Genomic DNA, 56075 nt, shown 5'->3' on the forward strand with positions numbered 1-56075 from the left:
ACGTGATGTACGTGTGGCCGGTGACCCAGCCGATGTCGGCCGTGCACCAGAACACGTCGGTGGGCTTCCAGTCGAAGGTCCACTTCATCGTCTGCGCGGCCCACAGCAGGTAGCCGCCGGTGCTGTGCTGCACACCCTTCGGCTTGCCGGTCGAGCCCGACGTGTACAGGATGAACAGCGGATGCTCGGCGCCGACCCACTCCGGCTCGCACGTGTCGGACTCGGCGGCCGTCAGTTCGTGCATCCACAGGTCGCGGTCGGCATGCCAGTCGATCTTGCCGCCGGTGCGGCGATAGACGATCACGCTCTTCACCGCTTCGCAGCCGCCCAGCGCAAGCGCCTCGTCGGCGATGCTCTTGAGCGGCAGCGTCTTGCCGCCGCGCGCCTGCTCGTCGGCCGTGATCAGCGCCGTCGCGCCGACGTCGACGAGCCGCTCGTTCAGCGACTTCGCGGAGAAGCCACCGAACACGACCGAGTGCGTCGCGCCGATGCGCGCGCAGGCCTGCATCGCGACGATGCCTTCGATCGACATCGGGATATAGATGACGACGCGGTCGCCCTTGCCGATGCCGCGCTTCTTCAGCGCATTCGCGAAACGCGACACGCGGGCGAGGAGATCCGCATAGGTGACGCGCGTGACGGTGCCGTCGTCGGCTTCGAAGATCACCGCGACGCGCTCGCCGTTGCCGGCTTCGACGTGACGGTCGAGGCAGTTGTACGACGCGTTCAGCTCGCCGTCGTCGAACCACTTGTAGAACGGCGCGTTGGACTCGTCGAGCACTTTGGTGAACGGCTTGTGCCACGCGAGGCCCTCGCGCGCGAGGCGCGCCCAGAAGCCTTCGTAATCGCGCTCGGCCTCGGCGACGAGCGCCCGATAGGCCGGCATGCCGGAAATGGTCGCCGCCTGCTCGAGCGCCGCGGGCGGCGCAAACTGGCGGGTTTCGTGAAGAACCGATTCAATCGTGGACAAGCGTGTCTCCATGCGTTCTTGGGATGCAGGGCTGCTGTTCGGGAAAACGCAACATGCGTGCCAGCGTCAGCGATCGATGCGCGCATTCGGCGAAAGTCGCGGCGCACCGTGCGCGTTGCGAGCGATCCGGTCGAACGGGCGACGGGTTGGATACCGTCAAGCCGAAGCCGGCCGTTCATAAATGCAGCACATCGTGTTGCAGTCCTCAACAGGTGGCGCGCGCCGGGGAAGGTGATCGGCCGCTCGTTCCGGAGCGCGGTGGGGCGACCTGGCGGCGTCAGGCGATCAGCGACCGAAGCGCCGGTGCGTGCCCGAACTGTCTGATCCGTTCGAGCGCCGACACCTCGATCTGGCGAACGCGTTCGGCGGACAGGTTCAGTTGCCGGCCGATCTCGCGCAGCGAATACTCGCTTTCGACGTCGATGCCGTACCTCAAGCGAAGAATCCACGCTTCGCGTGCCGGCAGGCGGTCGATCAGCGCCGCAACCGCCGCGCGAAGCTGGCGGGCGCTCGCGGATTCTTCCGGGGTCGGCGCGGCGTGGTCGATCGCGACGTCGCACAACGTGAGGTCGTGATCGGGCGAAACGGGCAGGTCCGCGGAGATGGGCTCGCGCACGATATCCATCAGATCCCGCACCTTGTCGACCGGGATCCGCATCTGCGCCGAGAGCGTCGGGGCGCCGGCAACCTCGCCGGTTCGTTGCGCATGCGTTCGCGCGAGGCGCGACAGCTTGTTGATCGCGTCGACCGTATGCGCGGGCACGCGGATCGTGCGGCCCTGATCGGCGATCGCATGCGTGATGGCCTGCCGGACCCACCAGGTCGCATACGTCGCGAATTTGAAGCCGCGCCGGTGATCGTAGCGATCGACGGCCTTCATCAGGCCGAGATTGCCCTCCTGGATCAGGTCGAGAAACTGCAGGCCGCGATCGGGATAGCGCTTGGCGATCGACACGACGAGCCGCAGATTGCTCTGGAACAGCTTCGTTCTCGCGGGCTGCATCGCGCGCTCGATACGCGACAGTCGTGCGTCGAGCGCGATCGCGATGTCGAGCGGCAGGCTCGCCTCGCAGGCGAGGCCGGCGAGCGCGGTGCGTGCTTCGATCAGCGCCGGCGCGCGGCGGGTGAGGGCGGCGGCACAGTCGGCATGCGCGGCGATGCAGTCGATCATCCATGCGCGCACGTCGTCGCATGGCATGAAGAGGTCACGGCGCGGCGAATCGGTGCGGATGCCCGATTCGGCCAGGATGTCGACGATGCGCTTCTCGAACTTGCGTGCTTGCGTCGCACGGTCCCGAATCGCGTGCCCGATGCGTTCGATCGCGCGTGCGGTGAAGCGGATCCTGCCAGTCGACGCGGCGGCCTCGCGAAGCAGCGCCCGGTAACCGGCCGACGCGAAACCGCCGGTGCGCAATGCGTGCTGCATCCCGGCGGCCAGCGCGCCGGCGCGGTCGAGCGATGCGACGACGCTGTCGCGCCATGCGGGGCTGTCCGGCGCGCGGTCCGTGTCGTCCTCCCCCTCCGGTGACTCGATGGTTGAATCAGGTGCCGTCGCATTGCCGGGCGATTCCCCGGGCAAAACCGCGCGCGCTTCATCAAGCGATTCGGCGTCGCCGACGAACCCCGTCACGTAGACCGATGCCGCGACCTTGCCGGCGCGGATGTCGCCGGCGATCGACGCGACGGCGTCGAGCGCAGCCGGGTCGCGGTTCAATGCGTCGATGCACGCCGCGCGCCCGCGTTCGAGATGAAGCGCGAGCGCGATCTCTTCTTCACGGTCGAGCAGCGGTGTCGCGCTCATTTCGCGCAGGTAGATGCGCACGGGATCGCTCGTGCGGGCCGCGAGCAGATCGGCGGTCGCGAGCGGGGCCGACGCCTCGGCGAGCGGCGACGTCGTGTCCGTCGCTCGCGCGAAATGACGATCGAGCGTCCATGCGCTTCGCGAGTCGACGTGCTCGCGAACCTCGATCCCCCATTCGCCGAGCATCGACGCGGCGGCGTCGAAATCCGTGCCGTCTGCGGCATCGTCGGGCAACGCGTCGACGATTTCACCGCGCGTCACGTAGCCGCGCCCGATGCCCAGCGCGACCAGCGCATTCAAACGGTCGGTGCGCTCCACGTTCGTGCCGCCGCGCGGCACGCCGTCGTGTTCGCGCCCGCGCCCGGGATCAAGCAAGCTTTGCATAGACGTTGCACCAGCCTTCGGCGGCAACCGCCTTGCCGCCGAACATCGGGCACGTGCCCGAGGATTCGCCGGCGCCGGCCTTGTAGAAGCGACAGTTCGAGCACGTCTGGCCGGCCTGGTACTTCGGGAACTTGCCTGCATCGACGGTCGTTGCCTTCGCGCGGTAACCGAGTGTCTTCGCGGCCGCGTCGTTTTCGTCGACGAGCGGCGCTGCCGCGAATGCGCCGGTTCCGGCTGCGAGTGCGGCACACAGGCCGGCGGTCTGAACGATGAAGGTTCTGCGAGTGCGGGAGATCATGTGGTTTTCCTGAATAAAAAAGTACGGCCCCGCGCGCCGGGATTGCTTCCCGGCGCGGCGGTCGATCGAAACGAAGGGAGAAAGGCGTTATTTGCGCGGGCCGGCGACGAGCGGCGCCTTCGACGAGGTGGCGACATCGGCGGTCAGCTTGCTCTTCGACGCGTCATAACCGTTCGAATAGAGCAGGAACGCCATCAGGTCCTCGTATTCCTGTGCCGTCATCTTGCCGGGGCGATCGGCCGGCATGTTGTTCGACATGTACTGGAAGATGCCGCCGACCGTGATGTGCGACTTGCCCTCGGGCGCGAAGGATTCCCCGCTCAGCGCGGGGGCGGTATTGCCTTCGAGCTGGTCGCCGTGGCATTTCGCGCAGGCGTCGCCATAGAGCTTCTTGCCGTGCTGTGCCTGCGCATTGTCGAACGACGGCACGCCGCTTTCGTCACTCGCCGACACCTTGATGAAGCCGCCCGTCGCGGATGCTCCGCCGGCGAGCAGCACGCCGGTGCGCGAATGCCCGGCCGACGCGACCGCGCCGTCGAGGAAGCGGCCGCGCGACGGCGTATTGGCTGCTTGAGCGATGTTTTCCGGCAGGTTCCAGCCGCGTGTGAGCGCGGCGATCCGGCCGTTGGCATTCAGCCGCGACAACGCCGCGTCGATGCGCTGCCGCAGCGCGTCCCGATCGGGGCCGAACGCGAACGCGAGCTGCCAGTCCGAGTACGGCGACGCCGTGGCCGCGATCCGGAACGGCTGGCCGGGATGCGCACGCCGGTACGCCACGACGCTCGGATACCAGACGATCGCGCGCTGTGCGCGACCGGTCGCGAGCGCGTCGATGGTCTTCTCGGACGTGTTCTCGAGATCGAAGCGGGCATTCGTCGCCTGTGCCGCGATCAGTTGCGACGGGCTGGAGTACGTGGCCGCGATCGTTTCCTTGCCGGTGGACGGTGCATGCGCGTCGCGCAGCGTCACGCTGACGTAGCTGGAGCGCAGATACCCCTGCGAGAAACCCATCCGGGCATTCGATGCATCGGCGATCGCCGAGCGCGGGAAGCCGGCGATCATGTCGCAGTCGCGTTCGAGCGATTGCTTCAGTTCGGCGGCGGAGATGCCGTCGTCGCCGCCGTCGTCGTCCACGCCGCGCCGGTTGAACGAGGCGGCGATGCCGGCGGTGCGCAGCACTTCACGTGCGACCGACATGTCGAGGGCGGCGGTCGGGCTGCCCGGCAGCGTGCAGACGCGCACGCCGCCGGCCGCGGCGGACATCGGGGTCAGCGCCACGCCCGCGGCGAGCAGACTGGCGAGGGTCAGGGGAGCGAGTCGAGTCTTCATGGTCGTGCATTCCGGTTGAAACAGTGGGGGCGTCGCGCCCGGATCGGGCGCATGCCGGGCGCGACGCGCGTTCAGTCGAGCGCGAATACGTAGAGCGTGCCGCCGCGCGGAACGTCTTTCGCGACGTCGGCCATCGGGCCGCCCCAGATCGGGTTCGCGCCGCCGTATCCGGCGAGCACCGCGACATATTCCTTGCCGTCGACCTCGTACACCGACGGTTGCGCGATGATGCCGCTCGCGAGCTGCGGGCTCTCCCACAGCACCTTGCCGGTCGCCGTGTCGAAGGCATACAGGTGGCCGTCGAGCGAGCCGCTGAACGCAAGACCGCTCGCGGTGGTCGCGACGCCGCCGTTCCACGGCTTCTTCGACCAGTGGCCCCACAGTTTCTTGCCGGTGTTCACGTCGATGGCCTGCAGTTCGCCGTAACCCTGGCTGCCCGGTTCAGGCTTGATCTCGAAGCCTTCGCCGAGATACGGCAGACCTTCCATGTAGCTGACCGACTTGCCGGACAGGCTCATGCACGCGTGAAGGGAAGGGACGACCGCGATGTGGCGCGCGGGGTCGTAGGACACCGACCACCAGTTCTTGCCGCCGAGGAAGCTCGGGCACGTGTCGATCGTCGTGCCGGCCTTCGGGAACTTCGACGGGTCCGCGATGGGCTTGCCGTCGGCCGTGTAGCCGGTGACCGACGTTGCCGTGACGAACGGCTCCGCGTAGATCAGCTTGCCGGTCGTGCGATCGATCGCATGGAAGAAGCCGTTGCGGTCGGCGTGAATGATCGCATCGTAGTCCTTGCCTTTGTACTTGATGTCCGCGAGGATCGGCGTGTTGACGCCGTCGTAGTCCCACGTGTCGTTGCTCGTGTACTGGTAGTGCCACTTCAGGTTGCCGTTCTTCGGATCGAGCGCGAGCAGCGAGTCGGAATACAGGTTGTCGCCGGGACGCAGCGCCGCGAGCCACGGGCCGGGGTTGCCGACGCCCCAGTACAGCGTGCGGCTTGCCGCGTCGTACGTGCCCGTCAGCCAGGCGGCGCCGCCGCCGTGTGCCTGCATCCCGTCGGGCCAGGTGTCCGCGCCTTTTTCGCCGGGGCTCGGGATCGTGTAGCGCTTCCAGACCAGCGAGCCGTCTTCGGGGTTCAGCGCGGCGATGTACCCGCGAATCCCGTATTCGCCGCCGGAGGTGCCGACGATGATCGAGCCGTCCAGCGCGAGCGGCGCGAGCGAGAACGCATAACCGAGGCCCGGCTCGAACATCTGCTTCTTCCAGACGAGATCGCCCGTCTGCGCGTCGAGCGCCACGACCTCGCCGCTCAGCATCGCGACGTAGACGTTCTTGCCGTACAGCGCGACGCCACGGTTGACGACGTCGCAGCATGCGGTCTTGAACGATGCCGCGCCCAGCTTCGGTTCGTATTTCCACAGCTGCTTGCCGCTCTTCGCATCGAATGCGTAGACGTTGTCCTTCGGCGTGGTCACGAACAGGTAGTTGCCGTTGACGATCGGCGTGGCTTCGAAGCCCTGCTTCAGCTCGGCGGGGAACTTGTAGGCCCACACCTGCTTGAGTTCCTTCGCGTTCGACGCGTCGATCTGCTTGAGCGGCGAATGCGACTGGCCGTCGTAGGTGCGGTAGTAGGTCAGCCAGCCCGGATCGGTGTGCGCATCGGTCAGCCGCTGGTAGGTCACGGCCGGGTAGTCCGCGGCCGCTTCGACGAGGCCGGGGTTCAGCGCGACGGCCGCTGCCGCCGCGATGCCGATCGTCGCCAGCCGGCTCGCTGAAGCCGAGAGTTTCTTCATGGTTGTCTCCTGAGTCATTGTGGTCGCACCGCCGCGAACGGTTCGTCGCGCCGGCACGGTGGGGATTCCGGGCCGAGTGCGCTGCCGTTCACGCAAGTCGCATGCCATCGCGGCGCGAAGCCGGTGTGACGCGGCACACGGGCGCATCGTGCGTCGTGCGGCGTCGGCGAGCGTCGAGCGCACGTGGCAACGAAGGTGTTGCATTCAGGTACACCTCCGTGCGCGCAGTGTTGCCAAACATGACAGGTGGCGCGGCATCCGTGACAGGTGGGGCGCCGCCCGCGCCGGTGTCACGCACGCCGTGCGCGGCGACGCGCGCGGGCGTCGTGCCGATGCGGCTGGCACGGTTCTCGCACGCTGCTTCGCGACAACAGCACGCCGCGCGGTGCGGGGCACACCACGGCGAAATACAAGCATGGAGACGAATGAAATGATCAGGAGGCCAAAGGCAGCCGGAAAGGGCGGCGCGATGCGACGCGAGCGTCGCGCGCGGCATGGTGGCGCGATGCGTGGCGCGCTTCTCGGGCCGGCCCTCGGCGCCATCGCGCTGTTCGGCCTGTCGACGGGCAGCGCGCGTGCGCAGCAGCCTGCGGACGGCACGGCCGCGACGGGCGGTGCGGTGCCGCCGGCTGCCGTCGCCGTTGCGCCGGAAGTGCCGCAAGCGCCGCAAGCGCCGGCCGTCACATTGCCGACGGTGGTGGTCGTCGGCACGACGCCGCTGCTCGGGATCGGTACGCCGCTGCAGAAGGTGCCGGCGAACGTGCAGACGGTACGCGCGGCGGAACTCGATGCCCAGCACCGCGCGACGCTTGCCGACTTCTTCGCCGCGAACCTGCAGAGCGTGACGATCTCGGAGGCGCAGGGCAATCCGTACCAGACCGACGTCAACTATCGCGGCTTCACCGCATCGCCGCTGCTCGGTACGCCGCAGGGGCTGTCGGTGTTCGTCGACGGCGTGCGCGTGAACGAACCGTTCGGCGACGTCGTGAACTGGGACATCCTGCCGACGCAGGCAATCGACCGGATGCAATTGATCCCGGGCTCCAACCCGGTATACGGACGCAATACGCTCGGCGGCGCACTGGCGATCACGACGAAGAACGGCAAGTCGAACCCGGGCGGCGAAGCGGAGGTGTCGGGCGGCTCGTGGGGCCGCAAGACGGCCGCAATCGAGCAGGGCGGCACGATCGGCTCGAACCTCGACTACTACGCGACGGCGAACGTCGCGAACGACGGCGGCTGGGCCGACCACAATGCGAGCCGCGTGCGGCAGGCGTTCGGCAAGCTGCGCTACACGGATTCGGACACGACGCTGTCGATTTCCGCCGGCGGCGCCGACAACGCGCTGTACGGCACCCAGACGATCCCGCGCTCGTTCCTCGACAACCGGAAGCAGGCGTACACCTATCCCGACCTGAACCGCAACAGCGCCGGCTACCTGACGCTGTCGGGCGATCGTTTCTTCGGCGAGCACGTCGAGCTGAGCGGCAATGCGTATTATCGGCACCTGCGCAACACCAACGTCAGCAGCAACAACAATACCGATTACGGATCGGTCGGCGACGACGGCACGGTCGACGCGGTGCAAGGCACCAATGCGCAGTCGACGATCGTGACCGACAGCTACGGCGGCAGCCTGCAGCTCACGCTGCTCGGCAAGCTCGGCGGGATGGCGAACCAGCTGATCGCAGGCGTGGCGGCCGATGTCGCGAACTCGAGCTACGTCGCGTCGTCGCAGGACGCGTATTTCACCGACACGCGCGCGGCGATCGGCGTCGGTGATTTCGAGCCGCAGACCCGCGCGAAGACGCGCAACGCGAACCTCGGCGTGTACCTGAGCGATGCACTGTCGCTGACGCCGCACTGGACGCTGACGGTGTCGGGCCGCTACGACTGGTCGAAGGCGCAGATCGGCGACGAGAGCGGCGTGCAGCCGCTGCTCGACGGCAACCATGTGTTCTCCCGGTTCAACCCGGCAGTCGGGCTCAACTGGAACCCGGTCGCGGGCTTCACCGCCTATGCGACGTACAACGAAGGGATGCGCTCGCCGACCGCGATCGAACTCGCATGCGCGGATCCGGCCGCGCCGTGTTCGCTGCCGAACGACTTCATCGCGGACCCGGCGCTCAAGCCGGTGATCTCGAAGACGTTCGAAGCCGGCATGCGCGGCCGCATCGGCGCCGCGACGACCTGGAGCGCCGCCGCCTACCGCACGACGCTGACCGACGACATCCAGTTCATCAGCAGCCCGGCAAGCGCGCAGGGTTATTTCCGCAACGTCGGCGATACGCGGCGGCAAGGCATCGAACTCGCGGGCCGCACGCGCTTCGGCCCGCTCGGTGTCGGGCTTTCGTACAGCTATGTCGATGCGACCTACCGGTCGTCGTGGACCGAGCACAGCCCGGCGAATTCGGCGGCCGACGCGAACGGCAACGTGGCCGTCAAGCAAGGCGACCATATTCCCGGTATTCCCGCACACACGGTGAAACTCCGGCTCGACTACGCGGCGACGCCCAGGTGGGATATCGGCGCGAACGTCACGTGGCGCAGCGGCGTGTATGCGCGCGGCGACGAGAACAACCAGGACGTGAACGGCAGGATCGCGGGCTACGTGCTCGTCGATCTCGACATGCGCTACCGGATCACGAAGCGCTTCGAAGTCTTCGCGAGCGTGACGAACCTGTTCGACAAGCGCTATGCGAGCTTCGGCGTGCTGGGCCAGAACTTCTTCAACGGGCCGAATCACACGTTCGACGGTGCGAATCCGGTCAACGAACAGTTCGTCGGGCCGGGTGCGCCGCGCGGTGCGTGGGTCGGCGTGCGTTACGCGTGGGATTGAGCGTTGCCCGGCTGCGTGCGTTGCCGCGTCGCAGCCTGAGCGGCGCTCAGGATGTGCGCGACGGGCCCGGTCGGGCGAGCGGTGCCGCCGCGAACATCGCGGCCACGGCGCGGGCGATGCTGCGTGCCAAGGCCGGGTCGCTTGCGAGGTGCCCGGCGCTCACGTGTTCGATCGCGGCCGCGGGCACGGCACGCGCGAGGCGGGCGACGTTGGCGGCCGGGCAGACGGGATCGTGCATCCCGTGCGCGGCGAACAGCGGCACGCCGGCCTGCGCCGCCCGGCGCGCGAGCGCGAGCACGCGGCGCTCGCCGAGCCAGCAGTCGCGCAGCAGGTAGTGCGCCTGGATCCGGTACTTGTCGATCAATCGGGCGACGGTCTTGTGCGAGCGGATCGCATCCGCGGGTGAGCGGCGCGGGTTCGGCGATGCGAGGATGGCGTTCTCGTACGCGTGCCAAGCAAGCGCCACCGCCTGCTGCCGGGCCGCGCCCGCGCCGGGTTGCAGCCGCCGCGCGCAGCACGACAGCAGGCGATCCGGCCGGCTGCAGCCGGCCGCCGCGTACAGGCGTCGCCATTCGCGGGGTGCGCGCGTTCGCGACGTCGTGAACAACCGGCGGACTTCGCGTCGCGACGTCAGGAACAGCCCGCGCAGCACGACGCCGGTGATCCGTGCGGGATGTGTGCCCGCGTATGCCAGTGCGAGAGCCGCGCCCCACGAGCCGCCGACGACGCCCCAGCGCGCGATGCCGAGCTGCGCGCGCACCGCTTCGAGATCGTCGATCAACCGCGCGGTGTCGTTGTGGCGTGTGCTGCCGCGCGGTGCCGATGCGCCCGCGCCGCGCTGGTCGACGAGCACGACGCGCATCCGCGTCAGGTCGAACAGCCGCAGGATGCCGGCCTGGCTGCCGCTGCCGGGCCCGCCGTGCAGCACGACGACCGGATGGCCGTGCGCCGCGCCGGCGACGGAGAACGCGATCGATTGCGCGTCGCGGTGCAAGCGTCCGCGAACGGGCGCGGCGAGCGCGGCCGGAGACACCGTCGACGCGGGGCGGGATCGGGATAGGGGGCGAATCGGGGCAGGCATCGTGTCGAATCGGTTCGGGGGGAATCGGGTCAATCGTCATGCGGCCGCGAGAGAGCCGAAGCGACCACTGTAATTGATCCATGACAAAGCCAGAAACGCGCCAGCCGCAAAGATCGGGATTCGCACGGGTAGTCACGCGTCGGGCAGACGCGGTATCACGAAGACCGGCCCGTGCGGTGACTCGACACGCCCGGCGGAACCGGATCGTGTCTTGCAATCTGCTTTCGATCGGGGCCGTGCCCCTTGCGTGGCCCGATGCTTGCTTGCAATGACGGCAAAGAGTCCGGCAACTGACCGGAAGATCCCCGGAGGAGACAATGCGCGATGACGTAGAGCAGGCGGCCGGATCGCGGGCCGCGCATCCCGCCGGCTGGCCCGCGCCGTCGATCCAGAAAGCCCATGAGCGGTCCGAGACGTTCGGCCTGCAGGTCTCGGCGCGCCCCGACTACGACGTGCTGTCGAGCGCGGCGCTGGTGCTCAAGCGCGAGCAGAGCCGCGTGCTGTGCGCGCACGCGATGCCGGTGATGGAGACGCTGCACGAGCAGATCGTCAACACGCAGAGCATGATCGTGCTGACCGATGCGCAGGGGTTGATCCTGCATTCGATCGGCGACGACGATTTCCTGCGCCGGGCGGAGAAGGTCGCGCTGCGCCCGGGCGCGAACTGGGCGGAGGACCGGCAGGGCACCAACGCGATCGGTACGGCGCTCGCCGAGCTGTGCCCGATGGTCGTTCACGGCGACCAGCACTTCCTCGCAGCGAACCGCTTCCTCACCTGTTCGAGCGTGCCGATCCTCGATCCGTACGGCGACGCGATCGGCGTGCTCGACGTGACCGGCGATCACCGCAGCTATCACCAGCACACGATGGCGCTCGCGAAGATGTCGGTGCAGATGATCGAGAATCACCTGTTTACGACGACCTTTCAGGAGACGTTGCAGGTGTCGTTCCATGGCCGCCCCGAGTTCCTCGGCACGCTGATGGAGGGGATCGTCGCCTTCACCGCCGACGGCCGTTTCCTGTCGGCCAATCGCAGTGCGCAGTTCCAGCTCGGCATGCCGCTTGCCGCGCTGCGCGCGCATACGCTGTCGTCGCTGTTCGACGTCACGAGCGCGCAGTTGATCGACCGCATGCGCGCAAGCACCGACCGGCACCTGATGCTGAACCTCTGCAACGGCGCGGTGGTCTGCGCGCGCGTGCATTTCCGGCGCGCGACGCTCGCCGAAGGCAGCCGGCCGACGGACGTTCACGATGCGGGTGCGCCGGCCGCGCGCGCGAATGCCGTGCCCGCGCCGGCGGCCGGCACGTCGGCCGGCCTGTCGCGGCTCAACTACCTCGATACCGGCGATCCGCAGGTTGCAAGCGTGATCGCGAAGGTGCGCAAGGTGATCGGCAAGGACATCCCGATCCTGATCACCGGCGAGACCGGTACCGGTAAGGAGCTGCTCGCGCAGGCGATCCACAACGACTCGCCGCGGCGCGATGCGCCGTTCGTCGCGGTCAACTGCGCGTCGATTCCGGAGACGCTGATCGAGTCCGAGCTGTTCGGCTACGAAGAGGGCGCCTTCACCGGCGCGCGCCGCAAGGGCTCGATCGGCAAGCTGCTGCAAGCCAACGGCGGCACGCTGTTTCTCGACGAGATCGGCGACATGCCGTATCCGCTGCAGGTGCGGCTGCTTCGCGTGCTGCAGGAGCGCCTCGTCAACCCGCTCGGATCGACGAAGACGATCGCCGTGGACATCGCGATCATCTGCGCGACGCACCGCGACTTGCGCGACATGATTGCGCAGAACCGCTTTCGCGAGGATCTGTACTACCGGCTGAACGGCCTCGTGGTACGCCTGCCGCCGCTGCGCGACCGCACGGATCTCGCGGTGGTCGTGCAGAAGATGCTGCAACGGGAAGCCTACGCGGGCCCGGGCCGGCCGCCGCTGTCCGTCGCGCCGGACGTGATGGCGCTGTTCGTGCGCTGCGCGTGGCCCGGCAACTTCCGCCAGCTCGGCAACCTGCTGCGCACGGCGGCGGCGATGGTCGACGACGACGGCGAGATCCGGCGCGAGCACCTGCCGGACGATTTCTTCGACGACCTGCGCCGCGACGATATCCGGGCCGAGCCGGCCGCGCACGATCCGTCCGCCGCGGCATGGCCCGCGGACGCGCTCCCGGCAGGCGATGCGCGGCTGCAGGATGTCGCCGCGTCCGCGATTGCGGCTGCGCTCGCGCGCCATGGCGGCAACGTGTCCGCGGCGGCGCGCGCGCTCGGCGTGTCGCGCAACACGATCTACCGGAAGATGCCGGCCGCCGACCCACAGCGCCAGCCGTCCGACGAAAGCTGACGCGCGCCACGGGTTCACGGCCGCGCGGCCTGTCACAGCCGGTGTGTCAAGTTGCAACACCGGTGTTCAACGATTCAACACCTGTCACCGCCCACGCGCATCGTGCGGCCGTGACGCCGAACCGCATTCGTGCCAATCGCGTAGGCAAATCGTAAGGATTCCGTCCCGATGCCCGGGCGACCGCCGCGTATCGCTGTCGGGCCGTCGAAGTGCGGCCTCGGCACGCTCCTTGCTGAATAGGAACCGACCGCTCGATTGCCGCGGTTGTACGACTCACCGACGCAACTCATCAACTCAATCAGGAGACACATCATGCAGTGGACCACCCCGTCTTACACCGACCTGCGTTTCGGCTTCGAAATCACGATGTACATCGCCAACCGCTGATCGCCGAGCGTGCCGCCCGTCTTGCCGTGATCGGCGCGGGCGGCGTCGGGAGCTGACGCCCATGAAGATCAAGATACTCGGCTCGGGAGCCGGCGGCGGCCTGCCGCAATGGAACTGCAATTGCGCGAACTGTCGCCGCGCACGCAGCGGAAGCGGCCACGTGCTGCCTCGCACACAGTCGTCGATCGCGGTCAGCGACGACGGCATCGACTGGGTCCTCGTCAACGCGTCGCCCGACATCCTTTCCCAGTTGCGCGCGGATCCGGAGCTGCAGCCGGCACGCGCGATTCGCGACAGCGGCATCGCCGCCGTCGTGCTGTGCGACGCGCAGATCGATCACGTGACGGGCCTGCTGATGCTGCGCGAGCGTTCGACGCCGCTGCCGCTCTACGCGAGCGCGCCGGTGCTCGACGACCTGTCGACCGGCTTGCCGCTCGTGCCGCTGCTCGGCCATTACTGCGGCGTCGCCGCGCACACGATCGTGCTCGGCGAGCCATTCACGGTGCCGGCGGCAAGCGGGGTCCGCTTTACCGCGATTCCCGTCGACAGCAAGGCGCCGCCTTATTCGCCACGGCGTGCGTCGGCCGCGCCCGGCGACAACATCGCGCTGTCGATCGAGGATGTCGCGAGCGGCCGGCGCGCGTTCTATGCGCCGGGGCTCGCGGCCGTCACCGACGACGTGCGCGCGGCGATGGACGGCGCCGATCTCGTGCTGGTGGACGGCACGTTCTGGAGCGGCACCGAGATGATCGACCTCGGCCTGTCGGGCAAGCACGCGGCCGACATGGGGCATCTCGCGCAATGCGCGGAGCACGGGCGGCCCGGCATGATCGACTGGCTCGACACGCTGCCCGCGCACACGCGCAAGGTGCTCACGCACATCAACAACACGAATCCGATTCTCGATCCGCATTCCGTCGAGCACGCGCACCTGCGCGCGCATGGCATCGACGTCGCGCACGACGGCATGCAATTCCAGGTCTGACCATGAACGCACCGATTCCCGCTACGGCATTGCATCCGACGCCCTGGAGCGCGACCGAATTCGAGGCGCGCCTGCGCGCGCTCGAATCGCGCTATCACATCCATCACCCGTTCAACCGCCGGCTCAACAGCGGTGCCTGTTCGCCCACGCAGATCCGCGGCTGGGTCGCGAACCGCTTCTACTACCAGATCAACATCCCGCTCAAGGATGCGGCGATCCTGTCGAACTGCCCCGACCGCGACACGCGGCGCCGCTGGATCCAGCGGCTGATCGACCACGACGGGCAGGGCGACAACGAAGGCGGCATCGAGGCATGGGTGCGCCTCGGCGAGGCATGCGGTCTGACGCGAGACGAACTGTGGTCGCTCGAACACGTGCTGCCCGGCGTGCGTTTCGCGGTGGACGCGTATGTGAATTTCGCGCGGCGCGCGCCATGGCAGGAAGCCGTGTGCTCGTCGCTGACCGAGATGTTCGCGCCGCAGATCCATCTCGACCGGCTCGCGGGCTGGCCGTCGCATTACCCGTGGATCGAGCCGGACGGGCTGCATTACTTCCGCAGCCGCGTGCCGCTTGCGCAGCGCGACGTCGAGCACGGGCTTGCGGTCACGCTGCAGCACTTCACGACGCCGGATGCGCAGCAGCGTGCGCTCGGCATCCTGCAATTCAAGCTCGACATCCTGTGGTCGATGCTCGACGCCGTCGAAAAGGCCTACCCGCTATGAACGCGATCGAAGCTGCCAGCGGCGTGCCGCTGCGCCCCTGCCTCAGGGGCATGTACCGCCTGCAATGGGAGGCGGCCCAGGATGCATACGTGCTCCTCTACCCGGAAGGAATGGTCAAACTGAACCCGAGTGCCGGCGAGATCCTCGCGCGTTGCGACGGCACGCGCGAGCTGGACGACATCATCGGCGAACTCGAGCGCCTGTTCAGCCAGTCGGACCTCGCGACCGACGTGTACCGTTTCCTCGATCATGCGCGACTGCGCGGCTGGCTCGACTGACATGACGCCCGACACTCCCCGTCCGTCCGCGCCGCTGTGGCTGCTCGCGGAACTGACGTACCGTTGCCCGCTGCACTGCGCGTTCTGCTACAACCCGGTCGATTTCGCGACGCACGGCGCGGAACTCGACACCGACACGTGGCGCACGGTCATCAGCGATGCGCGCGCGCTCGGCGCCGCGCAGATCGGTTTCTCGGGCGGCGAGCCGCTGCAGCGCGACGACCTCGAGACGCTCGTCGCGCATGCGCGCGGGCTCGGCTTCTATACGAACCTGATCACGTCGGGCGTCGGGCTGAACGTCACGCGCATCGAGCGGCTCAAGGCGGCCGGGCTCGACCATATCCAGTTGTCGCTGCAGGATTCGACGCGCGAGCTGAACGATTTCCTGACGAGCACGCGCACGTTCGAGCTGAAGCGCGGTGTCGCGCGGCTGATCAAGGCGCACGGCTACCCGATGGTGCTCAACTGCGTGCTGCATCGTTACAACCTGCCGCACGTCGGACAGATCATCGAGATGGCGCTCGACCTTGGCGCCGATTACCTCGAGCTCGCGAACACGCAGTACTACGGCTGGGCGATGGTGAACCGCGACCAGCTGATGCCGACCGTCGAGCAGGTGCGCGAGGCGGAGGAAACGGTCAACCGCTATCGCAAGCTGATCGGCGAGCGTTGCAAGATCCTGTTCGTCGTGCCCGACTATTTCGAGCGTCGCCCGAAAGCGTGCATGAACGGCTGGGGTTCGGTGTTTCTCGGCGTCGCGCCGGACGGCACCGCGCTGCCGTGTCATGCCGCGCGGTCGCTGCCGGGGCTCGCGCTGCCGAACGTGCGCGACCGGTCGCTGAAGGAAATCTGGTACGACAGCGACGCATTCAACGCGTATCGCGGCGAGGACTGGATGCGCGAGCCTTGCCGTACGTGCGACGAGCGGCATGTCGATCACGGCGGCTGCCGGTGCCAGGCGTACCAGTTGGCCGGCGACCCGGCGCAGCCCGATCCGGTGTGCGAGAAGTCCGCGCATCACGGCCGGGTCGAGCAGGCCGTGCAATTCGCGCGGCGACCCGCGCCGCGCGACGAACGACCGCTGGTGTTCCGCAGCAAGGAGAATTCGCTCGCGCAATGTGGAGCGGCCTGCGACTGCTGACACGGCAACGGCGACGGCAACGGCCGCGCGGCTAACAAGGCAAGGCAACGCGATGGAAGACGGATCGATAGATATGCACTCCTCTTCATGTCGGCGATGTGGCGCGCATGTACGAGGATGGGTGAACGCGGGAAGGCGGGGGCGATGAGCACCGCTGCCTTCGGCGCGCGGCAGGCGACCGGCGTGCGTGGTGCCGCTGGCGATCGGGCACGCCATCGCGGAATTTGCGTCGCGTCGGTTTTCGCAGTCGTATGCGCTCTGCATGCCGCCCTGTTCGTACTGCTTGCACATCAGCAGATCGTACGACGCGAACCACTGCAACGGCAGGTGATGGTGGCGACGCTGATCGCGGCGATGCCGGAGGCGTCGACGATGGCGGCTGCGAAGGCGAAGCCGGTTGCCGCGTCGCGCGCGGTGCAGGAGGCTACGTCTGCGCCCCGATCATCTGCGGGCAGTGCGTTGCGGACGAACCGGCAGGTCGCGTCCGGCCGTACCCGCCCGCCGGCGCATGACGCGCCTGTGCCGGCTCCGGCACGGCCAGGTCCGTCCTCGCCGGCCGTGGCGCAACGCGATACGCCGCCAGACGATGCGGCCGCACGGATGCCGACGCAGACGCAGACCCCGACCCCGACTCAACCCGAATCCCGAACGTCTTCCGTATCTGCGCCGCCGCGCTTCGTCGCGCATCCCGACTGCACGCTGGTCAAACCCGACTACCCGCCGCAGTCGCTGCGGCTGGGCGAGCACGGCACCGTGCTCGTCGAACTGGAGACCGATGCGGCGGGGCAGATCGTCGCCGCGCGTGTCGTGACCGGCAGCGGTTATCCGCGTCTCGACGCGGCGGCGCGTGAAGCCGTACTGGCGAGCCGCTGCGCGCCGCATGTGTTCAACGGCGCGCCGGTGCCGACGCGGGCACGCGCGCCGATCGCGTTCAACCTCGACGACTGACAGGACACTTCATCATGACAATCTACGGAATCGAGCACGTATGGACGCAGGGCGACCCGATGACGCGCGCGGTCGCGCTGTTGCTCGTCGCGATGTCGATCGCATCGTGGACGGTGATCGTGATCAAGGCGATCGAACTCGTCGGCATCCGGCGCCGCGCGGTGCGCGCGGAAGCGCGCTTTCGGGGCGCCGGCGGCGCGGCCGGCGCGATGCACGCGCTCGGGGGGCAGGACAGGCCGTTCGTCGATCTCGTTCGCGCGGGCCAGGCGGCGATCGCGCATCACGAAGCGAGCAGGCACCGGCTGCACGACCGGATCGACGCGAGCGACTGGTTGTCGCGCAGCCTGAAGACGTCGGTGGACGAATCGGTGGCGCGGATGCAGCGCGGGCTCGGCGTGCTCGCATCGATCGGCAGCACCGCACCGTTCGTCGGACTGCTGGGCACCGTCTGGGGGATCTATCACGCGCTGCTGTCGCTCGGCGCAACCGGCGAGGCGAGCCTCGACCGGGTAGCGGGGCCGGTCGGCGAGGCGCTCGTGATGACGGCATTCGGACTGTGCGTCGCCATCCCCGCCGTACTCGGCTACAACACGCTGGTGCGGCTGTCGCGCGATATCGTTGCGCGGCTCAACCGCTTCGCGCACGGGCTGCATCTGTTGCTGCTGACCGGCAGCGTGCCCGAGACCGCCGCGCGGCCCGAACCGGCGACCAGGATGCCGGCCGACCTGCAACCTGCCGCCGACGGAGCGCGAGCATGAACGCCGGCCCGGACGACGCGCCCGAAGGAAATGCGCTCGCAGCCGAGATCAACATGACACCGCTGATCGACGTGATGCTCGTGCTGCTGGTGGTGTTCATGGTGACGCTGCCGGTGCTGCATCACGCCGCGCGCGTTGCATTGCCGCAGGCGGCGAGCCCGCGCGAGGATACGAGCGTGCCGCATGTGGATGTCTCGATCGATGCGAGCGGCGGCGTGAGCTGGAACGCGCAGCCGGTGTCCGATACCGGGCTGGCGGCCCGTCTTGCAGCGGCGGCCCGCACCGCGCCTCAACCGGAAGTGCGCCTGTCCGCCGATCGCGCGGCCCGCTACGACAGCGTCGCAAAACTGCTTGCGGCCGCACAGGCGGCCGGTCTCACGAAAGTCGGCTTCGTTACCGCGCCCGCTCGCGGCCAATAGCTCGCGCGGTGTCGCGTTGCATGGACGATGCGATGCGGCACCTTCGCCGCGCCGCATCGCGCCGGGGTCTTACTTCGCCGAACTCGCGCTGACCTTCGCGAAGTCCAGGCTGCCGAAGCCCGTATCGTCGTCCCAGCCGGCCTTCGCGGTATAGCCGTGGCTGCTGTAACCGTTGTTGCCCGAGGTGACGTCGTGGAGCAGCGACGTATTGGTCGGGAAGTTCTGGTAGAACGCCGACGTCGGCAGGCCGAGGCTGTTGTTGTTCGCCGATTCGACCCGCGCCCAGCCGCCGACGAAGATCGGCGAGGCGAGGCTCGTGCCGCCGACGAGCTGGTTGGCCTGCCCGTTGATGACGATGTACGCGCCCGTCGATTGCGCGGCGTCGAACGCCACGTCGGGCACCACGCGTTTCGTCACCGTGCTGCCGAGCGCGGCCGTCTGCCAGCTCGGCGCGGTTTCGAACGCGCTCACGCCGCCGCCCGTCGCCCAGATCCGCACGGCGTTGTCGACCGGGTTGCCGTTGCTGTCGAGATCCGCGTACGCGACGCCTTCGTTCCACACGGTTTCGCCGGCCCACGTCGTGGTGCCGGTGGTCGAGAGCGTCGTGCCGCCGACCGCGACGACATACGGCGAACTCGCGGGCGACGACACGCTGTACTTGGACAGGTTGATCGTCGTCCTGACCGACGTGCCGTTGTACGTGCCGATGTAGCCGGGCGCGCCTTGCGGCGACGTCGACCATTGATAGACGCCCGCGTCGCCGGCCGAGACCGAGAAGACCTGGCCCTGCGCGACGGCCTGCTTGAACACCGCGTCGTCGGCGGCGAGCGAGCCGTCCGAGTTCGCGGCGGTTTCGTCGAGGCCGAGCGACACGTTGATGACGGTCGCCTTGTTGTCGGTCACGGCCTTGTTGTACGCCGCGGTCAGCGTCGCGTCGGTGAGGCCGCTGTCGTTGCTGTCGCCGTTCACCGCCGAGTAGAAGATCAGCTGCTTGACGCCGCCGGACGTGCCGATGATGTCCTGGCTGTCGAGATCCCATTCGCCCGGATCGCCGTCGTCGGCCAGCGTGCCCGATCCGCCCGCGACCACGGCCGTGTTGACGGTCGGCAGGCCGGCATTCTGCGTGAAGGTGTTCAGGTCGGCGATGGTCTGGGTCATGTCGCCCCAGGTGATGATGCCCACCGTGGTGTTGGTCGCGGCGGGCAGGCCGCTCGCATCGTAGATCTTCGCGAAATCGGTCGGCTGGTGGCCGACTTGTTGCGACGCGGCGGCCGCGTTCTTCGCGATCTTGTTCGGCTCGATGGCGGCGGCCGGCGCGAAGCGGTGGAGCAGGCGGTGCGGCACCGCGGCGTTCTGCAGGCCGAGCACCGCATCGACGACCGGGCCGAGCGACGCCGGGATCAACGCGGCCGAATCGTTCGCGAAGACCGGCTTGCCGCGATAGTTGAAGCGCTTGATGCTCGCGTGGAAGCCGTTTTGTGCGTTGGTCGCGTTGCCGTCGGCGGAGACCAGCGTGTTGTTCTCCGACACCGTGACGTTGCTGAAGCCGTTTGCCTTCAGGTGGGCCACGACGGCCGCGACCTGGTCGTCGGTCGGCGCGAAGCGCGCCTTGAACTGCGCGGGCGTCAGGTACTTGCGGTAGTTGGCGCTGCCCGGCTGGTTGACGTCGCGCAGGAACGCGTCGAGCTGGTCGGTGTTGCGGTTCTTCAGCACCACGGTGACATGCAGCGGCTGGCTCAGTTCGAGCGGGGTGACGTGCGTGTCGGTGAGCGCCGGCGTGCCGATGCTGTTGAGCGAGTACGCAGGCTGGGCCTGCGAGGCGGCCGAAGCAGCCGCGGCGGGCGCATTCGACAGCAGGAAAGCGGCGGTGCGGGTCGGCACCCAGCTGGTTGCGGCCTGGGCGGGCAGCGGCGCCAGCGTGGCGGCTACCGCGAGCGGCAGTGCGGCGAGGGCAAAGCGTTGCGAGCGTGTGCGATTGACGTGCTGAGTTCTCTGCATTGTGAGCTCCGAGATTTCGACGAAGAACCGGTGCAGCGCGCGACCCGGATCGCGGGTAGCGGCAGGGCGGCGCATGCAACCTGACGCAAGACCGGACCGACCGGCGTGATTCACGGCGACATAAGCTTTCCTCCCCCTCCCACCATCAAGATCGGAGGCCGGCCCGGGTGTCGGATTCGCGTATCGCGAACGTCGATCCCGCGCACGGCCCGCTGTCGTGCCGGCTCGCGTCACAGCAACGGCGCGCGTGCCGGCCAACTGTTTCCCTTCAATCTGCTGTTGCGGATGCTTTACTGCGTTATCACTTAATTAGGAATCCAATGTATGAAATCCGTATAAGCGGGCAATGCATTGTCGAGCGACGACGTGGTGTGCGTGTTTCGTGTGAGGTGCTGCGGGCGAGATCGAATGTCCCGGTCAGCCGGGAGAGATGTCGACATCGTCCTCTTCCGCCAGAAGCGGAACGGGATGACCGGTGAAGCGGGAGCTGTGTGTTGCGAGCGGGTGCCGCGGCTTACGAATCAGCTACTTGTCGTTTGAAACGTAATAAAAACGGAAGTTGATTGTCGGGCCGTTGATTCCCTGATGCGGATTCGATTTCCCGACGATATTTCTTGCGGGGAAAGATAACAAGAAAGAAAACGACGAGTCAAACTTTTTTTGATTAGGTTTAAAAAGTTTAGATAATCGCTTCTCAGGGTGTTTTTTATAAACGGGAAACGATGATGTAAGTCATTCGTCATCCTTGACGAATAAGGCATTGACGCAATGCAGGCGAAGCGCAGGCGTTGCCGAGAACCGGTGCGGCCGCTGTCCGCTGTCCGTTGTCATTTCGCGGCGGCGTTCCGAAGCCGGATCTCGAGGTTTGCTTGCTGGCGTGTGGCGAGAGAGCACGCGTTCGGCGCAGCGCTCGATTCCCTTCGATCGAAGCCGGGCGGATCGCATGCCTGGTGTTGCACGGCATCTTCTTTTCCTTCTTGCCGGCTTTCCTGCTTTCCGCAGCGGCGGCGCGCGGGTCGCGCGCCATGTGCCGCGCGTCACGGCCCGGCGATCATCCGTCGTCCGCCTTGGCCTGCAATCCCTTCAACCCCTGGATCACGACCAGCAGCGCGCGGCCGTGCTCGTCCGATCCGTCCCACGCGTCGACGATCGCGTCGCGCAACAGGTCGTTGTATTGGCGGCGCGATGGCTCGGTATCGACGCCGTAGAAATTGCATAGCTTATTGAATGGCGCGCTGCGGCGCAGCCGATGCCCGTTCGACAGCCTCAGGCGCGATACGGTCGGCTGGCTGACCCCGGAGAGTCGCGCTATTTCGCTGGACGAGCGTGTATCTGCCAGCAGGCGGCGCAACAGGTCTTGTACGGGAAAATCTTGGTCCGGGGCTTCCATGCGATGCATTATACCTATACAGTTACGGCTGTTGAATGGGCTTGCTGTCACCAGCGAGGCTGTATCCCGAGAAAGTTGATGACACTGAAACACCTCCCACCCACGTTCTGCTGGACCAAGATCGGTACCGAGTCCGGCGAGGAACTGCCGACCGTCGTGCTCCGCAAGGAATGGGAGCGCCGGCTCGGGGGCGGGCGTTTTCTGTGGGGCATCAACCAGCCGCTCGGCAACAGCGCGCAGATCGCCGCGCATCGCACGGGTTCGCTGCTCGCGCTGTTCTCGCCGGTCGCGTCGCGCCCGCGCGCGGGCGAGCGCAAGGACGCGCTGTTGTGGAATGCGTGGATCGACGCGAGCGGGCAGGTGCGGCCGTTGCCGCCGCATACCTTCATCGCGAGCCGCTCGACCTTGCCGTCGGGCCGGCGCCGCGAACAGCACTACGCGCTCGTCTGCGCGTCCTCCACCGCGCTGACGGTCGGCACGCAATTGCGCGTGTTTCCCGATCACCTGCGCAGCGTGAGCACCGGCAAGGCGCTCGGCGCCGCACAGGGCGCGGCCGTGGTCGATTGCGTCGGGCGAGCGAAGGAGCAGACGGGCAAGAGCTATCCGCTCGCGCTGTCGGTCGAGCTCGAGGCACCGTATTTCGTGCGGCTCGCCCAGCCGTGCGTGCTGAAGGCGCGCGATCTCGCGGAAGTGAACAAGGCGACGCGCGCCGGTGATTTCGATCGTTTCGTCGAACTCGTCGCGCGCTTGCGCGGCCGTTCGCCGACGGACGCCGTGCGCGGCGTCACACGCGATCTGTTCGACGTGCCGCCGATCGAAACGGCGGCCGCGTATGTGGCGCCCACGCACGTGGCGCGCTTGCGCAACCGGCCGGCGGCCGAGCATCCGCGCGATCTCACGGGCGACCTGTTCGACCTGTCGCCGGGCGAAGCGGCCGCGTTCGCGGGCCTTGCACATCCGCGCATCGGGCGCGCGTGACGAATCGCGCGCGGCACGTCGCGCAAGAATTTGTTGCAATCTCGCCATAGCGGAGCGGCGAGTGCAGAGGGACAATCGGCTCGAAGCGCGCTGCGCGGCGGCCGATGCGTCGACGATCGACGGGTCGTGGTTCACGCTGCCGACATGCGCACCACGCACACGGGGCGTCGGCGTGCTTCACACTGCAACCCTGAGGGAGAAGTGTCGATGTCGACCCACATCTGTTCGCGGGAAGCCCGGGCCGCGCAACGCTTCGTCGAAGCCACGCGCAACGTCGATCAGGCCTTTCGCGCCGTGCGCGGCGAAAGCGACGACGACGGTTCGTCGGCCGAATACGCGCGCGCGATGTCGCGCCTCGATCGCGCGCTCGCCGAGCTGGCGCGTGCGCAGGAGTTCTTCGATCGCGTGGTCGGCGCCGATACGACTGCGCACGACAGCTGATTCCGCCGCTTCCATGTATCCACGCGTCGAGTGACGCGCGCGCCTCTTCATGCCGGGCAGGGCAGCCCGGCATCTCGTTCGTCCCGTTCAGATTTCAGACCTTGCAGCCTTCGACCGGATAGCCGGGATCGGTATACCCGTGCGTCGATGTGTGCCCGGGCGGCACGAGCGCATCGACGAACCGTTCGTCGTCCGGGCCGGGTTCGAGCGTCAGCATATCGATGTCGCTGTCCCGATGCGCATCGGTGCGCAGCCCTGCGATCGTCGAGCCGACGATGCGGTTCTTCATGACCCATGCGAGCGCGAACGCCACCGAAGTCGCACAGCGCCCGGCCGCTCGCGTGAATCTGCGCTCGCGCGCGACGGCGATGAAGGCGGGGCGGTCCGCCAGGTTGTCGCGCGGCATGGGAGGTGTCGGGTGGTCGATGCCAGTGCAACGTACCACCGGGTTCAGCGGGCCGCGCGGCGTACGCGTCAGCCCGCGCGCGTCATCTCCGGCACAGCCGGTGCGGGATGGTACGCGTAACCGCGATGCTGGAACGAGGTCGCGAAGAACCGCATCTGGTAGCGGATCGCATTCGCCCAGTAATCCCACGTATGACCGCCGGGCCGCTCCGTATAGTCGTGCGGCACGCCGAGCGCGAGCAGGCGTTCGTGCAGCGTGCGGTTCGAGCCGACGAATGAATCGTCGCGGCCGCAATCGATCGCCAGGTCGAGATGGGCGCGCACGAACGCGCGCGCGCTTTCGACGATCACGTTGCGGTTCCAGAATGACGAATGGCGTTCGGGATCGCCGAACACGTGGTCGATGCCCGGCTCGTCCGCGCAGCAGCGCGGATCGACCGCGCCGCTGATGCTGCCGACCGCGCCGAACGTGTCGGGCCGGTCGAGTGCGATGCGCAGTGCGCCGAAGCCGCCCATGCTGAGCCCGGTGATCGCGCGCGCGTGCTGCGTCGCGATCGTACGGAAATGCAGGTCGACGTAGGACACGACTTCATCGCCGATGAAGGTTTCGTAGCGGCTGCCCGAATCGAACGGGCTGTCGATATACCAGCTTTCGTGCCCGCCGTCGGGCATCACGAGGATCACGTGATAGCGGTCGGCGAGCGCGGCGATGTGCGTGTTCGACGTCCAGTCGGTATGGTCGCCGCCCGAGCCGTGCAGCAGATAGACGACCGGATAGCGTTCGTTGCCGCGGTTGTCGCGCGCGTAATCGTCGGGCAGCACGATCGTCGCCTTCAGTGTCTCGCTCATCGCAGCGCTCGGGATCGCGACGACCCGCGCATGAAACGCGAAGGCAGGGCTCGTGACGGCCAGCAGCAGAAGCAGCCAGAAGGTACGTGCCAGGTGCATCGATCGTTGCATGTGTCGACCCAGTCCGGCGCCGGGCGCCGGGAAAACCCTGTTCCGGTGACTCTAGCAACCGCGCCTTTCAACCAAATTTCGGCGAATCATACGGTTTCGACATTTTCCCCGCCTGACGACCGGAGATGCCTGCTGCGCCCAGGATGCGCCCGATTGCATCGCGAAACGCATCCGGCCGCTCGGCCGGAATCAAGTGCCCGCAGCCTGCGATCGTGTCGAAGCCGGCGCAGCGCGCGAGCGCCCAGTCGGGCACGTGCCAGCCCGCGCGCGAGCGTTCGCCGGCGACGAGCCAGACGGGATGACGCTCGAACACCTGCGCGAGCGCCTGCAGGTAGCCGGGTTCGCCTGTGGTCGCGACGACGGAGCGGCCCATCGCGCGCAGCGTCGATGCAGGCTGATGCGCGAGCCAGCGGCGGGCGTCGTCGAGCTGGGCCGGCGACGGCGCGTCGATCGCGCCGCGCAGCCAGCCGGGCGCATCGGCGCGCAGCCCGTCGAGCATCGCATCGGCTTCGTCGGGTGTCATGCGGCCGACCGACGCCGACCAGAACGCATCGTCGAGCGTGAAGTTGCCTTCGACGTTGACGATCCGCCGCACGCGTTCCGGGTGCGCATGCGCGAACAGCATCGCGATCGCGCCACCGACCGAGTGACCGACGACATCGACCGGCTGCGCGCCGAAGTGAGCATCGACGGTTTGGCGCACATGCTCGACCTGGCCGGCAAGCGAGATCGCGTCGAATGGCGCCGCGCGATATGCGCCGTAGCCGAGCAGGTCGGGCGCGAGATGCGGGCCGTTCCATCCGCGCACGTCGAGCGTGCCGATGAAACCGTGAATGAAGACGACGGGCGTGGGCTGGGTCATGGCGCGGGCGGGCAAGGAAGGGGCGGCAATGCGAGTTCGGCGAGCAGTTCGTCGAGTTCGAGCACGTGCGTGCGGTCGTGGTCGAGCAGTTCGCGCACGAGTTCGTCGAGCGACATGCGGCGGATGCCGTCGCGCAGCCCGCAGCGTGCGAGCTGCGCGGGATCGAGCGCGGCGGCGACTGCGCACAGCGCCGCGCGGCCCGTGCGGAACGCCGCGACCGCCGCGTCGAGCGGCTGCGCGAGATAGTCGCGTTGCGCGGCGAGTGCGGTGCCGTCGACGGAGGCGATCACCGGCAGGTCGAGCGTGCGTACGGCGTCGATGCGTTCGGCGAACACCGCGTCGAGATCCCGCAGGTGGCACGCATGCTCGACGAGCGAGAAGCCCGTGCCGTCGGGGCGGCGCGTCCGCAGTGCGGCCGGCACGTGCGCCGCATACGCGGCGAGCCGATCGGGCAGTTGCGCCAGCGCGGCGACGACACCGGCGAACGGCAGCAACTGCGGGTGCGCGCTGAACACCGCGCCGTAACTGAACAGCGTGCCGCCGAGCCGCCCGCGCGCCTGCACGACGTCGTGGCCGTGGCGGCGCATGACGTCCGCGACCATCGCGCCGCAGAACTGGCGGGCCGTCGTGTCGGTTTCGATTTCGGGGAATTTCAGCGCGATCTCGTGCTGGATCGCGCCGATCGCGGCGACGCCCACGCGCGACAGCGCCGCGAATTCGACGTAGCGCTCGGGTTGAGCGATCAGTGCTTCGAGCTGGGCGCCGAGCGCGGTGGTGCGGAAGCGGTCGAAACGGGAATGCATGATGGAAGGCGCTCGCCGGGTAACGTATCAAAACGATACGTTACCCGGCGAGGAGCGTCAACCGGGGAAGTCGGGCGATGCGTTGCATCACTCCTTGCCGGCGCCCCTGGCGGCCTGTTCGATCAGCTTCGCGACTTCGGCCGGATGCGAGATGTAGGCCACGTGGCTCGACTTGAGTTCGATCGTCTTGCTTCCGGCGCGTTGCGTCATGAAGCGTTCGAGCTCGGGGTTGATCGCGCGATCCGCGGAGGCGACCACCGCCCAGCTCGGTTTCGTCCGCCATGCGGCGTGCGTGATGGGTACGCCGAACGACTGCGCGGCCGGCGTGACTTGCGAGATCGCCATGAATTTCGCTTCGGCGGCCGGCACATCGGCCGCGAAGTCGGCGTGGAACGACGCTTCGTCGAAATACAGGTGGCCGTCTTCGGTGGCCTTGATCGCCTTCGTCGCGGGCGGCGTCTTCTTGGTGAGGTCGAGCGGGCTTTCGCCGGTGTCGGGCTGGAACGCGGCCACGTAGACGAGGCCCGCGACCTTGTCGTCGTTGCCGGCTTCGGTGATCACCGCGCCGCCGTAGCTGTGGCCGACGAGGATGCTCGGGCCGTCCTGCGCGTCGACGACACGCCGGGTCGCCTTCACGTCGTCGTCGAACGACGTTTCGGGTTGCTGAACCACCGAAACCTTGTAGCCGTCGCGCGTGAGGATGTTCGAGACGGCTTGCCAGCCCGAACCGTCGGCGAAGTAGCCGTGAACCAGTACGACGTTCTTGACGGGGGCCGCGACGGCCGCATGCGAACCGAGTGCGGCGGCGGACAATGCGAGTGCCGCGGCGATCTGGCGGACTTGGGAAAAACGCTTCATTTTCATTCTCCAGAAGGAAGACAGGGTAGGAAACCGTCGGATATCGACAGCTATCTCGTTCTGTCGATGTGCTCATCCTACTAGTAGGTAGGGTGAGATGCAATGAAAAATCACGGCTGGAAAAGAGTATCTCAGGGCGGTAAACTATCCCTGTTTTTCATCCGACTAGATGGTAGGCAGATATGACGGTAACGGGGGACAGTACGGCGGGCCGCATTATCGAGGCCGGGCGGCAACTGATCATGCGGCGTGGCTACAGCGGGTTCAGTTACGCCGACATCGCCGACGCGATCGACATCCGGAAGGCGAGCATTCACCACCACTTCCCGACGAAGGCGGACCTGGCGGTCGCCGTGCTGCAGCAGTCGCAGGCGAAATTCGATGCCGACATGGCGCTGCTCGACGCGAGCGGCGCCGACGCGCTGGTGCAGATGCGCGCATACATCGGCTACTGGGAACGCTGCATCGCGGACGACAGCGCGCCGTTCTGCGTGGCCGGCATGCTCGGCGCGGAGCTGCCGGCGCTGCCTGACGAAGTCGCGCGGGCCGTAAAGGCGCATTTCGACGACCTTGCCGCATGGCTGGTGCGCGTGCTCGAGGCAGGGGTGAAAGACGGCATCGTGCAGCCGGACGTGTCGGTGCAGACCGAGGCCGCGACGTTCGTGGCGCTGGTCTATGGCGCGATGCTTGCCGCGCGGGCGTACGGCAATGCCGGGCTGTTCCGGGACGTGACCGGCGGGGCGGTCGAGCGGCTCGCGGTGCCGCGCAAACGCGCATGAGCCGCGCACACTCAAAAAACAGGGCGGCGCCCGGCGGTCATGTGAAACCGTCCGGCGCCGCCCGTCTTACGCGTGTTTCGCCGCCTCCGCTTGCGCACTCTGCCGCGCTTTCAGTTCCTGCAACTCGGTCGTGAATGCCGGGCTGAAATCCTCGGCCTCGAACAGCGGGCGGATCTCGATGTCGGAGTCGCCGGGCATCGGGTTCGGGCAGCGCTTCACCCATTCGACCGCTTCTTCCATCGATTTCACCTGCCACAGCCAGAAGCCGGCGACGAGTTCCTTCGTTTCCGCGAACGGGCCGTCGATGACGGTGCGGTTCCTGCCGGCAAAGTGCACGCGCTTGCCGCGCATGCTCGGGTGCAGCCCGTCGGCGGCGAGCAGGATGCCGGCTTTCGCCAGTTCTTCGTTGAACCGGCCCATCGCGGCGATCATTTCGGGGTCGGGCATCCGGCCGGATTCGGAATCGGCGGTGGCCTTGACGATTACGAGGACGCGCATGGTCGTATCTCCTTGAAGGGAATGAGGGGGCGCCGCCGGCCGCGCCGACGGCAAAACGATCGGTTACGACAACACGACGCGCGACGGCGACGCGAATCGACATCGGTTCCGACGAATATTCGGGGATGCACGCGCCGGCGGGCGATGCGGCGGAGCCCTGTGCCAAAACTGGTATGCTGATCCCCACCACGTTCACGCGGAGGGTGCCATGGCTGCTAAGGAAGTGTCGAAGAAGAAGTACCTGAAAATCCTGAACAAACGCTTGCGCGCGGAACCGGAGGCCCCGGCCGGCGCGTCGTTTGTCTTTTTCCCGCTGGGTGCGAAGGCAAAGAACGCGACGGGTGTCGTGTCCGGCGACGCGCGCAGCAAGCGCGAACTGGCGGTGATGGCCGCGGTCCAGCGCAAGGCGGCCGAAGAGTTCGTCGTCGCCGGCGCCTGACCGGAGCCAGCCGGACCGTCGTCGGGTGGCCGCCTCCACGGCGTACGCGGCGACGGCCTCGCAATGCGCGATCGCGCCGGCGAGCACGCGCGGGATGTCGTGTGTGATCGGGCGCGAATCCTGTCAGTTCACGCAGCGGCCGGCATGGCGCTGAACGCCATGCCGGCCGGAAAGCACGCCCGGGTCGTCGACTCGGCGCTCAGGACATCTTGTCGGCCGCTGCCGCATACCGGCCGCCGCCGCCCGCTTCGTCGCCTGCCGCGAGCTGTTCCAGCGCGAGCCCCTTCGTCTCGATACCGAGCGTCCACACTGCAATTGCCGCCGCGACGAACGACAGCGCGCCGAGCGTGAACACGCCGCCCTGGCCGAACACCGGCAGCACGACGCCGACCACATAAGGCCCGATCAGCGAGCCGACGCGCCCGATCGCCGATGCGAAGCCCGACCCCGTCGCACGCGCACCCGTGCCGTACAGCTCGGGCGTGTACGTGTACAGCGCGGCCCACATCCCGAACAGGAAGAACTGCATCGCGAGGCCGGTGACGATCAGCAGCGTCGTGCTGCCGCCGTACAGCGCGCTCTGGCCGTATGCGTATGCCATCGCACCGCCGCCGATCAGCGACGCGATGCAGGTCGGCTTGCGCCCCCAGCGTTCGACGAGCCACGCGGCGCACAGGAAGCCCGGCACGCCGCCGAGCGAGATCAGCACCGTGTAGAACACCGATTTCGTGACCTCGAAACCGGCCTGCTGCAGCAGCGCGCCGAGCCACGACGTGAGGCCATAGAAACCGAGCAGCGCGAAGAACCACAGCAGCCACACCATCACCGTGCGGCGACGATACACGCCGCTCCAGATCTCGCGCAGCGCGCCGTGGCCGCGTGCCACGACCGGTTCCGCAAGCCGCGACGGCGGCGGCAGCGTCGTGACGCCGGCCGAGCGCATCACCTTCGCCTCGATCGTGCGCATCACCGTATCGGCTTCCGTGTGCCGGCCCGCATGCTCGAGCCAGCGCGGCGATTCGGGCACGATCCGGCGCACGACGAGCACGAACACGGCGGGAATCGCGAGCAGCGCGAACACCGTGCGCCAGCCGAACTGCGGCAGCACGAAATACGCGACGATGCCGGCCGTGATGAAGCCGAGCGGCCAGAAGCCGTCCATCAGCGCGATCAGGCGGCCGCGTTTCTCGGTCGGCACGAATTCGGACAGCAATGTTTGCGCGACCGGGAATTCCATCCCCATCCCGATCCCGAGCAGCACGCGGTAGACGATCAGCGCGTCGACGCTCTGCGCGGTCGAGCACAGGTAGGAGGCCGCGCCCCACAGCACCATGCTCCACTGGAATACCGGCCGGCGGCCGAAGCGGTCGGCGAGCAGGCCGGCGACGGCCGCGCCGAGCACCATCCCGAAGAAGCTCGCGCTCGCGACGAGGCCGGCGGCCGCGGTCGACAGGCCGAACTCCTTGCGGATCGAGCCGAGCACAAACGTCATCGTGCCGAGGTCGACCGAGTCGAAGAAGAACGCGATCGCGATGATGAAGAAGATCCGCTTGTGATAGCCGGAGAACGGCAGGCGTTCGAGCCGGGCGGCGGCGGAGGCGGGAGCGGTGGCGGCGGGCATGGCGTCCTCTGAAATGAAAAGGGGCCGCGAAGCGCGTGCTTCGCGGCCCCGATGCTTCGTCTTCAGTAGACGCGACCACAAAATGCCGCATCAGAGGAAAAACGCCGCCTGCTTGCCCAAATGCGTCATCGGCGGCGGCGCGGGGTGCGGCCGCTTTGCATCAGTTCTTCAGCTTGTAGCCGGTGCGGAACATCCACGCGACGATCGCCAGCAGGATCACGAGGAACAGCCCGGTCGCGGCGAGGCTGATCCACACGTGCACGTCGGCGAGCCCGTAGAACGACCAGCGGAAGCCGCTGACCAGGTAGACGATCGGGTTGAACAGCGTGATGACGCGCCACGCGGGCGGCAGCATGTCGACCGAGTAGAAGCTGCCGCCGAGGAACGTGAGCGGCGTGATGATCAGCAGCGGCACGAGCTGCAGCTTCTCGAAGCTGTCGGCCCAGATGCCGATCACGAAGCCGAACAGGCTGAACGTGACCGCCGTCAGCACGAGGAACAGCACCATCCAGAACGGATGCAGGATGTGCAGCGGCACGAACAGGCCGGCCGTGGCGAGGATGATCACGCCGAGCAGGATCGACTTCGACGCGGCCGCGCCCACGTACGCGATCACGATCTCCCAGTACGACACGGGCGCGGAGAGGATCTCGTAGATCGTGCCCGTGAAGCGCGGGAAGTAGATGCCGAACGACGCGTTCGAGATGCTCTGCGACAGCAGCGACAGCATCACGAGCCCCGGCACGATGAACGAGCCGTAGCCGATGCCGTTCACGTCGCTGATGCGCGAGCCGATCGCGGAGCCGAACACGACGAAATACAGCGACGTCGAGATCACCGGCGCGATGATGCTCTGCATCAGCGTGCGGCGCGTGCGGGCCATTTCGGCGCGGTAGATCGCGCGGATTCCATGCAGGTTCATGCGTCAGGCTCCTTGCTGCACGCCGTTGCGGCGGTTGTCGATCAGGCTGACGAAAATGTCCTCGAGCGAGCTCTGCGTCGTATGCAGGTCGCGAAAGCCGATGCCGGCCGAGCCGAGCGCGTTGATCAGCGTCGCGATGCTCGCGTCGTCGCGCTGCGAGTCGTACGTGTAGACGAGCGCTGTGCCGTCGTCCGCGCGTTCGAGGCCGAACGGCGCGAGCGCGGGCGGCACGTCCGCGAGCGGGTGCTCGAGCTGCACGGTGAGCTGCTTCTTGCCGAGCTTGCGCATCAGCTCGCGCTTCTCCTCGACGAGCACGAGCTCGCCGCCGAGGATGATGCCGATCCTGTCGGCCATTTCCTCGGCTTCCTCGATGTAGTGCGTGGTCAGCAGGATCGTCACGCCGCTTTCGCGCAGCGAATCGACGAGCTTCCACATGTCGCGGCGCAGCTCGACGTCGACGCCGGCCGTCGGCTCGTCGAGGAACAGGATGCGCGGCTCGTGCGACAGCGCCTTCGCGATCATCACGCGGCGCTTCATGCCGCCCGACAGCGTCATCAGCTTGTTGTCGCGCTTGTCCCACAGCGACAGCGCCCTCAGCGTCTTCTCGATATGCGCGGGATCGGGCGCCTTGCCGAACAGGCCGCGGCTGAACGACACGGTCGCCCAGACGGTTTCGAAAGCGTCGGTCGTCAGTTCCTGCGGTACGAGGCCGATCATTTCGCGGGCCGCGCGGTAGTGATCGCGGATGTCGTGGCCGCCGACCGTCACGCGGCCCGAGGTCGGCGTGACGATGCCGCAGATCGAGCCGATCAGCGTCGTCTTGCCGGCGCCGTTCGGCCCGAGCAACGCGAAGATCTCGCCGGGGCGGATGTCGAGGGTCACGTGCTTCAGCGCCTGGAAGCCGGACGCGTAAGTCTTGGAGAGGTCGGAGACGGAAAGGATCGGTTGCATGCTCACGGATGGCACGGCCGGCCGGCGCAACGGTGTGCGCCGCGCGTGCCCGGCGCCGCCGCCGCTGCGAAGCGGCCGGGACCGGGGACGGCATGGCGAACGGGCGTCATGTCGAACGGCGTTGTGGTGCGGGATCGCGGGATCGCCATATTAGCAATCGACAGATGGAAATGCATTCTCGTGGAAAGGGCGAGCATTGCCGGTGCCGGATTGGCGCGAATTGACGGCGCATTACCTAATAACGTGGTGATTTATTTGCGGCTTGCGAACAATGAGCGCCATTTTCCGCGAACAGAGAGGCGATCGCGTGTCCGGCCGGATGCGGCGCGGCCGGCTGGCCGACTGTGCCGCCCGAAGCCCGTCGCGCCGTACCGGGACGGCGTGTGCCGCGCTCGCGATAATGCGTTCCTTTCATCGTTTACGGAGCGAAACGCATGTCTTTGATCGATTTCAAATCCGTGGCGGCCGCGCAGGCCGTCGCGTGGAAATCCACGATCGTCGGCGAGGTCGGGCCGGCCAGGATCAAGGTGCTGCGCATGGATGCGCAGGCTTACGAAGCGGAAGTGCACGACTACAACGAGGGGCTGCTGGTGCTCGACGGCCGGATGATGCTCGAGGTCGGCGGCGAGACGGTCGTCGTCGAGGCCGGGCAAATGTACCTGGCGCTTGCCGGCACGCCTCACGCGGTGCTGCCGGGCAGCCACGGCACGCTCGCGATCGTCGACGTATGAGGTTGCGCTGCAGCATGCAGGCGGATCGTCGAGGGCCGGCAGGCAAGGCAGAGCGCGGATCGGCCATGGTTATTCAAACGCGTGTTGCACGGGCCATGTATTTGTCTGAGCAAATAAATTGAAGGCTGTTTGAAAATCTGTCAAATCCCCGGCACGCACTGCGATTGCGCGGTTTCGGCCGTTTGGAACTCTGCATCCATTTACTTGTAGGTATCGTCCGATCATAGTCTCGTCAAACGACGCATCACGATAACGAATCAAGCGTACGGATGGAGACCAATTGATGAGACGCCTATCCGCGGGGCCAGTCGGACTGCCGTTTCCCGTTTTTTCGCTGAACGCAGGCGCGATGCAGGTCGCGTACCTGCGTTGTCATATCGGCGTGTAGCGGCGAACCACATCCCGTTTCGATTGTTCTCACGGCGCCGTGCCGCATGACGGCGCCGCGGGAGAGCGCTTGCCTGCCGCCGCGGCGCGTGCCGCATTTGCCTGACCGGCATCGCGGCGACCTGGCGCACACCGTCATGCGCCGCGCGTTCGTGCGGCGGCGCGATACCAACCGGCGGGCCATGCAGCCTGTCCGGACGAGACTTGTCGTACCTGAAAAGGAGGGGTTGATGATTTGCATTCCTGAATGGCGGAAAGCGATCCTGTCGTGCGCGGTCATCGCTTTGCCGTTCGTCGCCGGTTGCGGCGGCGGCGACGATCCGGGGCCGATCAACGTGCCGCAGTGCTCGGGGAGCGCATGCGGGCCGAGCGGTTCCGTCACGACGCCGCCCGTCGTCACGAAGCTGTGCCCTGACGCGCTCGATTACACGACGACGTACACGGGTGGCGCAGGCAGCGGCGAGTACGTGAAGGTGAAGTTCGACACGACGAAGATGACTTACCAGATGCAGTTCATCGAATCGTCGGTGCCGACATCGGCAGGGCAGGTCAACAACACGCGCGCAGGCCTGACGATCAGCGGCGCGTTCCATCATCCGACCACGCTCCCGACCGCCGAGCAGAACCGCTGTGCGTTCGTGCTCGACAGCGGCGCGACGAGCGACGGCGCGTATTCGGTGACGATCAACCGTGCGGATCCGCCGATGCTGTTCGTCGGCAATGGCGTGGTGGGCGGCGGGATTCCGGGGGCGACGATTGCGTTCGCCGGTATACCGCTGCTCCCGGGCATCACGCTCGGCGTCGTACCGTCGCGCACCTTCGATTTCTATCCGTTCATCGGCTTCACCGACACCGAAACCGACTTCACGAAAGTGGCGGGCAACTACAACGAGGTCGGCATCCATCTGTCGCCGATCGGCGGTGATGGTCAGAGCCCGACCGGGCCGGTCGGCTGGGAGCCCGACGTCGTCAACTGGAATCAGACGTTCAATGCGGACGGTTCGTGTTCTATCACGCAGGGCAGCGACTACTCGTGTCAGACGACCGGGACGCCGTGGGCGCAGCGCAAGAACGCGGACGGATCGGCAGACAATGTATTCGTGAGCAATCCGGTGGGGCAGGGGTATCCGATCGCGGGGCAGGGCTCGACGCTGATCATTGCACCGAGTCAGGCGAAAGGCATCATGATCGTCGGCAGGCTGAACGACGTACTTGTGCCGATCGTGATTCGTGTCGGCTATACGCACGTCGATACGGTCAATCTGTTCGCATCGGTCGCCGATGCCGAAGTCGGCATCTCGATGCTGGCGTCGACGAAAGCGATTGCCGCGAACTCCCTGAAGGGGGGATATATCGGTGCGACCAGCGCATCCGCATGCGGCGTTGTGACATCCAGCGGTCAGGCGAACAAGGTGACGTCGCCGGGGCCGAGCTTCAACCCGAACATGCCGCACCCAGACCTGCCCGGTGTCTTCACCAATAACACCTTCTATTCGGTAGCAGGCAGTTGCGATGACGGCACGGCCGTCTCGACGATGGCCGCGAACTATACGTCCACGCTGTTCCAGGGCAGTACCGCGGCGTTCATCGATCCGCAGACGTCGGGGGTGACCTCGCAGTTCGGGCTCGACTACACGCAGGCGACGCCCGGCAAGATCAAGGTCACGGCCACGCAGGACTTCAACGCGAAGGGCGCGAGCGGCAACGTGGCGATCTTCAAGAAGGGCGACACGGGCTGGCTCGTGACGGCCGGCAATGTCTACGCGATGGTCGTCAACAACAGCCAGGTCAACCCGTTCTTCACGGTCGGCGCGTTCGTCCAGTAACCCTGTATTGAACACGTAACACCGGCGGCGCATGCGTCGCCGCCGGCGAATCGAATTTCAAGAGGATTCCTATGAATTTGAAGCAATGGATGGCCGCGGCATCGCTCGCGCCCGTGCTGGCTGCGTGCGGCGGAGACGGCGACCCGCCGCCCGCGCCGGTGGTCCGGCTGTGCCCGCAGACGATCGACTACAACACGGTGTTCATCGGCGGCTCGGGATCGGGCGAACTGGTGAAGGTGCAGCTCGACACGACGAAGATGACGTACCGGATGACCTATCTCGCGTCGCCGGCGCCGACCACGACGGGCACCGTGCAGCCGACGCGCGATACTGCGCCCGCCAATGTGGTCGACGGCACGCTGGCCGACGAGACGGGGCTGCCGACGGTGAAGCTGAACCAGTGCACGTTCCGGATGCAGAACGCGAGCCTAGACCCGAGCCGGCCCGCGCGGCTGTTCCTCGGCGAAGGCGTGCTGGGCGGCGCGATCCCCGGCGCGACGATCCAGTTCGACGGCGTGATCGGCGTCGGCAAGATCCCGAAGACGACGTTCCCGTACTACCCGTTCATCAGCTTCTCGTCGCTGGAAACCGACCTGACGAAGATCGCCGGCAAGTACAACCAGCTCGGCTACCACCAGGTGCCGTCGCAAAGCTTCCAGCCGGTGGCGCTCGACCAGCAGGTGACGATCAACGCTGACGGCAGCTACGTCGAGACCGACAACTTCGGCAAGAAGAACGGCGGGCAGCCGCTCGCGTCGAGCGCGACCGTGAACCAGCCGTTCACGCTGCGTCCGGATGCGCCGGCGTTCCAGTCGCTCAATTACCTGCCGCAGATTCCGCCGACGCTCGCGGCGGTCGATCCCGCGAAGGCCGGCAAGGGGATCCTGATCGTCGGCAAGCTGCGCAACCAGCTCGTGCCGATCTTCATCCGCACCGGCGCGGCGAATGCGGACCTGACGCAGGGCTCGCCGAGCGCGGACGACGAATCGGGCATCTCGTTCCTGAGCCCGCAGACGGCGATCACGCAAGGCTCGCAGAACGGCGAGTACACGGGTGTCGACAGCGCGTTCAACTACCGCGCGACCGCGCTCGTCGGCGCGCAGGCCACGCTGCTCGATCCGTTCAACGCGTCGCAGGCCGCGCTCACGCGTGCACTGAACCTCGATTTCACGCAGAAGGTGCCGGGTGTCGTCACGACCGTGCATGCGGATGCGGCGTCGGGGCCCGCGACCGGCAAGTTCGTGTTCACCGGCGGCGTGTTCGGGTTCCTCGACATGAACGATACGAGCAATCCGTATTTCACGGTCGGCGCCTTCGTGCAGTGACGCAAGCCCGGATGGAGACACGGCGGCGCCGCGCGAAGGGGCGCGGCGCCCGGACAGAACGAGAAGGAGACTTCATGAAGAAGCTGATTGTCGCGGGTGTCGTCGCAGGCATATCGACGCTCGCATCGGCCCAGCAGGCGGGCGACAACGTCGCGACGCTGGGCTGGTTGCACATCATGCCGCAGGATTCGACCAACGGGCTCACGACGAATCTCGCCGGCATGCCGATCAACGGGCCGCTGCGCCTGCCCGGGTCGTTCACGTCGCCCGGCACGAGCCTGACCGTCAACAACGCCGATACGGTCGGCCTGACGCTCACGCACTTCTTCACCGACCACATCGCGGTGACGTCGGTGCTCGGCGTGCCGCCCGAGTTCACGCTGACCGGGCACGGCACGATCAGGCCGCCCGGGCCGTCCGGCGCGCTGGGCAGCGTCAACATGGACAACCCGGCCAACCAGCCGGCCGTGAAGAACGCAAGGCAGTGGAGCCCGACGATCATTCTGCAGTACTACTTCAATTCGCCGACGGCGAAGTTCCGCCCGTTCGTCGGGATCGGTGTGGCCTACAGCTGGTTCAGCAACATCGAACTGAACGGCAACTTCGCGAAGGACATCAACGAAAACCTCGGCAGCGTGCTCGCAGCGGGCGCCGGCAAGCCGGGGCCGACGTCGGTCGAGGGCAAGGCGTCGTCGTCGTTCACGCCGGTCTACAACGTGGGCGCGAGCTACGCGATCGACAAGCACTGGGGGCTGACGGCAACGCTGACGTACATGCCGCTGAAGACCTACTCGTCGCTCGTGATCAAGGCGGCCGACGGTTCGACGCTCGCCACCACGCGCACACGGTTGAAGGCGGATCCGCTGATCACGTTCGTCGGGATTTCCTACAAGTTCTGAGCCGTCCGGCGCGCATGACGCGCACCGGCGGCTTCCTGCGACCGTCGGGCCGGAACGATCCGGCCGGGCGGTTGCGTTCCTGGCGGCGTGCCGCCATTTGTGAAGAGAGGGGGCAGTTCAAATGAGCATTCGCAAAATCGTATCGCTTGTTGCTGCAGTGGCTTTCACCGCGGTTTCCGCCGCGCCTGCTTTCGCAGTCACCGTTTCGCGGGCTGATGGTCAGCCGATGAACCCGAATGGCGAGCCGTTCTCGGCGACCGGGCTCACGAACCTCAGCAAGGGCGCGATCAGCGCAGGCTGTACCGCGACGTTCAACGGCACGATCACGTCGACCGGCATCGTCAACATCACGTCGACGACGTTCTCGGGCGGCGCGACATGCTCGCTGATCAACGGCAGCGCGAGCAGCACGTCGCCGTGGACGGGGCAGGCCGACAGCACGACGCAATTGTCGATCAACAACGTGAAGGTGAACGTCACGCTGCTCGGCACCTGCGGGCCGAGCAAGGTTGTCACGACGTGGAGCGATACGAACTCTTCGCTGACGTTCAATAACGCCACGCTGACGCCGGATTGCACGGTGGGCGGCACGGTGCTGACGTCGCCGAAGTTCCACGTGCAGTAAGCGTCGCGGATCGAAGCGGGTACCCGCCGCGCGCGGGGGTCGTGCGACAGGTGCGGCGGGTATTCGCGGTTTCGATGGGTTTGTGCCGTCGCGTGCATGGGCGCGACGGACGGATTCATTCGGCAGAGCGGTCGCGATTCGGGGCAGGCCGCCATACATCGAGAGAGAGGGCCTCACAGATGAAAATTCGTCGAATCACGTCGCTTGTCGCGGCTGTGGCATTCACCGCGGTTTCGGCTGCGCCCGCATTCGCGGTGACCGTTTCGCGTGCTGACGGCCTGCCGATGAATCCCAATGGCGAACCGTTTTCCGCGTCGGGGCTCACATCGCTCCAGAAGGGCGCGTTCAGTCCGATCAACTGTACGACGACGGTCAACGGCACCGTCACGCCGGCCGGCATCGTCAACATCACGTCGACCCAGTTCACCGGCGGCACATTGTGCGTGTTGTTCACCGGCAGCGCGAGCAGTGCGGCGCCATGGACGGGAAGCGTGGACAGCACGACGCAAGTGTCGATCAACAACGTGAAGCTGGACATGCGGGTGCTCGGTACTTGTGGACCGAGCAAGGTCACGGCGGCGTGGAGTGATCCGGACTCGCGCGTGACGCTCAACAACGCCGTGCTGACGCCGGATTGCACGGTGAACGGCTGGCTCGCGACGTCGCCGAAGTTCCACGTGCAGTAAGCGTCGAGAGTCGAAGCGGGGAACTCGCTGGTCACGAAGGCCGTGCGGGATGTACGCGGGTTGCCGCTTCGTCGATGCGCTCGAGCCGTCTTCCGTATCAGCGTGACGACAGGCTGGCCGCACGTATCGCGATCCGATGCGTGTGGCGTTGCAGGATCGGTACGGCGTACCGCGCCATCCGATTCGACTGAATTACCACTATTCCAAATTGGCCAGAACTATCCCGGAAGACCCATGCTTACCGATCCAGCAAAGTATGGCGATGCCCGCGGCGCGACGCCTGACCGGCTGCGCACGGCCGCGTGGCTGCAGTACCTGATCGAACATCTCGACGCTGCCGCTTGCGTAGCGATGGCGGCCGACGCCGACGCCGGCGACACGACCGTCGCCGCGTCGCAGGCGATACGCATGCGGACAGGCGCGAATCTGTCTCGTGACGCAACGGCCGTGCTTCACGGGCTCGTACCGTGGATCGCATCGGACGGCAGCGCCTGTGCATGCGACCTGACCGACCCGCACGGCGCATGCTCGCATGTGCCTTCGATGCAGCAGCTCGCCGAAGCCGAACGCAGTTGTCCCGGCTCGCGCGCCGTGTTCGACACCGCGCACGGCGTGATCGATGCGTGCGCATTCGACGATCCCGATGTCGGCTGGGCCGCACTCGAGCGGATTGCCGGCGGTCTCGAATGCAGCGGGGGGGATGCCGGCGCATGCACCGCACATGAGGCGGGTGCGCAGGGCGACACGCTGCCTGCGAAGAACCTGAGAGACAGGCTCGCCGTCATCGCGGCGGCGAGCGGAGAATCGTCGACCCTGCCGGGCGCCGTCATCGACGCGATCGTGCTGCGTGTATGCGGGCCGCGTGACGATGCATCGCGCATCGACGAGATGGCTGCGCTCGTGACGTTCTCGGCCGTGCTCGCTGCCGGCAACGGGACCTCCATTGCCGCGTATGGCGGTGAGCACAACCTCGTCGCGCGGGCGATCCGCACGCATCGCGCCGATCTTGCGTCGGTGGACGGGCTGCTCGCGGCGTTGTCCGTGTGCAGGCTGGATCGACTCGTCGGCGCGGGCAGCTTTTGGGCTTATTACTTGCTGGCGGGTATCGCGATCGCAGCGCCCGACGCCGTGCGGGAAATCAGTCGCCGTTTTCATGGCGACGAGTGGCAGGCGTGGCTCGATCACGTGCTCGCGTGGCCGGCGGTCAGCCGCTTCGGGCCGAAGGAGGACGTCGCGTTCGATCGCCTGCGCGGCGCAATGAGCTTGACGTCGCGATGGAATCCGATCGTCCGCGGGAAGCGGATGCGGAAGCGGGCCGGTGTAGCGCCCTGATTCCACGAGCAAGGGGGCAAGGCTGGCTGACGCGCCAGCTTTTCCGAAGCCTCTTTCGAAGTAATCCGCAAGGATGCCAAACGATTCGCGTACGCGCATCCTGATTCGCGCGCCATGCCGGACCCCGTTCGCTCACGCGAACGGGCATCGGGCGGCAGCGCGCCGAGCCGTCATGCCGTCGCCAGTCCACACTGGCCGCACACCGCACCATCCATCCCGCCTGCGCCCCCCGATTCCGGCGCCATCGCCCGAACGCAGTATGATTCCGCAGACGATGCCGGCGACCGCTTCGACGTCACTGCCCGCCCGCGTCGCCGAAGAATTGCCAAGCTTGCTGTAAGCCGGACGCAAACAGCCGCCGTGTGAGAGCGCCGCCGCGAACCCGCGTTCCGACCACCTTTATCGAAACGGTCAGTCAGATGTCAAAGCAAAACAAGAAGATCCTCCTCCTGAGCGTCAGCGCCGGCGCCGGCCATACCCGAGCGGCCGAGGCGATCCGCGCATTCGCCGACCATCATCCCGCCGGCATCGAAGCCACCCACCTGGACGTGATGGATTTCGTGTCCACCGGCTTCCGCAAGCTGTACACCGATCTCTACATCAAGCTCGTCAGCAGCCAGCCGGCGCTGTGGGGCTACCTGTACCAGAAGACGGACGAAGTCGATCCCGCCGCGCCGTCGCAGAAGATCCGGCGCGCGATCGAGCGGCTCAATTGCCGGGCGCTGCTCGCGGAGATCGAACGCCAGCGCCCCGACGCGATCATCTGCACGCACTTCCTGCCGGCCGAGCTGCTGTCGCGCGAGATCCGCAAGGAGCGCGTCGACACGCCGGTGTGGGTGCAGGTCACGGATTTCGACCTGCACAGCATGTGGGTCGTGCCGAACATGCGCGGTTATTTCGCGGCCAACGACGAGATCGCGTGGCGCATGCATGCGCGCGGCATGGCGCCTGAAACAGTGCACGTCAGCGGCATCCCGATCATGCCGGCGTTCGGCCAGCCGCTCGATCGCGCGGCCTGCGCGGCCGAGTACGGCCTCGATCCCGCGCGCCCGACCTTCCTGATGATGTCCGGCGGCGCGGGCCTCGGCGGGCTCGACGTGCTGGCGGCGCGCCTGCTCGGGATGGACGCCGACTTCCAGCTGATCGCGCTGGCCGGCAAGAACCAGGCGATGCTGGCGTCGTTGCAGGCATTGGCCGCGCAACATCCGGGGCGGTTGTTTCCGCAGGGCTTCACGCAGCAGGTCGAGCGCCTGATGGCCTGCGCCGACCTCGTCATCACGAAGCCGGGCGGCCTGACGACGTCCGAATGTCTCGCGATGCAGTTGCCGATGATCGTCAACTCGCCGATTCCGGGCCAGGAAGAGCGCAATGCGGATTTCCTGCTTGAACAGGGTGTCGCGCTGAAGGCGATCGACGACGACGCGCTCGTCTACCGGATCCGCGCGCTGCTGCAGGCGCCGGAGCGCCTCGCCGACATGCGCCGCCGCCTCGCGCCGCTCGGCCGGCCGCTCGCCGGCCGCTTCGTGCTCGATCGCGTGCTGGGCCTGGAGCCTGCCGCATGAGCGTCGCGCGCTTCGTGCCGACGCGCCATACGCTGTTTGTCGTTGCATGGGTCGTGTTGCTCGCGTATTTCTTCGCGAACGTGGAGATCCAGATCGAAGGCAGCGCGGGCTGGGCGGCCAACCTGCCGACGTGGCGCATCGAGCATCACTGGCTGCTCGACATCTTCTGGGGCGGGCGGCCGATGACCGGCTACCACGCGTGGGTGTTCCCGTTCGTCGCGCTGTTCTTTCACTGGCCGGCCGTGTTCAACGGACGGTGGTCGTGGCGCATCGAAGCGCGGATCGTCGCGTGCATCATGGTGTTCTGGCTGACCGAGGATTTCCTGTGGTTCGTGCTGAATCCGGCCTACGGTCTCGCCCGCTTTAATCCCGCCAACGTGCCGTGGCATATCCACTGGTTCGGCGTGGCACCGACCGACTACTGGACGATGAGCGCCGCCGCGATCGTGCTGTTCATTCTTTCCCGCGAGCGCAAGCGCGCGTTCTACTGATCCCCGACCCGACATGAAACTCGCCTTCATTGCCGCGCTCTCCGTCACGCTCGCCGGGCTCGTGCAGCCGGCCCATGCGGACCCGGCCTCCGAGGTGTCCGCCCGGCCGAGGCCGATCAAATGGGCGCAGGGTGTGACCGATGCGCATGTGAACAACCTGCATCGGATCACGCCGACGCTGTACCGCAGTGCGCAGCTGTCGCGCGCGGATGTGCCGGAACTGCAGAAGCTCGGCATTCGCAAGGTCATCAGCTTCCGTTCGTTTCACGCGGACGACAGCATCCTGGCCGGCACGCAGATCAAGATGCAGCGCATCCGGATCAACACCTGGGACATCCGCGACGAAGACATGGTCGCGGCGCTGAAGGCGCTGCGTACGGCCGACCAGGACGGCCCGGTGCTGATCCACTGCCAGCACGGCGCCGATCGTACCGGCCTCGTGTCGGCGTTGTACCGGATGGTGTATCAGGGCTGGACGCGCGAGCAGGCGCTCGACGAGCTGCAGCATGGCGGCTACGGGTTCCATCCGATCTGGCAGAACATCACGAACTATCTGAAGCGCGTGGATGTCGAGCGGTTGCGGCAGGAGGTCAATAGCGGTTGAGCCGGAAAGGAAAAACGCCGCCGACGGGAACCGTCGGCGGCGTTTCTTTTTGGGCGAGCGGACAGCACGCCCGCCGTCGTCAAACCGTCTCCGGCTGCCGCACGGCCTTCGCGACATTCCGCGCCATCGCCCCGTTCGCGACGAAATAAGGCACGTCCACGCGCGCGAGCGGTTGCTTGCCACGAATCTTGTCCGCGATTTTCTCCGCGATCATGATCGTCGGCGCATTGAGGTTGCCGGTCGTGATGATCGGCATGATCGACGCATCGACCACACGCAGCCCTTCCAGCCCGTGCACGCGGCCTGCTTCGTCGACCACCGCCATATCGTCGTAACCCATCTTGCACGAGCACGACGGATGGAACGCGGTTTCCGCGCGGGCCCGCACGAACGCGTCGAGTTCCTTGTCGGTCTTGCAGTCCGCGCCCGGGTTCAGCTCGCGGCCGCGATAGCGGTCGAGCGCGGGCTGCCGCATGATTTCACGCGTCGCGCGGATCGCATCGCGGAACTCGCGCCAGTCGAGCGCTTCGGCCATGTAGTTGAACAGGATGCTCGGATGCTGGTTCGGATCGCGCGAGCGCAGCTTTACGCGGCCGCGGCTCGGCGAGCGCATCGAGCCGACGTGTGCCTGGAAGCCGTGCATCTCGATCGCGTTCGAGCCGTTGTAGTTGATCGCCACCGGCAGGAAGTGGTACTGGATGTTCGGCCACAGGTCGTCGTCGCGCGTGCGGATGAAGCCGCCCGCCTCGAAATGGTTGCTCGCGCCGAGGCCCGTACCGTTCAGCATCCATTCGAGGCCGATCTTCGGCTGGTTCCACCACTTCAGCGCCGGGTACAGGGAGACGGGCTCCTTGCACTCGTACTGGATGTACATCTCCAGGTGATCCTGCAGGTTCTGGCCGACACCGGGCAGGTCGAGCACGACGGGAATGTCGAGCTCCTTCAGCCACGCGCCGGGGCCGACGCCCGAGCGCTGCAGCAGTTGCGGGGACGCGATCGCGCCGCTGCACACGAGCACTTCGCGGCGCGCATGCGCGGTCGCCCGTTCGTTGCCGCGCAGGTACGTGACGCCCGATGCGCGCTTGCCGTCGAACAGGATGCGGTCGGCGAGCGCATGCGTGACGATCTCGAGGTTCGGCCGTGCACGCGCCTGGTCGAGGTAGCCGCGCGCGGTGCTCGCCCGGCGGCCCTTCGGCGTGACGGTGCGGTCCATCGGGCCGAAGCCTTCCTGCTGATAGCCGTTCAGGTCGTCGGTGCGCGGATAACCGGCCTGCACACCCGCGTCGACCATCGCCTCGAACAGCGGGTTCACGCCCGGCTTGCTGGTCGTAACCGACACGGGGCCGCTGCCGCCGTGATAGTCGTTCGGGCCGACGTCGCGCGTCTCGGCCTTCTTGAAGTACGGCAGGCAGTCGAGATACGTCCAGTTCTCGAGGCCCTTGTGCGTCGACCAGTTGTCGTAGTCGAGCGCGTTGCCGCGGATGTAGCACATCCCGTTGATCAGCGACGAGCCGCCGAGCCCCTTGCCGCGCCCGCATTCCATCCGGCGGTTGTCCATGTGCGGCTCGGGGTCGGTTTCGTATGCCCAGTTGTAGCGGCGGCCCTGCAGCGGATAGGCGAGCGCCGCCGGCATCTGCGTGCGGAAGTCGAAGCGGTAGTCGGGGCCGCCCGCTTCGAGCAGCAGCACCGTCACGTCCGGATCTTCCGTCAGGCGCGTTGCGAGCACGTTGCCCGCGGAACCCGCGCCGCAGATGATGTAGTCGTATTCGCGTGTCGTCATGACGGTCAATCTCCTTTCGTGATCCTTAAAACACCGGGTTGTAGCGGCCGAGCTCGACCTGCACCGACTTGATTCGAGTGTAGTGCTCGAGCGTCGTGATGCCGTTCTCGCGTCCGACACCGGATTGCTTGTATCCGCCAACCGGCATCTCGGCCGGCGATTCGCCCCACGTGTTGATCCAGCAGATGCCGGCTTCGAGGCGATGGATCGTGCGGTGCGCGCGCGACAGGTTCTCCGTCACCACGCCGGCGGCGAGCCCGTAGTGCGTGTCGTTCGCGCGGGCGATCACTTCGTCTTCCGATTCGAAATCGAGGATGCTCATCACCGGCCCGAAGATTTCCTCGCGGACGATCTTCATGTCGTCGCGGCAATCGCCGAACACGGTCGGCGCGACGTACTGGCCGCCGCCGAAGTGGCCGTCCGTCAGGCGCGTGCCGCCCGCGAGCAGCTTCGCGCCTTCGGCCTTGCCGCTTTCGATGAAGCCGAGCACCTTGTCGAGCTGCGCGGCCGATACGAGCGGGCCGAAGTTGGTGTCGGCGTCGGTCGGCTTGCCCACGCGGATGCGTTTCACGCGTTCGAGCACCTTCTGCGTGAACGCGTCCTTGACCGAACGGTGCACGAACACGCGCGTGCCGTTGGTGCAGACCTGGCCCGAGCTGAAGAAGTTGGCGGTGACCGCGATGTCGGCCGCACGGTCGAGATCCGCATCGTCGAACACGATCAGCGGCGACTTGCCGCCGAGCTCCATGGTCACTTCCTTCAGCGACGATGCGCCGGCCAGCGACATCACCTTCTTGCCCGTTTCGACGCCGCCCGTGAACGACACCTTCGCGATGTCCGGATGGCCCGTCAGCAGCGCGCCGACCGAGCCGTCGCCCTGCACGACGTTGAACACGCCGGCCGGCACGCCGGCTTCCGTGTAGATCTCCGCGAGCTTCAGCGCGGTGAGCGGCGTGACTTCGCTCGGCTTGAACACCATCGCGTTGCCGGCCGCGAGCGCGGGCGCCGTCTTCCAGCACGCGATCTGGATCGGGTAGTTCCATGCGCCGATGCCCGCGCACACGCCGAGCGGCTCGCGCCGCGTGTAGACGAACGATTCGGCGCGCAGCGGCACCTGCAGCCCTTCGATCGCGGTGGCGAGGCCCGCGTAGTACTCGATCACGTCCGCGCCGGTGACGATGTCGACCGCGAGCGTCTCGGCGATCGGCTTGCCCGTGTCGCGCGTTTCCAGCGCCGCGAGCTCGTCGTTGCGCTCGCGCAGCAGGTCGACGGCGCGGCGCAGGATGCGCGAGCGCTGCATCGCGGTCATCGCGGCCCATTCACGCTGGCCTTCCTGCGCGGATGCAACCGCGCGATCGACGTCGGCCGCGCTGGCCTGCTGCACCTGCGCGAGCAGTTCGCCGGTGGCGGGATCGAAGGTGTCGAAAGTCTTGCCGCTCGTGGCGTCGACGTAACCGCCACCGATGTAGAGGCGCTGCAAACCGAATACGGACATGAGGATCTCCTTGAGGGCGACTGCGTCGCGCGTCAGTCGGACGCGAGCAGCAGGTCGATGTAATCGTGGGCGAGCTTCAATGCAGCCCGGGTGTCGATCGGGCCACCGGCGAGTGCGCCGCGCAGCCACAGGCCGTCGATCAGCGCGGCGAGGCCGCCGGCGGCTTCGCGCGCTTGCGTGCGGGGCAACGCCTTCGCGAATTCCGCGCACAGGTTCGAATGGAGGCGCCGCGTGTTGACGTGCTGCAGGCGCTTGAGCATCGGGTCGTGCATGCTCTGCGACCAGAACGCGAGCCACGTCTTCATGACGGGGGCGCTCACCTGTGTGTCGTCGAAGTTCGCGGCGACGATCGCGCGCAGCCGCGAGCGCGGGTCCTTGCGTGCCGCCACGCGGCGGCGCGTGGTGGCCGACCACAGGTCGCGCAGCACGTGCCGCATCGTCGCTTCGAGCAGGCCGTCCTTGTCGCCGAAGTAGTGGCTGACGATACCCGTCGAGATGTTCGCGCGCTGCGCGACGGACGCGAGCGTCGTGCCGGGCAGGCCCGCTTCGTCGATCGAACGCAGCGTGGCGTCGATCAACTGTGCGCGGCGAATCTCCCGCATTCCGACTTTCGGCATCGCGACTCCCTTCGCCCGGACGGGCCGTCCATGGAAGTCGAGAGCTTAGCGGTTTTTTATTGATCGTTCAATCAACAAAAAATCGGGGTCTGACGGTGACGACGGGTGCCGGGCAGACGAAAGGACAGTCGGCCGTGCGTTGTGCAGGTGCGGAAAAATAATCGAAAGATGGTTAAGAAAACAGAAGTTTGTTTAAAACGCTTTCTGAAGTCGGCAATCAATCCGGTTAATCGTTGCGGGTGTCGAAGCGATTACGGAATGAAAGAATATTGAACTATGTGATATTCGGTGAAATAGGGAAGTCGGCCGAAGAAACGACGTCACGATTCATGCATGAAAATCCGTTTGAAATAAGCGAATTAAACGGATCAAGTTATTGATTTGCAATGAATAATGCACGGTAAGGCCGGCTTGGGCCGGCGCTCCGCAAACGATTGCGGTCACCCTCGAAAGGATTCCGCTTACCATAAAAAATGACGGAATAATTTGAAGCGACGGTATTTCCTGACAGAGTAGAGGGTATCGTTGGAATGACTTGAGTCAGTAATATTGTCCGTATTAGTATGGCGCCGCACTACGAGGAATGAATCGATGCCGCCGGTATTGCCGCGGTGCATTGGCCAACCGCGCGATTCGGATTGCGCGCGAAAACCGGCGCAGCCATTGCGCACCTGCAGCATGCCGCGACGTCGAGACGCCGCATCCACCGGAGAACGACGATGCTGACCGAAAAACACGTGGTCCCGCTACCGAATGGTCTGAAGGTCTACGTCGAACGGAACGTGTTCGACCCGGCGTTCGACACGGCGATGCTCGTCAACGGCGCGCTCGCGACGACCGCGTCGTTCGGGCAGACCGTCCAGTATCTCGGCGAGCGGATGAACACGATCTGCTTCGACCTGCCGTACGCGGGGCAGTCGCGCCAGCACAACCCGGGCTGCTTCATCCTGACGAAAGACGATGAAGCCGCGATCCTGCAGTACCTGGTCGAGCGTTTCGCGCCGGCCTACCTCGTGTCGGTGTCGTGGGGCGGCGTGGCGTCGCTGTTCGCGCTCGCGCGCGGCTGCCCGAGCGTGCGGCGCGCGGCGATCTGCTCGTTCTCGCCGTTCCTGAACGACGCGATGGTCGACTACGTGACGCGCGCCCGCGACCACATCGCGGCTGGCGAGAACCTGAAGGCCGCGCAGTTGCTGAACGACACCGTCGGCCGCTACCTGCCGCGCATCATGAAGCTGTACAACTACCGCTATCTCACGCGCCTGCCGCGCGACGAGCAGGACCAGGTCGCGTTCCACGTCGACCAGATCCTGTCGCTGCAGCCCGAGCGCTACCTCAGCGAGTTCTCGAACATCGGCTGCGAGCTGCTGTTCCTGAACGGCGAGCGTGACGAATACACGACGCCCGCCGACGTGCGCCAGCTCGGCGCGCACGTGCCGCGTGCGCGGTTCGCGACGGTGCCGGACGCCGGCCACTTCCTCGACATCGAAGGCCGCGCGCAGCGCGAATACACACGTGCGGCGCTGCTCGACTTTTTCTGCGGCGAGTCGTCGCTCGCCCCCGGCATCGCGCTCGCCGCCGCGCAGGCGTGCGTGCCCGCGCCGATGCACGCGCTGTCGTCGTGACGCCGCGCGCCGTGCGTCCGGTACGCAACGCGCATCCGAATTCCCATCCCAACGAGGCAGGCCAGCCGTGAATATCGTTCAGACCATCGCCATCGTCGTTCCGTGGGCCGCATGGCTCGCCTACTGGATCGCCACTTCGCAAGGCGTGAAGGCGACCGTGCGCAAGGAAGCGTCGCGCTCGCGCACGCTGCAGTCGATTCCGCTGATCGTCGGCGGCGCGCTGATCATCCTGCCCGATCCGTCGTGGCAGGCGCTCGTGCCCGACTGGCAGCGCTTCGGCCTGCAGGCGCAGTGCGGGCTCGCGGTGCTGGTCGCGGGCCTGCTGTTCTCGGTGTGGGCGCGGCTGCATCTCGGCACGAACTGGAGCGTGTCGGTCACGCTGAAGGAAGACCATGAACTCGTGCGCACCGGGCCGTACGCGCTCGTGCGTCACCCGATCTATACGGGCTGCCTGATCGCGCTCGCCGGTGCCGCGCTGATCGGCGGCGAATGGCGCGGCGCGATCGGCGTGCTGCTCGTGTTCGCGTCGCTCGCGTACAAGGTGCGCGTCGAGGAAAGCTGGCTGACCGGGTATTTCGGGCCGGCATACACGCAGTACCGCCGCGAGGTCGCGGCGCTGATTCCCGGCTTCTACTGATCCCCGCGAGGCGCGCGATGGCGAAGATGATCGTGACCGCGATCGGCTCGGCGGGCGACGTGCATCCGCTGCTCGGCGTCGCGCGCACGCTCGCGGCGCGCGGTCACGACGTCGTGTTCTGCACGCACGCGCCGTTCGAGGCGGCCGTGCGCCATTGCGGATTCGAATTCGTGCCGATCGGCACCGCGGCCGAATACGAGGCCGCGATGGCGAACCCCGCGCTGTGGGATTCGCGCACGTCGTTTCGCACGCTATGGCAGGTGATCGCACCGACGCTGCGCCCGCACTACGACGCGCTGCGTGCGCTGGCCGACGGCGACACGGTGCTCGTCGGCACGCTGTGGGCGTTCTCCGCGCGCTTCATGCAGGAGCTGCACGGCACGCCGTATGTGTCGGTGCAGGTGTCGCCGTCGACGCTGCTGTCCGCGCATGCGCCGCCGACCCACCCGCGCCTGACGATACCCGCACGTTGGCCGCTGCCCGTGAAGACGGCGCTGATGACGCTGATCGAGCGCCAGGTGCTCGATCGCACATGTGGCCCCGCGCTCAACGCGGTGCGCCGCGATCTCGGGCTCGCGCCCGCGCGGCGCGTACTGGGCCGCTGGCTGCATTCCACCGACGGCGTGCTGTGCCTGTTTCCCGGCTGGTTCGCGCCGCCGCAGCCGGACTGGCCGTCGAATCATCTGCAAAGCGGTTTTCCGCTGTTCAACGATATCGCGGTGCCTGACGACGATGCGGAACTCGATGCGTTTCTTGCGGCCGGCGAGCCACCCGTCGTGTTCACGGCCGGCTCGACGCTCGTCGATCACGCGGCGTATGCGCGCGCGGTGGCGGACGCGCTGCGCGCGACCGGCGCGCGCGGGATCCTGCTGACGCCGCACGATGCGGCGCCGGACGGCAACCGGTTGCTGGTGCGCCGCTTCGTGCCGATGCGCACGCTGCTGCCGCGCTGCCGCGCGCTCGTGCATCACGGCGGGATCGGCACGGCGGCGCTCGCGTTCGAAGCCGGGATCGTCCAGGTCGTCACGCCGTTCGCGCACGACCAGTTCGACAACGCGCAACGCGTTGCGGCGAGCGGCTGCGGCGTGCGTGTCGACGGCCCGATCGACGGCGCGCGCCTCGGCGCGGCGCTCGCGCACGTGCTCGACGAACCCGCGTTCGCGGTGCATGCGGAGCGCGCCCGTGCGCTGCTCGCCGCCGCGCCGGACGGCTGTCGCGCGGCCGCCGATTTCATCGAACGGTTCGCGCCGAAGCGCACGCGGGCGACCGCGCGGGCCGCTGTCGCGGCGGCCGGCGCATGAGCACCGCGTCGCCGCTTCACGACGGGCCCGTCGCGGCGTCCGCGTTCGATGTGCCGGCCACGGCGTCGGAACCGGCCGCGCAGCCGGTGCGCGGCATCCGGCTCGCGCTGCTGACGTTCGCGCTGTCGCTCGCGACCTTCATCGAGGTGCTCGACTCGACCGTGACGAACGTCGCGGTGCCGGCCATTTCCGGCAGTCTCGGCGTCTCGAACAGCCAGGGCACGTGGGTGATCAGTTCGTATTCGGTCGCGGCCGCGATCGCGGTGCCGCTGACGGGCTGGCTCGCGCGCCGCGTCGGCGAACTGCGGCTGTTCGTCGGCGCGGTGCTGCTGTTCACGCTGACGTCGCTGCTGTGCGGGCTTGCGCGCGACCTGCACGTGCTCGTGATCTGCCGCGCGCTGCAGGGGCTGTGCTCGGGGCCGATGGTGCCGCTGTCGCAGACGATCCTGCTGCGCACGTTCCCGCCGGACAAGCGCACGATCGCGCTCGCGCTGTGGGCGATGACGGTGCTGCTCGCGCCGATCTTCGGGCCGGTGGTCGGCGGCTGGATCGTCGACAACTTCTCATGGCCGTGGATCTTCCTGATCAACCTGCCGATCGGGCTGTTCTCATTCGCGGTCTGCACCGCGATGCTGCGCCCCGACGCGCAACGCGGCACGGCCGGCCCGATCGACGTGCCGGGCATCGTGCTGCTCGTGATCGGCGTCGGCTCGCTGCAGGCGATGCTCGATCTCGGCCATGATCGCGGCTGGTTCGGTTCGCCGCTGATCGTCACGCTCGCGGTGGTCGCGGGGCTCGCGATCGTGTCGCTGCTGATCTGGGAGGCGGGCGAGGCGCATCCCGTCGTCGACCTGAGCCTGTTCCGCGATCGCACGTTCTCGTTCTGCGTGCTGATCATCTCGCTCGGGATGATGAGCTTCTCGGTGGTCGGCGTCGTGTTTCCGCTGTGGATGCAGGCCGTGATGGGCTACAACGCGTTTCACGCGGGGCTCGCGACGGCGTCGCTCGGCGTGCTCGCGCTGGTGTTCTCGATCCTCGTCGGGCTGCATGCGCATCGCTTCGACGCGCGCGTGCTCGCGACCTTCGGCTTCCTCGTGTTCGCGGCCGTGCTCGCATGGGATGCGCATTTCACGCTGAAGATGACGTTCGCGCAGATCGCCGCGCCGGGGCTGATCCAGGGGATCGGGCTGCCGTGCTTCTTCATTCCGCTGACGGCCGCGACGCTGTCGCGCATTCCGGACGACCGGCTTGCCGCCGCGTCGAGCCTGTCGAACTTCCTGCGCACGCTGTCGGCCGCGTTCGGCACCGCGATGAGCGTGACGCTGTGGGACAACCGCGCGACCTATCACTACGACGTCGTGTCGCAATCCGTCACGCACGCATCGGCGAACACGCAGCGCTTCGTGCACACGCTGAACGCGATGGGCGTGGACGGCGTGCGCGAGCTGACGACGCTGCACCAGGTCGTGATGCAGCAGGCCTACATGATGGCGACCAACGACATGTTCTGGATGGCGAGCATGACGTGTCTCGCACTCGCGGCGATGATGTGGCTGACGCGGCCGAAGCGTGGCGCGGCCGCGTCGTTCGGGCATTGAGGAGAGGAACATGACGACACTCGGCGCACTCGTGATCCTGTATCACCCGAGCGACGCGCAGCTCGACGCGCTCGGCACCTGGCGGCACGCGTGCGATGCGCTGCTCGTCGTCGACAACACGCCGCAGCCCGATGCGCGGGCGCGCGCGCTGTGCGATAGGGAAGGCATCGCGCTGCTGCATCACGGCAATCGCGGCGGCATAGCCGGCGCGTACAACGCGGGCCTCGCGGCGCTGTTTCGCGACCGCGTCGATGCCGTCGCGCTGTTCGACCAGGATTCGTCCGTGCCCGCCGCGTATTTCCCCGCGATGCGCGACGTCTGCGCAGGGCTCGCGGGGCGCGCGTTCCTGGCCGGCCCGCGCATTTTCGACGAGAACGCGCGCAGTTTCCTGCCCGAACTCTCGACCAACGGGATCGGGCTGCGCCGCTTGCGCATCGAGCCGGGCGCGTCGCTGCAGCGTTGCGCGTTCCTGATCTCGTCGGGCTGCGTCGTGTCGCGCGATGCGTTCGACGTGCTCGGCCGCTTCGACGAGACGCTGTTCATCGATCACGTCGACACCGAGTACAGCTTCCGCGCACTGGCGCGCAACGTGCCGCTTTATGTCGTGCCGTCGCTGGTGCTGCCGCACCGGATCGGCGCGAAGCAGCGCCACGCGATCGGCCCGTTCGAAATGACGTCGATGAATCACTCGTGGCAACGGCGCTACTACAGCGCACGCAATGCGGTGCAGCTCGGGATGCAGTACGGGCTGCGTTTTCCGGTGGCGATCGTGCCGAACCTGCTGACCGTGTGGCAGGTCGTGCAGATCGCGCTCGTCGAACGCGACAAGCGCGCGAAGCTCGCCGGCATCCTGTTCGGTATCGCGGACGGCCTGTTCGGCCGGCTCGGCCCGCTCGAGCGCACGCGGCCGCGGCTGGCCGAGCGTGCGCGGCGCGTCGAGCAGCGCATTCAGCAGGGATGAGGAGCGAGATGCGGCGGGTGAAACAAGCGGCGGGTTGGGCGCATCGCATGAAGGGCGGCGCGGCGATCGGTGCCGCGGCGGTGTCGCTGGCATTGGGCGGATGCGTGCCGACGGGCTTCCTGCCGTCGCTGTCGTTGCACGCGCCGGCCGACGATGCGCTCGCGCAGACGGCCGGCCCCGGCGTGAACGGCGCATGGCCCGCGCCCGACTGGGTGAAGCAGTTGCAGGATCCGCAGCTCGACGCGCTGGTCGCCGAGGCTTCGCAGAACAACCCCGACCTGCAGGTTGCGCAGGCGCGGCTGCGGATCGCGCAGGCGCAGCTTCAGCAGTTCGATTCGTTGACGGGGCTGACGGGCACGGCCGGCGCAACGGTCAGCCGCGCACGGATGCCGAAGCCGGGCGACGACGTCGCCAACGTGTCGGTCGGCGGCTACCGCGTGCCGGTCGAGATCTTCGGCGATCCGAACGTATCGCCGTCGTCGGTGTTCGTCGGGCTCAACTACCAGCTCGACCTGTGGGGCAAGAACCGCGCCGCGACGAAGAGCCTGATGTCGCTGCGTGAAGCGGCGCGGGTCGAGGCCGAACAGGTGCGGCTCACGCTGGCGGTCGCGATCGTCACCGTGTACTGCCAGCTCGACCAGGCGTATGCGATGCGGGAACTGCTGCAGCAGAAGCTGAAGGTGAGCCAGCGCGTGACGACCGTGCTGCGCGAGCGCACCGCGCGCGGGCTCGACAACGCATACGACGCGAGCGATGCCTCGATCAAGCGCAGCAAGCTGCTCGCGCAGATCGCGCAGAACGACGAGCAGATCAAGCTCGCGCAACTGCAGCTCGGCGTGCTGTCGGGCCGCGGCCCGGAGCGCGGGCTCGCGCTGCAGCGGCCGCGCGTCGGCGCATTTGCCGGCGGCGCGCTGCCCGCGCGGCTGCCGGCCGGTCTCCTCGGCCGCCGGCCCGACATCGTCGCCGCGCGGTTGCGCGTCGAAGCCGCGTTCGCGAATGCCGATTCGACGCGCGCGCAGTTCTATCCGGACGTGAACCTCGTCGCGCTCGGCGGCGTGTTCGCGCTGACGCCCGCGTCGCTGTTCTCGCGCGACGCGCTCGCCGGTTCGGTCGGCCCGGCGATCTCGCTGCCGGTCTTCGATCGCGGCCGGCTGAAGGCGAAGCTCGGTGCGGACGTCGCGCAGGCCGACGTGGCGATCGGGCTGTACAACAAGACCGTCGACGACGCGCTCGGGCAGGTCGCGCAGCTCGTCACGTCGCTGCAGACGTCGCAGACGCTCGTCGCGCAGCAGCAGGATGCGGTCGCGGCCGCGCAAAAGATCGTGCAGATCGCGACCGACCGCCATCGGCGCGGCGTGCTGATGCAGAAGGACGTGGATGTCGCAGATCTCACGCTGATCGACGAGCGCGCGCAGTTGATCGCGCTGCTCGGCCGGCAGCGCACGCTGCGTGTCGGGCTGGTCGGTGCGTTGGGCGGCGGGTTCGATGCGGGCGCGACGGTCGCGCAGGCGCCGGCCGCGCATCGGGCGCGTAGCGGGGCGGCGAAGCGAGGTGCGTCGACCGTCGCACCCGCTGCGACCGCCACGACCGCATCCGCCGCGAACGCGGGCACATCGGCGGCGGGGCCGTCGGCCGATGCGCGTGCGCGGAGCGTGGCCGTCTCGCAGGTCGTCGCCGCGTCGGATATCGGGGCCGCACGACGCGACGACGCGGCACGCACGCCGGCCGTCGGCGCGACGCCCCGCGGCACCTCCGTTCCCGCGCGCACGGCGGCCGCGACTCCGGCGCCGAGCCTGCCGGTCATGCCGCCGATCCCCCTGTTCCAGCACGATCGTCTGATCGTTACGCAAAGCGACTGATGCACCACGACAACCTACATACCGCCGCGCCGCCGGCCGCACTGAACGATCCTGCACTCGACGCGCGCCGCGCGACGCGTCGCAAGCGCTTCATCGTGTTCTTCGCGGTCGTGCTGGTGGCCGCGCTTGCATGGATCGCATACTGGTTGCTGAGCGATCGTTATTACGAAGACACCGACGATGCGTACGTGGCCGGCAGCATCGTGCAGGTCGCCGCGCAGATCCCGGGATCGGTGACCGACGTCGTGGTCGCCGATACGCAGGCCGTGCGCGCCGGCCAGACGCTCGTGAAGCTCGACGACACCGAGGCGTCCGTCGCGTTCGCGCAGGCGAAGGCGCAGCTCGCACAGGCCGTGCGGCAGGTCGCGAACGCGAAGATCTCGAACACGATGTACGTCGAGGCCGTGAACGCGCGGCGCGCCGACCTGTCGCTCGCGCAGCGTGCGTTTGCCGCGCGCTCCGGTGCATCGGTCGAGATCGTCGCGCCCGAGGAACTCGCACGTGCCCGGGCGGCGGTCGCCGGTGCGCAGGCGAATCTCGCGGCCGCGCAGGCGCAGCTCGACGCGGCGCGCGCGCTCGGCACCAGGCTGCCCGTCGACGAAAACCCGGCCGTCGTGCAGGCGGCCGCGCAGTTCAAGCTCGCGTACCGCAACCTGAAGCGCACGACGATCGTCGCGCCCGTCGACGGCACGATCGGGCAGCGTTCGGTGCAGGTCGGCCAGCAGGTCGGGCCCGGCGTGCCGCTGATGTCGATCGTGCAGCTCAACCAGCTGTGGATCGAGGCGAATTTCAAGGAAGGGCAGATTCGCCACATGCGCATCGGGCAGCCGGTCGAGGTCGTGTCGGATCTCTACGGCTCGCGCGTGACCTATCGCGGCCGTGTGCAGGGCTTCTCGGCGGGTACGGGCAGCGCGTTCTCGATGCTGCCGTCGCAGAACGCGGCCGGCAACTGGATCAAGGTCGTGCAGCGCGTGCCGGTCGTCATTGCGCTCGAGCCGCGCGATCTCGCCGCGCATCCGCTGCGCGTCGGGCTGTCGATGCGCGCGACGGTCGACACGCACGACCGCAACGGCCACGCGCTCGACAGCGAGCCGCCGACGCCGGCCGTCAGCACGCGCGTGCACGACGGGGTGGCGAGCGACGCGGAAGCGGCGGCGGCCGCGATCATTCGCGAGAATCAGGGCGGGTAGCGCCTGCCCGGGAGAGGGGCGGCCGATCGCGACGACCGGCCCGCCCCCCGCGCGTCACGCCGCCCGCGAAACCTTTCCATCGTTTCCCGCCCGACTTTCGCATTTCCGCCATCGATGTCGGCGCCGTTCAAACGCGTGTCGCGTTTGAGACATCGGCGCCCCTGCCTCCGGGA

Annotated in this window: 51 protein-coding genes; 31 read left to right on the forward strand and 20 right to left on the reverse strand. The window is 67.4% G+C overall.

All coding sequences use genetic code 11. The features are described from left to right. From DPV79_RS32515 to DPV79_RS32535, 5 genes are all read right to left on the reverse strand, one after another. Positions 1–970 (reverse strand): AMP-binding protein (locus DPV79_RS32515; RefSeq protein WP_165843603.1); only part of this gene is annotated, 970 nt, incomplete at its 3' end. Between the two features lie 277 nt (positions 971–1247). Further along, positions 1248–3155, reverse strand: coding sequence for a sigma-70 family RNA polymerase sigma factor (locus DPV79_RS32520; RefSeq protein ID WP_113047384.1), 1908 nt, complete (start codon positions 3153–3155; stop codon positions 1248–1250). Further along, positions 3139–3453, reverse strand: coding sequence for a high-potential iron-sulfur protein (locus tag DPV79_RS32525; RefSeq protein WP_021163958.1), 315 nt, complete (start codon positions 3451–3453; stop codon positions 3139–3141). The genes DPV79_RS32520 and DPV79_RS32525 overlap by 17 nt, the downstream gene beginning before the upstream one ends. Before the next feature lie 87 nt (positions 3454–3540). Beyond that, a complete protein-coding gene (locus tag DPV79_RS32530; RefSeq protein ID WP_113047385.1) occupies positions 3541–4782 on the reverse strand; it encodes a c-type cytochrome in 1242 nt (413 codons plus the stop codon). Between the two features lie 71 nt (positions 4783–4853). After that, positions 4854–6575 carry a methanol/ethanol family PQQ-dependent dehydrogenase gene (locus tag DPV79_RS32535; protein WP_060067060.1) on the reverse strand — a complete coding sequence of 574 codons (1722 nt, stop codon included), beginning with the start codon at positions 6573–6575 and terminating at the stop codon, positions 4854–4856. 430 nt (positions 6576–7005) lie between these two features. Here DPV79_RS32535 and DPV79_RS32540 point away from each other — a divergent pair, with 430 nt between their 5' ends. After that, positions 7006–9414: a TonB-dependent receptor gene (locus DPV79_RS32540; RefSeq protein WP_113047409.1), complete on the forward strand. Its 2409-nt coding sequence runs from the start codon at positions 7006–7008 to the stop codon at positions 9412–9414. Positions 9415–9460: 46 nt separating this feature from the next. On the opposite strand, the gene DPV79_RS32545 is transcribed toward DPV79_RS32540, so the two are convergent. Further along, complete coding sequence (locus DPV79_RS32545) at positions 9461–10495, reverse strand: alpha/beta fold hydrolase (RefSeq protein WP_113047386.1); 1035 nt, start codon at positions 10493–10495, stop codon at positions 9461–9463. A 317-nt stretch (positions 10496–10812) separates the two neighbouring features. Between DPV79_RS32545 and DPV79_RS32550 the strand changes: the two genes are divergently transcribed. The 9 genes from DPV79_RS32550 (at position 10813) to DPV79_RS32595 (ending at position 18469) form a co-directional block, all read left to right on the forward strand. Next, positions 10813–12831: a sigma-54-dependent Fis family transcriptional regulator gene (locus DPV79_RS32550; RefSeq protein ID WP_113047387.1), complete on the forward strand. Its 2019-nt coding sequence runs from the start codon at positions 10813–10815 to the stop codon at positions 12829–12831. A 312-nt stretch (positions 12832–13143) separates the two neighbouring features. Then, positions 13144–13218, forward strand: a complete 75-nt coding sequence (gene pqqA, locus DPV79_RS32560) for a pyrroloquinoline quinone precursor peptide PqqA (RefSeq protein WP_006485436.1) — start codon at positions 13144–13146, stop codon at positions 13216–13218. Positions 13219–13279: 61 nt separating this feature from the next. After that, complete coding sequence (gene pqqB / locus DPV79_RS32565; protein ID WP_048026388.1) at positions 13280–14203, forward strand: pyrroloquinoline quinone biosynthesis protein PqqB; 924 nt, start codon at positions 13280–13282, stop codon at positions 14201–14203. Between the two features lie 2 nt (positions 14204–14205). Further along, positions 14206–14925: a pyrroloquinoline-quinone synthase PqqC gene (gene pqqC / locus DPV79_RS32570; protein ID WP_048026390.1), complete on the forward strand. Its 720-nt coding sequence runs from the start codon at positions 14206–14208 to the stop codon at positions 14923–14925. After that, complete coding sequence (pqqD, locus tag DPV79_RS32575) at positions 14922–15203, forward strand: pyrroloquinoline quinone biosynthesis peptide chaperone PqqD (RefSeq protein WP_021160296.1); 282 nt, start codon at positions 14922–14924, stop codon at positions 15201–15203. Before pqqC ends, pqqD begins: the two co-directional genes overlap by 4 nt. Position 15204: 1 nt before the next feature. Continuing rightward, positions 15205–16344 carry a pyrroloquinoline quinone biosynthesis protein PqqE gene (gene pqqE, locus DPV79_RS32580; protein ID WP_113047388.1) on the forward strand — a complete coding sequence of 380 codons (1140 nt, stop codon included), beginning with the start codon at positions 15205–15207 and terminating at the stop codon, positions 16342–16344. Positions 16345–16944: 600 nt separating this feature from the next. Continuing rightward, positions 16945–17292, forward strand: a complete 348-nt coding sequence (locus tag DPV79_RS42870) for an energy transducer TonB (protein WP_165843604.1) — start codon at positions 16945–16947, stop codon at positions 17290–17292. Between the two features lie 14 nt (positions 17293–17306). After that, the gene (locus DPV79_RS32590; RefSeq protein WP_113047390.1) at positions 17307–18050 is read left to right on the forward strand and encodes a MotA/TolQ/ExbB proton channel family protein; all 744 of its coding nucleotides are present in this window, start codon (positions 17307–17309) and stop codon (positions 18048–18050) included. After that, entirely contained in the window at positions 18047–18469 is a 423-nt protein-coding gene (locus tag DPV79_RS32595) for an ExbD/TolR family protein (RefSeq protein ID WP_113047391.1), read from the forward strand. The genes DPV79_RS32590 and DPV79_RS32595 overlap by 4 nt, the downstream gene beginning before the upstream one ends. 69 nt (positions 18470–18538) lie before the next feature. Here DPV79_RS32595 and DPV79_RS32600 read toward each other — a convergent pair whose 3' ends face one another. Then, the gene (locus tag DPV79_RS32600) at positions 18539–20467 is read right to left on the reverse strand and encodes a S53 family peptidase (protein ID WP_113047410.1); all 1929 of its coding nucleotides are present in this window, start codon (positions 20465–20467) and stop codon (positions 18539–18541) included. 1051 nt (positions 20468–21518) lie between these two features. Further along, a complete protein-coding gene (locus DPV79_RS32605; protein ID WP_021160302.1) occupies positions 21519–21857 on the reverse strand; it encodes a helix-turn-helix domain-containing protein in 339 nt (112 codons plus the stop codon). Positions 21858–21935: 78 nt separating this feature from the next. On the opposite strand from DPV79_RS32605, the gene DPV79_RS32610 reads away from it, so the two are divergent. Together DPV79_RS32610 and DPV79_RS32615 are read left to right on the forward strand one after the other, a co-directional pair. After that, positions 21936–22835 carry a hypothetical protein gene (locus DPV79_RS32610; protein ID WP_059620307.1) on the forward strand — a complete coding sequence of 300 codons (900 nt, stop codon included), beginning with the start codon at positions 21936–21938 and terminating at the stop codon, positions 22833–22835. A 207-nt stretch (positions 22836–23042) separates the two neighbouring features. Then, on the forward strand, positions 23043–23276 hold the full coding sequence (locus DPV79_RS32615) for a hypothetical protein (protein WP_021160304.1): 234 nt from the start codon (positions 23043–23045) through the stop codon (positions 23274–23276). A 94-nt stretch (positions 23277–23370) separates the two neighbouring features. Here DPV79_RS32615 and DPV79_RS32620 read toward each other — a convergent pair whose 3' ends face one another. From DPV79_RS32620 to DPV79_RS32640, 5 genes are all read right to left on the reverse strand, one after another. Then, positions 23371–23682: an aldo-keto reductase family protein gene (locus tag DPV79_RS32620; protein WP_425267369.1), complete on the reverse strand. Its 312-nt coding sequence runs from the start codon at positions 23680–23682 to the stop codon at positions 23371–23373. A 68-nt stretch (positions 23683–23750) separates the two neighbouring features. Beyond that, on the reverse strand, positions 23751–24629 hold the full coding sequence (locus tag DPV79_RS32625; protein ID WP_059552768.1) for an alpha/beta hydrolase: 879 nt from the start codon (positions 24627–24629) through the stop codon (positions 23751–23753). A 79-nt stretch (positions 24630–24708) separates the two neighbouring features. Then, entirely contained in the window at positions 24709–25503 is a 795-nt protein-coding gene (locus DPV79_RS32630) for an alpha/beta fold hydrolase (protein WP_113047392.1), read from the reverse strand. Then, the gene (locus DPV79_RS32635; RefSeq protein WP_021160308.1) at positions 25500–26306 is read right to left on the reverse strand and encodes a DinB family protein; all 807 of its coding nucleotides are present in this window, start codon (positions 26304–26306) and stop codon (positions 25500–25502) included. The genes DPV79_RS32630 and DPV79_RS32635 overlap by 4 nt, the downstream gene beginning before the upstream one ends. Positions 26307–26393: 87 nt before the next feature. Then, positions 26394–27164, reverse strand: coding sequence for an alpha/beta hydrolase (locus tag DPV79_RS32640; RefSeq protein ID WP_042975586.1), 771 nt, complete (start codon positions 27162–27164; stop codon positions 26394–26396). A gap of 182 nt (positions 27165–27346) precedes the next feature. Here DPV79_RS32640 and DPV79_RS32645 point away from each other — a divergent pair, with 182 nt between their 5' ends. After that, entirely contained in the window at positions 27347–27943 is a 597-nt protein-coding gene (locus DPV79_RS32645) for a TetR/AcrR family transcriptional regulator (RefSeq protein WP_113047393.1), read from the forward strand. Positions 27944–28009: 66 nt separating this feature from the next. Here DPV79_RS32645 and DPV79_RS32650 read toward each other — a convergent pair whose 3' ends face one another. Beyond that, complete coding sequence (locus DPV79_RS32650; RefSeq protein ID WP_113047394.1) at positions 28010–28441, reverse strand: YciI family protein; 432 nt, start codon at positions 28439–28441, stop codon at positions 28010–28012. A gap of 208 nt (positions 28442–28649) precedes the next feature. On the opposite strand from DPV79_RS32650, the gene DPV79_RS32655 reads away from it, so the two are divergent. Continuing rightward, positions 28650–28880: a hypothetical protein gene (locus DPV79_RS32655; RefSeq protein ID WP_021160313.1), complete on the forward strand. Its 231-nt coding sequence runs from the start codon at positions 28650–28652 to the stop codon at positions 28878–28880. A gap of 199 nt (positions 28881–29079) precedes the next feature. Here DPV79_RS32655 and DPV79_RS32660 read toward each other — a convergent pair whose 3' ends face one another. From DPV79_RS32660 to DPV79_RS32670, 3 genes are all read right to left on the reverse strand, one after another. After that, positions 29080–30501 carry an MFS transporter gene (locus tag DPV79_RS32660; RefSeq protein WP_021160315.1) on the reverse strand — a complete coding sequence of 474 codons (1422 nt, stop codon included), beginning with the start codon at positions 30499–30501 and terminating at the stop codon, positions 29080–29082. A gap of 160 nt (positions 30502–30661) precedes the next feature. Further along, complete coding sequence (locus tag DPV79_RS32665; protein ID WP_021160316.1) at positions 30662–31423, reverse strand: ABC transporter permease; 762 nt, start codon at positions 31421–31423, stop codon at positions 30662–30664. Positions 31424–31426: 3 nt separating this feature from the next. Then, positions 31427–32374: an ABC transporter ATP-binding protein gene (locus DPV79_RS32670; RefSeq protein ID WP_021160317.1), complete on the reverse strand. Its 948-nt coding sequence runs from the start codon at positions 32372–32374 to the stop codon at positions 31427–31429. A 434-nt stretch (positions 32375–32808) separates the two neighbouring features. On the opposite strand from DPV79_RS32670, the gene DPV79_RS32680 reads away from it, so the two are divergent. From DPV79_RS32680 to DPV79_RS32725, 10 genes are all read left to right on the forward strand, one after another. Further along, a complete protein-coding gene (locus DPV79_RS32680; protein WP_021160319.1) occupies positions 32809–33105 on the forward strand; it encodes a cupin domain-containing protein in 297 nt (98 codons plus the stop codon). Positions 33106–33722: 617 nt separating this feature from the next. Beyond that, positions 33723–35318 (forward strand): DUF2957 domain-containing protein, encoded by a 1596-nt coding sequence (locus DPV79_RS32685; RefSeq protein ID WP_113047411.1) that lies wholly within the window; start codon positions 33723–33725, stop codon positions 35316–35318. A gap of 71 nt (positions 35319–35389) precedes the next feature. Next, positions 35390–36643: a DUF2957 domain-containing protein gene (locus DPV79_RS32690; RefSeq protein ID WP_113047395.1), complete on the forward strand. Its 1254-nt coding sequence runs from the start codon at positions 35390–35392 to the stop codon at positions 36641–36643. A 74-nt stretch (positions 36644–36717) separates the two neighbouring features. After that, the gene (locus DPV79_RS32695; protein WP_048026405.1) at positions 36718–37542 is read left to right on the forward strand and encodes an OmpW/AlkL family protein; all 825 of its coding nucleotides are present in this window, start codon (positions 36718–36720) and stop codon (positions 37540–37542) included. Positions 37543–37663: 121 nt separating this feature from the next. Beyond that, a complete protein-coding gene (locus tag DPV79_RS32700; protein WP_021160324.1) occupies positions 37664–38167 on the forward strand; it encodes a hypothetical protein in 504 nt (167 codons plus the stop codon). A gap of 179 nt (positions 38168–38346) precedes the next feature. Then, positions 38347–38853, forward strand: coding sequence for a hypothetical protein (locus DPV79_RS42875; RefSeq protein ID WP_060067008.1), 507 nt, complete (start codon positions 38347–38349; stop codon positions 38851–38853). Between the two features lie 234 nt (positions 38854–39087). After that, the gene (locus tag DPV79_RS32710; protein ID WP_113047397.1) at positions 39088–40185 is read left to right on the forward strand and encodes a hypothetical protein; all 1098 of its coding nucleotides are present in this window, start codon (positions 39088–39090) and stop codon (positions 40183–40185) included. Between the two features lie 419 nt (positions 40186–40604). Then, positions 40605–41747, forward strand: coding sequence for an MGDG synthase family glycosyltransferase (locus DPV79_RS32715; protein ID WP_060344303.1), 1143 nt, complete (start codon positions 40605–40607; stop codon positions 41745–41747). Next, the gene (locus tag DPV79_RS32720) at positions 41744–42238 is read left to right on the forward strand and encodes a hypothetical protein (RefSeq protein ID WP_059589780.1); all 495 of its coding nucleotides are present in this window, start codon (positions 41744–41746) and stop codon (positions 42236–42238) included. Before DPV79_RS32715 ends, DPV79_RS32720 begins: the two co-directional genes overlap by 4 nt. Positions 42239–42251: 13 nt before the next feature. After that, positions 42252–42842 (forward strand): dual specificity protein phosphatase family protein, encoded by a 591-nt coding sequence (locus DPV79_RS32725; RefSeq protein WP_021160329.1) that lies wholly within the window; start codon positions 42252–42254, stop codon positions 42840–42842. Between the two features lie 79 nt (positions 42843–42921). Here DPV79_RS32725 and betA read toward each other — a convergent pair whose 3' ends face one another. The 3 genes from betA to betI are packed head-to-tail and all read right to left on the reverse strand — an operon-like array spanning position 42922 to position 46734. Further along, complete coding sequence (gene betA, locus DPV79_RS32730) at positions 42922–44622, reverse strand: choline dehydrogenase (protein WP_021160331.1); 1701 nt, start codon at positions 44620–44622, stop codon at positions 42922–42924. Positions 44623–44647: 25 nt separating this feature from the next. Continuing rightward, positions 44648–46117, reverse strand: a complete 1470-nt coding sequence (gene betB / locus DPV79_RS32735) for a betaine-aldehyde dehydrogenase (RefSeq protein ID WP_027789748.1) — start codon at positions 46115–46117, stop codon at positions 44648–44650. A gap of 32 nt (positions 46118–46149) precedes the next feature. Further along, positions 46150–46734, reverse strand: coding sequence for a transcriptional regulator BetI (gene betI / locus DPV79_RS32740; RefSeq protein ID WP_027789747.1), 585 nt, complete (start codon positions 46732–46734; stop codon positions 46150–46152). A 719-nt stretch (positions 46735–47453) separates the two neighbouring features. Here betI and DPV79_RS32745 point away from each other — a divergent pair. The 7 genes from DPV79_RS32745 (at position 47454) to DPV79_RS32775 (ending at position 55902) form a co-directional block, all read left to right on the forward strand. Next, positions 47454–48356 carry an alpha/beta fold hydrolase gene (locus tag DPV79_RS32745; protein ID WP_059620296.1) on the forward strand — a complete coding sequence of 301 codons (903 nt, stop codon included), beginning with the start codon at positions 47454–47456 and terminating at the stop codon, positions 48354–48356. A gap of 67 nt (positions 48357–48423) precedes the next feature. Continuing rightward, positions 48424–48993, forward strand: a complete 570-nt coding sequence (locus tag DPV79_RS32750) for a methyltransferase family protein (RefSeq protein ID WP_021160336.1) — start codon at positions 48424–48426, stop codon at positions 48991–48993. A 17-nt stretch (positions 48994–49010) separates the two neighbouring features. Continuing rightward, positions 49011–50294 (forward strand): glycosyltransferase, encoded by a 1284-nt coding sequence (locus DPV79_RS32755; protein ID WP_113047398.1) that lies wholly within the window; start codon positions 49011–49013, stop codon positions 50292–50294. After that, entirely contained in the window at positions 50291–51892 is a 1602-nt protein-coding gene (locus DPV79_RS32760; protein ID WP_165843605.1) for a DHA2 family efflux MFS transporter permease subunit, read from the forward strand. The genes DPV79_RS32755 and DPV79_RS32760 overlap by 4 nt, the downstream gene beginning before the upstream one ends. 10 nt (positions 51893–51902) lie before the next feature. Continuing rightward, complete coding sequence (locus tag DPV79_RS32765) at positions 51903–52853, forward strand: glycosyltransferase family 2 protein (RefSeq protein WP_021162575.1); 951 nt, start codon at positions 51903–51905, stop codon at positions 52851–52853. Positions 52854–52861: 8 nt separating this feature from the next. Beyond that, positions 52862–54712: an efflux transporter outer membrane subunit gene (locus DPV79_RS32770; protein ID WP_113047399.1), complete on the forward strand. Its 1851-nt coding sequence runs from the start codon at positions 52862–52864 to the stop codon at positions 54710–54712. Next, positions 54712–55902, forward strand: a complete 1191-nt coding sequence (locus DPV79_RS32775) for an HlyD/EmrA/EmrK family protein (protein ID WP_021160621.1) — start codon at positions 54712–54714, stop codon at positions 55900–55902. The genes DPV79_RS32770 and DPV79_RS32775 overlap by 1 nt, the downstream gene beginning before the upstream one ends. The last annotated feature ends 173 nt before the right edge of the window (positions 55903–56075 follow it).

This window comes from Burkholderia reimsis, assembly GCF_003294055.1.
Taxonomy (GTDB): domain Bacteria; phylum Pseudomonadota; class Gammaproteobacteria; order Burkholderiales; family Burkholderiaceae; genus Burkholderia; species Burkholderia cepacia.

What these genes read in the sequence shown, in the direction of transcription:
- DPV79_RS32520 (WP_113047384.1), bottom strand. Translation starts at nt 3,155, where the DNA reads ATGCAAAGCTTGCTTGATCCCGGGCGCGGGCGCGAACACGACGGCGTG.
- DPV79_RS32525 (WP_021163958.1), bottom strand. Translation starts at nt 3,453, where the DNA reads ATGATCTCCCGCACTCGCAGAACCTTCATCGTTCAGACCGCCGGCCTG.
- DPV79_RS32530 (WP_113047385.1), bottom strand. Translation starts at nt 4,782, where the DNA reads ATGAAGACTCGACTCGCTCCCCTGACCCTCGCCAGTCTGCTCGCCGCG.
- DPV79_RS32535 (WP_060067060.1), bottom strand. Translation starts at nt 6,575, where the DNA reads ATGAAGAAACTCTCGGCTTCAGCGAGCCGGCTGGCGACGATCGGCATC.
- DPV79_RS32540 (WP_113047409.1), top strand. Translation starts at nt 7,006, where the DNA reads ATGATCAGGAGGCCAAAGGCAGCCGGAAAGGGCGGCGCGATGCGACGC.
- DPV79_RS32545 (WP_113047386.1), bottom strand. Translation starts at nt 10,495, where the DNA reads ATGCCTGCCCCGATTCGCCCCCTATCCCGATCCCGCCCCGCGTCGACG.
- DPV79_RS32550 (WP_113047387.1), top strand. Translation starts at nt 10,813, where the DNA reads ATGCGCGATGACGTAGAGCAGGCGGCCGGATCGCGGGCCGCGCATCCC.
- pqqB (WP_048026388.1), top strand. Translation starts at nt 13,280, where the DNA reads ATGAAGATCAAGATACTCGGCTCGGGAGCCGGCGGCGGCCTGCCGCAA.
- pqqC (WP_048026390.1), top strand. Translation starts at nt 14,206, where the DNA reads ATGAACGCACCGATTCCCGCTACGGCATTGCATCCGACGCCCTGGAGC.
- pqqD (WP_021160296.1), top strand. Translation starts at nt 14,922, where the DNA reads ATGAACGCGATCGAAGCTGCCAGCGGCGTGCCGCTGCGCCCCTGCCTC.
- pqqE (WP_113047388.1), top strand. Translation starts at nt 15,205, where the DNA reads ATGACGCCCGACACTCCCCGTCCGTCCGCGCCGCTGTGGCTGCTCGCG.
- DPV79_RS42870 (WP_165843604.1), top strand. Translation starts at nt 16,945, where the DNA reads ATGCCGACGCAGACGCAGACCCCGACCCCGACTCAACCCGAATCCCGA.
- DPV79_RS32590 (WP_113047390.1), top strand. Translation starts at nt 17,307, where the DNA reads ATGACAATCTACGGAATCGAGCACGTATGGACGCAGGGCGACCCGATG.
- DPV79_RS32595 (WP_113047391.1), top strand. Translation starts at nt 18,047, where the DNA reads ATGAACGCCGGCCCGGACGACGCGCCCGAAGGAAATGCGCTCGCAGCC.
- DPV79_RS32600 (WP_113047410.1), bottom strand. Translation starts at nt 20,467, where the DNA reads ATGCAGAGAACTCAGCACGTCAATCGCACACGCTCGCAACGCTTTGCC.
- DPV79_RS32605 (WP_021160302.1), bottom strand. Translation starts at nt 21,857, where the DNA reads ATGGAAGCCCCGGACCAAGATTTTCCCGTACAAGACCTGTTGCGCCGC.
- DPV79_RS32610 (WP_059620307.1), top strand. Translation starts at nt 21,936, where the DNA reads ATGACACTGAAACACCTCCCACCCACGTTCTGCTGGACCAAGATCGGT.
- DPV79_RS32615 (WP_021160304.1), top strand. Translation starts at nt 23,043, where the DNA reads ATGTCGACCCACATCTGTTCGCGGGAAGCCCGGGCCGCGCAACGCTTC.
- DPV79_RS32620 (WP_425267369.1), bottom strand. Translation starts at nt 23,682, where the DNA reads ATGCCGCGCGACAACCTGGCGGACCGCCCCGCCTTCATCGCCGTCGCG.
- DPV79_RS32625 (WP_059552768.1), bottom strand. Translation starts at nt 24,629, where the DNA reads ATGCACCTGGCACGTACCTTCTGGCTGCTTCTGCTGCTGGCCGTCACG.
- DPV79_RS32630 (WP_113047392.1), bottom strand. Translation starts at nt 25,503, where the DNA reads ATGACCCAGCCCACGCCCGTCGTCTTCATTCACGGTTTCATCGGCACG.
- DPV79_RS32635 (WP_021160308.1), bottom strand. Translation starts at nt 26,306, where the DNA reads ATGCATTCCCGTTTCGACCGCTTCCGCACCACCGCGCTCGGCGCCCAG.
- DPV79_RS32640 (WP_042975586.1), bottom strand. Translation starts at nt 27,164, where the DNA reads ATGAAGCGTTTTTCCCAAGTCCGCCAGATCGCCGCGGCACTCGCATTG.
- DPV79_RS32645 (WP_113047393.1), top strand. Translation starts at nt 27,347, where the DNA reads ATGACGGTAACGGGGGACAGTACGGCGGGCCGCATTATCGAGGCCGGG.
- DPV79_RS32650 (WP_113047394.1), bottom strand. Translation starts at nt 28,441, where the DNA reads ATGCGCGTCCTCGTAATCGTCAAGGCCACCGCCGATTCCGAATCCGGC.
- DPV79_RS32655 (WP_021160313.1), top strand. Translation starts at nt 28,650, where the DNA reads ATGGCTGCTAAGGAAGTGTCGAAGAAGAAGTACCTGAAAATCCTGAAC.
- DPV79_RS32660 (WP_021160315.1), bottom strand. Translation starts at nt 30,501, where the DNA reads ATGCCCGCCGCCACCGCTCCCGCCTCCGCCGCCGCCCGGCTCGAACGC.
- DPV79_RS32665 (WP_021160316.1), bottom strand. Translation starts at nt 31,423, where the DNA reads ATGAACCTGCATGGAATCCGCGCGATCTACCGCGCCGAAATGGCCCGC.
- DPV79_RS32670 (WP_021160317.1), bottom strand. Translation starts at nt 32,374, where the DNA reads ATGCAACCGATCCTTTCCGTCTCCGACCTCTCCAAGACTTACGCGTCC.
- DPV79_RS32680 (WP_021160319.1), top strand. Translation starts at nt 32,809, where the DNA reads ATGTCTTTGATCGATTTCAAATCCGTGGCGGCCGCGCAGGCCGTCGCG.
- DPV79_RS32685 (WP_113047411.1), top strand. Translation starts at nt 33,723, where the DNA reads ATGATTTGCATTCCTGAATGGCGGAAAGCGATCCTGTCGTGCGCGGTC.
- DPV79_RS32690 (WP_113047395.1), top strand. Translation starts at nt 35,390, where the DNA reads ATGAATTTGAAGCAATGGATGGCCGCGGCATCGCTCGCGCCCGTGCTG.
- DPV79_RS32695 (WP_048026405.1), top strand. Translation starts at nt 36,718, where the DNA reads ATGAAGAAGCTGATTGTCGCGGGTGTCGTCGCAGGCATATCGACGCTC.
- DPV79_RS32700 (WP_021160324.1), top strand. Translation starts at nt 37,664, where the DNA reads ATGAGCATTCGCAAAATCGTATCGCTTGTTGCTGCAGTGGCTTTCACC.
- DPV79_RS42875 (WP_060067008.1), top strand. Translation starts at nt 38,347, where the DNA reads ATGAAAATTCGTCGAATCACGTCGCTTGTCGCGGCTGTGGCATTCACC.
- DPV79_RS32710 (WP_113047397.1), top strand. Translation starts at nt 39,088, where the DNA reads ATGCTTACCGATCCAGCAAAGTATGGCGATGCCCGCGGCGCGACGCCT.
- DPV79_RS32715 (WP_060344303.1), top strand. Translation starts at nt 40,605, where the DNA reads ATGTCAAAGCAAAACAAGAAGATCCTCCTCCTGAGCGTCAGCGCCGGC.
- DPV79_RS32720 (WP_059589780.1), top strand. Translation starts at nt 41,744, where the DNA reads ATGAGCGTCGCGCGCTTCGTGCCGACGCGCCATACGCTGTTTGTCGTT.
- DPV79_RS32725 (WP_021160329.1), top strand. Translation starts at nt 42,252, where the DNA reads ATGAAACTCGCCTTCATTGCCGCGCTCTCCGTCACGCTCGCCGGGCTC.
- betA (WP_021160331.1), bottom strand. Translation starts at nt 44,622, where the DNA reads ATGACGACACGCGAATACGACTACATCATCTGCGGCGCGGGTTCCGCG.
- betB (WP_027789748.1), bottom strand. Translation starts at nt 46,117, where the DNA reads ATGTCCGTATTCGGTTTGCAGCGCCTCTACATCGGTGGCGGTTACGTC.
- betI (WP_027789747.1), bottom strand. Translation starts at nt 46,734, where the DNA reads ATGCCGAAAGTCGGAATGCGGGAGATTCGCCGCGCACAGTTGATCGAC.
- DPV79_RS32745 (WP_059620296.1), top strand. Translation starts at nt 47,454, where the DNA reads ATGCTGACCGAAAAACACGTGGTCCCGCTACCGAATGGTCTGAAGGTC.
- DPV79_RS32755 (WP_113047398.1), top strand. Translation starts at nt 49,011, where the DNA reads ATGGCGAAGATGATCGTGACCGCGATCGGCTCGGCGGGCGACGTGCAT.
- DPV79_RS32760 (WP_165843605.1), top strand. Translation starts at nt 50,291, where the DNA reads ATGAGCACCGCGTCGCCGCTTCACGACGGGCCCGTCGCGGCGTCCGCG.
- DPV79_RS32765 (WP_021162575.1), top strand. Translation starts at nt 51,903, where the DNA reads ATGACGACACTCGGCGCACTCGTGATCCTGTATCACCCGAGCGACGCG.
- DPV79_RS32770 (WP_113047399.1), top strand. Translation starts at nt 52,862, where the DNA reads ATGCGGCGGGTGAAACAAGCGGCGGGTTGGGCGCATCGCATGAAGGGC.
- DPV79_RS32775 (WP_021160621.1), top strand. Translation starts at nt 54,712, where the DNA reads ATGCACCACGACAACCTACATACCGCCGCGCCGCCGGCCGCACTGAAC.